Source organism: Rhodococcus sp. NPDC059179 (assembly GCF_042754885.1).
In the GTDB taxonomy this organism is placed as follows: Bacteria; Actinomycetota; Actinomycetes; order Mycobacteriales; family Mycobacteriaceae; genus Rhodococcus_G.
This window is the reverse complement of the sequence record NZ_JBHZBV010000001.1, coordinates 815581-872553: the sequence shown is the minus strand read 5'-3', so window position 1 is coordinate 872553 and position 56973 is coordinate 815581. Positions and strand designations below refer to the sequence as shown.

The window sequence follows — 56973 nt, the reverse complement described above, 5'->3', positions numbered from 1 at the left end:
CGAATCGTCGAAACCTCGTGCGCGAATCGCACGGTCCGCCCGACGGTCCCCGCGGCGAAACGGCGCCGCACCCCTCCCCTCTCGCCACCGATACCGCGACGGCGAGCGCTGGTGTTCGGCCTCCCGCCCGCCGGACGGCGGTGGCCGGGTGGACTGCGCTCGTCGCGGTCGCCGTCGTCGGGACCTACGTGGTGAGCGTGGGCCGGCTCGGGCCGCCCGGATCGCTCTTCTTCGTGCTGGTCTGCGGCGTCGCCGCGATCATGGCCCAGGCGGGACTGCCGACCGCAGTCGTCCTGGGCTGCACGGCAATCGGCAATGGCCGCGGCACACTGCGACAGCGCTGGCCCGCGCTAGATGAGTGCGAGGATGCCGCGGATGGTGAACAGCGCGCCGAACCCGAGGAACACCCCGACCCCGAGTTCCTTGTTGCGGCGGACCATCCACGACTTCACCCGGTCCAGGCCTCGGCGCGCCCGATCGCCGAGCAGCACGTACGCCCCGATCGGGATCAGGAAGTCCAGCACCGAGGCGAGCAGCAGCAGCACGGTCCCGACGAGCGCCTGCGCCCAGGTCGAGTCGGAGCTCGAGATGATGCTCATGCCGGACAGCATGATGAACAGGTTCGGGTTGAAGTTCGCCAGCACCAGCCCGATCATGAAGGACCGGCGGGGGGTGGCCTCCTCCAGCTCGACCATCCACTTCGGCTTTTCCGCCGCGAGCTTCTTGCGCTGCAGCAGCTGGAACAGGCCGACCACCAGGAACAGCACGCCGACGCCGAGCCCGATCCAGTGCGAGACGGTCTGCGAGGTCGCCGACGGGTCGCCCGCACCGCCGAGCAGTGCCGCCACCCCGATCACGGTGTACACCAGCAGGAACGCGCTGCCGAAGCTCAACGCATTGCGAATCGGGTTGTCCGACTGCAGCAGCAGCACACAGCCGGCGACCGCGGCCGGGGTGATGACCAGCCCGATCATCTGCGGGATCAGCAGCAGTATCAGGTCGCCCATGTCATCCTCCATCGTGCGCGAACGGCGGGCACTGCCGCCGGTGTCGCCGAACGGTAGTCAGGTCGACGGCCCGACGAATCACCCGCCAAGCATGAGACGCGGTCCGACCAACGGTGTTTGACTCGATCGGATCCCTCGAGCGGAAGGACCCCCATGGTCGACACCGCAGCCCTCGTCGAGCTGTACAAGGACCTGCACACCCACCCCGAGCTGTCCTTCCACGAGACCAGAACCGCCGGGATCGTCGCGGACCGTCTGCGCGCGCTGGGGTTCGAGACCACCACCGGCGTCGGCGGAACCGGAGTCGTCGGGACGCTGCGAAGCGGGGACGGCCCGACCGTGCTGCTGCGCGCCGACATGGACGCGCTGCCGGTCGCGGAACAGACGGGGCTGCCGTACGCCAGCACCGCGCGCGGCACCGATCCCGATGGCGTCGACGTACCGGTGGCACACGCGTGCGGCCACGACATGCACGTCACCTGCCTGCTCGGCGCGCTCGCCGAACTTGCCGCGGACCGGTCGCAGTGGCACGGAACGATTCTCGCGGTGTTCCAGCCGGCCGAGGAGCTGGGCGGCGGCGCGCAGGCGATGGTCGACGACGGACTGTTCGACCGGTTCGGCAGGCCGGACGTGGTGCTCGGACAGCACGTGGCCCCGTTTCCCGCCGGCATGCTGGCCATCCGTCCGGGACCCGCGTTCGCGGCGACGGACGCGCTGAAGGTCACGATGTTCGGAAAGGGCGGGCACGGGTCGCGTCCCGAGACCACGATCGACCCGGTGGTGATGGCCGCGTCCACGGTGCTGCGGCTGCAGACCGTGGTGTCACGCAGCGTGGCCGCCACCGACACCGTCGTGCTGACGGTCGGCTCGCTGCAGGCTGGCACCAAGGACAACGTCATCCCCGACGAGGCAGTGCTCCAGGTCAACATCCGCACCTACGACCAGGAGGTGCGCACCAACGTGCTCGACGCGGTCACCCGCATCGTCAACGCGGAGGCCGCGGCCGCGGGGGCCACCCGGACACCGGAGATCAGCCCGATCGACAGCTTCCCCGTTCTGGTCAACGATCCCGCCGCGGTCGAGCGCACCGCCGCGGTGTTCCGGGCGAGGTTCGGCGACGACCGCGTCGTCGATCCCGGCCTGGTGACGGGCAGCGAGGACGTCGGGATCTTCGCGACCGCATCCGGGGCGACCTGCTGCTACTGGCTTTTCGGCGGCGCCGACCCCGAGACGTATCTGGCCGCCGCCGCGGCGGGGACGATCGACCGGGACATCCCGTCGAACCACTCCCCCCGCTTCGCGCCCGTCATCGAGCCGACCCTCAGCGTGGGCGTCGAGGCGTTGGTCGCGGCGGCTCGGGAGTGGCTGAACTGCTAGGTCGAGGACCAGACACCGAGTTCGTTGCCGCTCGGGTCCGTGAAATGGAAGCGCCGCCCGCCCGGGAAGCCGTAGGGGCCGTTGACGACGGTGCCGCCTGCCGCGCGCACGGCGTCGACCGATGCGTCGAGGTCGACCGAGTACAGGAGCACGAACGGTCCGCCGGCGGGCTTGGGCTCGGGCACCTGCAGCAGGCCCCCGACCTCGTCTCCGTCTGCGCCGATGATGCCCGCGTACTGCGGGCCGTACTCGGTGAACTCCCAGCCGAATGCCGAGCGGTAGAAGGCCTCGGATTCTGCGAGATCCGTGACCGACAACTCCACGTAGTTCAGCCGATGATGGTCTTTTCCGGAGGGTGCCATGCCGAAACCCTAGTCCGACTCGACTTCTCGGTCATGGGGAACCTTGACGATGGGCGGGATCTGATACGTCCCGTCGAACACTTCCTGCCGTGGGCTGTACATCCGCAGCAACGGCCGGAAGCCGGCGGTCGGCGTCGGCAGCCAGTTCGCCCGCTCGGTCGGGTCGGCCGGCGCGGTGGCGCTGAGCGTGATGGTCAGGGAACCGTCGTCCGCGTAGACGGGTCCGGGGGTGCGGTCACCGATCGAGTAGCGGTCGATCCCGTTGTCCACCAAATAGAACTCCGGCAGGTCGTACATGGTGATCGACCAGAAGGCGTCCACCGGCGGCGTCTGCTCGAAGGTCAGCGTGTAGCTGCGCTCACCGGTCAACTCGTCGCCGTCGCCGTCGAGATAGACCGGGGCATAGGCGGCCTCGTAGCCGTGGTTGCCCCACAGTCCGCCCATGGCCGCCGCCGCCCGCAGCCCGATCGCCCTGGTGCGGTCGTCGATTCGCCACTCGGGCGAGTTGACGGTGCCGACCTCGAAGTAGTCGTCGTTGTAGTCGAAGGCATGGAAAGGCTGATGCCATCCGTTCACGATGGTGTCGCCGGCCCCGGACTTCAGCGCGGCCACCAGCCCGTCGTGTCCGGCCTTGGCACCGGCCTCGAGAGCAGCGGCCAGTTCCGCATCGGCCTGGAGGTACGGCGACGGGCCCCACGCCAGCAGGCCGAGCGGCTCGAAGGTCGCCTGCAGCGGCAGATCCTGCGCCGCAGGCGGATACGCCTGCAGGCAGAGCCGCAGCTTCTCCCAGAACACCAGTGCATCCGGGACGTTCGGATCCGGGGTCGGCAGTCCCGGGGGCTCGGCCTGTTCGCCGACCGGCGTCAGCGTGAGCTGCTCCTGCAGCGCGCGGACGCAGGGCAGGTCCGCGCCTCCGTTGCAGGCCCACCGGCCCACGATCGAGGCGACCGCCGTCGGGAACGCGATCCTGGTGACGCCTGCCGGCGTCTCCCCCGTCCACGCTGGGGGCGTCAGCAGGTAGCGGCCCGCGGCCGTCCCGGTGGCACGCTTGCCGACGTACGCGAAGTTGTTCGTCCACGCGTCCACGAACTGCATCACGTAGTAGGCGCCGTCGGTGTCCGGGACCTCCAGCAGCAGCGGACCGTTGGTCAGGTCGAGCTGCGCCATCGAGTACACGGTGTCATTGTTGATCGAGACGAAGGTGTCCTTCGGCCCGGCGAGGGAGTCGGCGTGGCTGAACGTGTTGAACGGCGCGGCGGCGTTTGCCCCGACCCCCGTCGTCACGTAGCGGCGCACCTGGTCCAGGTCGAACACGAGGGGAAATCCGTACACATAGGCCTTCGCTGCCAGATCCCTCAGTTCGGTAGCCACAGGACACTTCCCTTCGCCGACGCTACCGCCATGCCACCACGGGAGCCGCCCGACCACCTCACCCGTCTCGTGTGAGTTGCGGTTCCGCCGCTCGTGCGCGTGTCGTATCCCAGTTGGAGTGAGACACGCGCACAGGCGTTTACTTCCAGCGGTGCGCGAGCGCCGAGACCCAGTCGGCGGCATCACCGGGGTCCTCCGGCGGCGCCTCGACGAGCACGAGTTCGCCGACACCCAACTCGGCGAGCGCGGCAACGTCACCGGGGTCGGCTTCCCGGACCGCGACGGACAGCAGTAGCCCGCGCGGGTCTCGGCCCTCCTCCCGGCACAGCTCACGCAGGACGCCGATCCGTTCGGCGACCTCGTCGACGCCTGCGAGGTTGAACCCGTACCACCCGTCTCCCCAGACCGCGACGCGCCGCAGCGCGGCGCCGCTGTTGCCCCCGAGCACCACGGGAATGCGGCGGTCGCGAACGGGTTTCGGGTTGACGCGAACCGCGTCGAAACCGACGAACTCGCCGTCGAACGATGCGACGTCGTCGCGCCACAGCGCCCGCATCTCGGCGACGTATTCCGCGGTGCGCTCGCCACGACGCCCGTACGGGACGCCGAGCGCGGCGAACTCTTCCCGGGACCAGCCAATGCCGACGCCGAGCGTGAGCCGGCCGCCGCTGAGCCGGTCGAGCGTTGCCGCCTGCTTGGCGACCAGCACCGGATTGTGTTCGGGCAACAGGAGCACTCCCGTCGCGATGCCGATGGTGCGCGTGGCCGCGGCGGCGAAGCTGAGCCCGATCATCGGATCGAGCCAGTCCGCGGCGGCGGGCACCGCGATCCGGCCGTCATCGGCGTAGGGATAGCGCGACGCCGATCGGTCGACCATCACCACGTGCTCCCCCGACCACAGGGTGGCGAACCCGTGGGTCTCCGCCGCGATCGCGACCGCGTCGATCACCCCGCGGTGCGCGCCGGTGCCGATTCCCAGTGCGTGCAGCCCCAGTCGCATGGGGCGATCGTCTCACGCACGACGGCGGCGTTCCCGCGATTCCCGCCCGAACTGTGCGCGATCGGTACCCCAACCGGGGTACAAATCACGCACCGGCGCGGAGCGCGTGGACGGCGTCGTCGACGGTGGCGAAGTACCGTCCGGACTCGATGATCTCGCGTCCGCCTGGCACCTTCCGCGCTGTTTCGAGCTCGGAGGCGGGCAGGTCGGCGAAGTACACCGTCACCCCCGCCTCGCCCAGTTCCTGCAGCAGGTCGCGGAAGCCGTGCAGCACGGTGGTCGAGACCTTGTAGGCCCGGGAGACGTCCAACACCACGCTCTTCGACCCCGACGCCAACACCCGGGACTGGATCGCAGCGATCGTCGCCCGCACGTTCGCGGTGTACAGGCCCGAGTTGTGCCGCAGTACAAGCGGTTCCGCCGGCACCATCGGTGCCTCCTCGGGGCCGGCCCGGTAGATGCCGTGCTCGTCCGGCGACAACTGGACGATGTGCGGGCGGTTCAGTTCGCGCAGAACCAGGTACAGGGTGAGGACCACTCCGACGAAGACCGCCGGCAGCAGACCGAACACCAGACCGACCAGTGCGGTACAGAGCGCAATCCAGAACTCCAGGCGGTTGATCTCCCACAAGGTGCGGAATTCGCGGAAGTCGATCAGGCCGAGGACCGCGACGACGATCATCGCGCCCAGCGCGGCCTGGGGCAGATCGTCGAGGATCGGCGCGAGAAACAGCGCCACCGCAACGGCGAGCACCACGGTCACCAGGCTCGCGGCCTGAGTGCGGCCCCCCGCCCGCAGTGCGATCGCGGTCTGCGAGAACCCACCGGCGGGCGGCAGGGCGTGGAAGAACGAACCGGCCACCGCAGCCGCACCGTTGGCGAGCAGTTCCTGGTCCGCGTCGATCTGCGGCTCACCGGTACGGCGAACACTGCGACCGACCGAGACGGTCTCCAGGAACGCCATGATCGCGATGGCCAGCGCACCCGGCAGCAGTGCGCCGAGATCGTGCAGGCTCGGCAGCCCCGGAAGTGGAATACCCTGCGGTACAGGCGGAATCAAGGCCACCCCGTGGTCGGCGAGACCGGCGAACGCGACCAGGACGATCCCCGCCGCGACCACCACCAGCGGTCCCGGGATCCGGGGCACGAATCTCGCCATCGCATACAGCGTGGCGATCGACCCGGCCGCCAGCAGCACCGTGGCCGGGTTCGCGTCCGCGATCTGACGCAACGCCGACCACACGACCTCGAAGAAGCCGGTCGCGTCCGAGGCTTCGGACACGCCGAGGAGTTTCGGGAGCTGGGCCGCCGCGACGGTGAGTCCGACGCCGGCCTTGATCCCGGTCAGCGTTGCCTCGCTGATGTTCTCGATGATCGAGCCCAGGCGCAGGAGCCGGGCCAGCAGCAGGATCACCCCGACCATCAGGGTCAGCGTCATCAACGACGTCTGCGCGTCGTCGGAGCCGGCGGCGATCCCGGCCCCGACCAGCGTCGACGCCGTCAGCACGGCGATCGTCGATGTCGTGGAGACGCTCGCGGTGCGCGAACCGCCGAGCATCGCGTACACGACCATCGGCACCATGCAGGTGTACAGACCGATCTGCACCGGCATGTCGGCGATCGTCGCGTAGGCCATCGCCTGCGGGATCACCACCGCGCCCGCGCTCAGCCCGGCGACGACATCCGCGCGCAGCCAGGACTTCTGGTATCCGGCCAGCGTCGGGGCCAGCACCGGCATTACGCCTCGGCCTCCGGGAACACCGTCGCCCAATCGTCGCGCACGCTGATCGTGGTCCAGCCCTTGTCCGCGGCCGTCCGCAACGCCTGCTCCGCCCCCGTGTCGTAGGCGAACTCACGGTCGGCGTCGTCGTGGTGCACCAGCAGCCGCAGCGCGTCGTCCCGGGCGAACTCGAACATCGGCACGTCGCCGTTCGAGTTGCCGCCCACCAGCAGCGGCTTGCGCCCGATGCGGCTCCAGATGCGGACCGGCTTCTCCGGGCCGTCGTCGTAGAAGCCCATCTCCGGCGCGTAGGTGACGTCACCGTCGGCGTAGCGCAAACCGAGGCTGCTGCCGATGACGCGCTCGCGCGGGATCTCGTACAGGTCCTCGCCGGCCCCCCGCATGAAGTCGCGGTCGCCACCGGAGGCGATGTACGTGGTGAAGCCGTGCGCCTCGAGGTAGCGCAGCAACTCCACCATCGGTGCGAACACGCACCGCGTGAACGGGATACCAAGCGAGGGGTGGGTTCCGGTGCCGAGGAACGCCTTCGCCTGCGCCGTGTACGCCTCGACCTCCTGGCCCGCGGAGGCCCGCACGGTGCCCGCCATCAGCGTCTTCATGTCGGTGTCGTCGCCCGCGTAGTGCTTGTCGATGGCGGCGGACAACCAGCCGAAGTCCTTCTCCAGCACCGCCTTGAACGGCTGCTGCGATGCCAGTGACGGATCGGCCGCCGCCATCTTCTCCCACAGCGCGAAGACGAACTGCATCTGGATCTGCATCGGCTTCTCGGTCCAGAGGGTGCCGTCGTTGTCGAACACCGCGACCCGCTCGGAGGCCGCGATGCCCTGCGCCTCGACGCGGGCGACAAAGTCGACGATGGCGGTGCGGGTCGGCGTGTCCCGCCACAGAACGAGTCCGGTCATCGCTTGTCCTCCAGTCCCTCGAGTGCCCCTGCCACGGTCGGGTACACCCCGACGTTCTTGCCGTCGGATGCGGCCCGCTTCAGGGTGTCCCGGAACTGCCCGATGTCCCGGGCGACCCGCAGCTCGATCCCCCTGCGCCCGAGCGTGTCCCGCAGCTGCATCAGCATCTCGGCGGCGCTGACGTCCACGAACGGCGAGGTCTCCGCGTCGAGCACGACCACCCGCGTCGCGTCGGTGCACAGCGCCTCGATGCTCTCCTTCACGTGGTCGGCGTTCGCGAAGAACAGCCCGGCCTCCACGCGAACCACGACCACGTCGGGGCGGGTGGCCAGGTCGGGGTGCCGCTCGGCGTCGACCCACAGCGAGCCCTCCTTCGCCAGCGCCGCGACGTGCGGGCGCGAGGCCCTGTAGAGCAGCAGCAGCATGGACACCCCGATGCCGATCACCAGGCCGGGCAGGGTGTCGAACAGCAGCACGCCCATCATCGCGGCGAACGCGCCCGCGAAGTCGGCGCGGGCGGCGGGACCGTAGATGCTGCCGAGCCGCTCGGTCCACACCCCGTACAGCCGCTTCATGGCGGAGACGTCCACCAGCTCGATGACCGCGGCGATGACGACCGCAGCGAGGGTGGCCTCCGGCAGCTTCTCGAACAGCCCGGTCAGGAACAGCAGGGTGGCCACGGTGAGCGCCGCGACGACGAGGCCGCTCACCTGGGTCTTTGCACCTGCACCTCCGTTCACGGCGGTCTTCGACAGGCTGCCGTTGACGACCATGCCCGACGTCAGGCCGGAGCCCAGGTTCGCGGCGCCCATCCCCATCAGCTCGCGGTTGGCGTCCACCTCGTAGCCCGCCTTGACGGCATAGGTCTTCGCCGCGCCGAGGCCCTCCGCGAAACCGATCAGCAGCACACCGACCGCGGGCCCGAGCAGGTCCACATAGTCGTCGAAGCCGACTCCGCCGGGCAGGCCGACCGAGGGCAGACCGGAGTCGATGTGCCCGACGATCTCGACGCCCTTGCCGTCCAGGCCGAACACCGCGACCGCCGCGATCCCGAGCAGCACGGCGAGCAGGGAGCCGGGAATCAGCGGCAGCCACCGCTTGAGCCCGAGCACCACCGCGAGGCTGAGCAGGCCGACGGTCAGGGTCCGCCAGTCGGTGTCACCGAGGTGCGTGAGGACGCCCCAGGCCTGCTCGAAGAAGTTGCCCTCGGACTTCTCGACGCCGAACAGCTTGGGCACCTGGCCGATGATGATGGTCAGTGCGAGGCCGACGATGAAGCCCTTGAGCACCGGCTCGGAGATGAAGGACGCGATGAAGCCGAGCCGGATCAGGCCGGCGAGCAGCCCCGCGATGCCGGTGGCGATGGCCACCACCGCAGACAGCGCGATGTACCTGCCGCCGTCGGCGCCGGCTATTGGCGCGATGATGGCCGCCGACAGCGCCGCGGTCGCGGACATCGGGCCGACGACCAGGTGCCGCGAACTGCCCACCGCGGCATAGAGAATGAGCGAGGGGATGGCGGCGTACAGCCCGACCACCGGGGGCACGCCCGCGATCGTCGCGTAGGCCAGGGCCTCCGGCACCAGCACCGCCCACACCGTGAGTCCGGCGATGACGTCGGGCCGGATCCATTTCTTCTGGTAGCCCTGCAGGGAGCCGAACAGCAGCCAGTTCCTGCGCTTGGTCTCCGTCGTATTCACTCTCCGCCTGCCCCTTTCGCCGCAGTCTCCCCATGGTCGGGCATCCGATCGGTGGCCGCTTCACCTCGCGCGGGTGAGGCGGGGTCATACCACCGGGCCGACCATGGGTCCCACGGGCATCCGACTGACAAGGAGCGATCGTGACCAAGGAGTTCAAGGGAACCATCAAGCTCGACGTGCGCGACTCGGTGTCGGACTGGGACGCCTTCCTCCCGGACAAGGCCCCGAAGGGCGCACCGAACGTGCTGGTCGTGCTGTACGACGACACCGGCCAGGCATCCTGGTCGCCGTACGGCGGGCGGATCAACATGCCGACGATGGACCGGCTCGCGCAGAACGGCCTGACCTACTCGCAGTGGCACACCACCGCGCTGTGCTCCCCCACCCGGTCGACTTTCCTCACCGGACGCAACCATCACCTCAACGGCTTCGCGTCGATCTCCGAGTCCTCCACCGGTTTCCCCGGCTACAACTCGCACATCCCGCCGTCGAACGCGACGATGGCGAACGTGCTGCGCGACGCCGGCTGGTCGACGTTCTGGGTGGGCAAGAACCACAACGTCCCGATCGACGAGTGGACCGCGGGGGCGTCGAAGAAGAACTGGCCGCTCGCGCAGGGCTATGACCGCTTCTACGGTTTCATCGGCGGCGAGACCAACAACTGGTACCCGTCCCTCGCCGAGGACAACCACTACATCGACCAGCCGTACCTACCCGAGGACGGCTACCACCTCTCCAAGGATCTCGCCGACCAGGCGCTGAAGATGATCCGCAACGTCAAGCAGACCGAGCCGGAGAAGCCCTGGTACCTGTGGTTCTGCCCCGGCGCCAACCATGCCCCACACCACGCGCCGCAGGAATATATCGACAAGTACAAGGGCATGTTCGACGACGGCTACGAGGCCTACCGCGAATGGGTCGTCGCCCGCATGATCGAGAAGGGCATCCTCCCTGAGGACACCCACCTGACCCCGCTGAACCCGATGCCCGAGGGCACGTTCTCCCCCACCGATGAGGTACGGCCGTGGGGCGAGCTGAACGACGAAGAGAAGCGGATGTTCAGCCGGATGGCCGAGGTGTTCGCCGGATTCTCGGAGTACACCGACGCTCAGGTCGGCCGGATCGTCGACTACCTCGAGGAGTCGGGACAGCTCGACAACACGCTGATCATCTACTGCGCCGACAACGGCGCCTCCGGTGAGGGCAGCCCGAACGGCTCGGTGAACGAGGGCAAGATCTTCGGCGGCTACCCCGACGACGAGGCGCAGAACCTCACGATGGTCGACCAACTCGGCAGCCCGGACACATACAACCACTACCCGACGGGCTGGGCGGCCGCCTTCTCCGCGCCGTACAAGATGTTCAAGCGTTACACCTACCAGGGCGGCGTCTGCGACCCGCTCGTCATCCACTGGCCGGCCGGGTTCAAAGCCAAGGGCGAGATCCGCCACCAATACCACCACTCGACCGACATCGTGCCGACGATCCTCGAGGCGTGCGGCGTCCAGTTCCCCGACACCTACAACGGGGTGGAGCAGACCCCGCTGTCGGGTGTCTCGATGAAGTACTCGTTCGATGCGCCCGCCGACGGTCCCACCACCAAGGAGACGCAGTACTACGAGATGTTCGGCAGCCGCGGAATCTGGCACAACGGCTGGAAGGCGGTGTCGGTGCACGGACCGGTGAGCGGCATGAGCAACTTCGACAAGGACCAGTGGCAGCTGTTCCACACCGACGTCGACCGCGCCGAGGCACACGACCTGGCCGCCGAGCACCCGGACAGGATCGAGGAGCTCACGGCGCTGTGGATGGAGGAGGCCGAGGCGAACAACGTCCTGCCGCTCAACGATCTCCAGATCATCGGCAACGCCAAGGACTATGAGACCTTCCTCGGCATGGAGTTCCACCAGCCGGTGCCGCCGAGTGGGCAGTTCGTCTACTACCCGGGCACCAGTGAGGTGCCCGAGCGGTCGTCGGCGAACGTGCACGGCGTCTCGTACAAGATCCTCGCGGAGGTCGACCTGACACCGGACTCGCAGGGCGTGATCTTCGCGCAGGGTTCGCGTTTCGGCGGCCATTCGCTGTTCATCTCCGGCGGCACGGTCACGTACGCGTACAACTTCCTCGGCATCCCGCCGGAGGACCGCATCTCCGCGCCGGTCCCGACGTCGGGCAAGCACATCATCGGCGTGGAGTTCACGAAGGAGGGCATGGGCCCGAACCGGGAGGGCCTGGGGCCGCTGAAGCTGTACATCGATGACCAGCAGGTCGGCGAGCAGAAGATCCGGACCGTCCTCGGCCACTTCTCACTCTGTGGTGAGGGACTGTGCATCGGGTACGACAGCGCCGACCCCGTGTCCAGCGCGTACCCGGAGCCGCGCTTCGAGTTCCGCGGCGGCGAGATCGTGAAGGTGGTCTTCGACATCGCCGACGACGCATACGTCGACGTCGAGAGCCACCTTGCGGCCGCGATGTCCCGCGACTGACCTGACCCGTCGGCGGTGCCTCCGGATTCCGGGGGCACCGCCGCTGTCGGTGATGCGGTGCGATCAGCCCTCGGAGTCGACGGCGTCGAGCAGCGGCTGACCGATGACCCCCATCGCCGAGGACGCGCCGCCGAGCGCCCACCCTCCGTCGGTGGCCAGGACCACGCCCGACACGTAGTCGGCGAGCGGAGACGCCAGGAACCGGCACACATTCGCGACATCGCGCGGGGTCCCGTACCGGCGCAGCGGAACGCTGTTCGTGACGAGGGCCCGGTCCTCGTCGGTCGGCGCGAGCCGCGCCATCCCCTCGGTCCCGTCGATCGGGCCCGGGATCACGCCGTTGACCCGGACCCCGGCCGGACCCCACTCCAGGGCCAGCACCTTGGTGAGCATGTCGACGCCCGCCTTGGCCGCGCACACATGCGCCTGCGTCACGGTCGGGAGCACGGACTGCGGCGCGGAGATGTTGATGACCGATGCGCCGGGCTTGCGCAGGAACGGGTACGACGCGCGCAAGACGTTGAAGGTACCGAGCAGGTCGATGTCGACGACCGACTTGAACCCGTTGGCCGAGAGCCCCAGCGCCGCGGCGGGAAAGTTGCCAGCCGCACCCGAGACCATCACGTCGAAGTCGCCGAACCGGTCGTGGGCGTCCTTGAGCACGGCCTCGGTCGCGGCGAAATCCCGGACGTCGGCGCTGCCGCCCATGGCCTCGGCGCCGAGCGCGGTGAGCCGCTCGACCGCGGCGTCGACCTTCTCCTGCCTGCGGCTCATGACCGCGACCCGGGCGCCTGCCCGGGCGAAGTCCTCGGCGATACCGAGGTTGATTCCGCTGGTCCCACCGGCCACGAACACGGTCTTGCCGGTCAGATCGATGGACTGAACGAACTCGGTGGCCATGCAAACTCCCTCGGTGTGGAAATAATCGGTACTGCGAATGATTTCTGTCGCGGACCCTACTGGATGCCGAACACAGGGCGGGGGCGCGGCCGCCATATGATCGGCACTTCCCGCCCCCACTGTTTGGAACGGAGGTGCCGACTCGTGACCGAGCCCTTGGTCCCCGACGCCGCGGCCCGTCACACGGGTTGCCTACTGATGAAGCTCGGGCAGGTGATGTTCCGCCTCAGCGAGGACCGTCTCGCCGGCCTCGGATTGCGAACACGGCACTACCTGATCCTGCAGGCACTCGCCGAAGCGGGCGCTCGCTCGCAGCTCGTGCTCGGGAACCAACTGCGCATCGACGCCACGACGATGGTCTCCTCCATCGATCACCTGGAGAGGCTGGGTCTGGCCACTCGGACCCGCGATCCGAAAGACCGCAGGCGCTTCCTGATCGCGATCACCGATGAGGGCAGGGACACCGCCGCCGAGTCCGACCGGCTGCTGGCCTCGCTCAACGAGGAGGCCCTCGCCGACCTCGATTCCCCCGGCCGCGACGACCTGCACCAGCTGTTGCTGGCGCTCAATTCCGGCGACACGCTGCCGCAGGCGTTCGACGCCACCCGGGACGCGCCGCGCTGAATCCGCAGGCAACACGACCTGCTAGTTCTTCGAGAACACCCACCCACGCAGGGCGAGAAACCGGAACACGCCGACGAGGGCACTGACGACGACCACCAGGACGGCCTGCACGGCGCCCCCGGCCGACGGCAGCCAGAAGTCGAGCAGGGCAAGCGACACGGTGCTGAGCACCAGGCCGACGAGCGCGAGTCCGCCGCCCTCCCACTGCGCCGGGAACCAGTGCACCCGTGCGGACGCGTGGAAGGTGAGCCGGCGATGGAGCTCGTTCGCCAGGGCGGTACTGACCACCACACCCGCCACGTTGGCCGCGAACGTGCCCTGGGAATGGAGGAGGAAGAACACCAGCGCGTACAGGAGGTTGCTCGACCCGCCGACGAGGACGAAGCGGACGAACTGAGCGGGGGCGCCGTCGCCCCGCAGGCGAGAGCACCCGGTCCGGCCCTTGATCCAGGGGTAGGACTCGGCCGACTGGTCACCGATGACCTCACCGCGACCCTCACCGTGCGTGATCACGTTGTGCATGAAAGTCCCTTCCGGACGCGAAAACCCGCGCCTGTCCCCCTCAGCGGGACGTTGTCCCGCCAGTCGGCGACGAGCCGCCCGATGTCAGTGCGGGCACGACGACGCCGTCGACGACCCGTTCGATGAAGGCCAGGTCGACCGGCGCCGCCATGACCGCAAGCCGATGGAAGGTGATCGCGGGCAACGCGGTGCCGATCAGATCGATGTCACGATCGCCGGGCACCTCCCCCCGTTCGACCGCCCTCGCGACCACCGTGGCGAAGACCTCCCTGTGCGGCACCGAGATGGCCTGATTGACCGCGTCCCGCAGCCCACGGTCGTGCACCATCGCGGTGAGCAGACCGCCCGCGACCGCGTCGCGCCGGAAGTTCGGGTTGAGCCAGGATTTCGCCATCAGGACCAGGTCGGTGCGGAGGTCGCCTGTGTCGGGTGCCTCGGCGACCTCGTGGAGCAGCGCGACCGCGTCGGCAACCAGTTCCGGCTTGCCCGCCCACCGCCGGTAGACGGTCGCCTTGCCTGCCCCGCACCGGGCCGCGACAGCATCGATGGACAACCTGTCGTATCCGATCTCCGCCAGCAGTTCCTGTGTGGCGACGAGGAGCGCCCGGTCCCGGTCCGCGTCGCGCGGACGGCCGGACTTCGACGGCGATGACACGGTGACCTCCGTTTACATCGGCGGGCCCATGCCCGACCGGACTATAGATACGCTACCGTCTCGTATCTATTCCCGAGTGGGTGGCCCCCGCCCGCCACGACGCGGGCAGCGGCCCGTGGCCATCAGCCGAAGGCACCGTGCCGCCCGGCGCCTTCCGCGAATCGCGTCGCGCCCTCGAAGGTGCCGTCGGCCAGGGAGATCGCGCCATGCCGCAGCTCGGCGAGCATCGCCTGATCCTCCGTCAGCCCCTCCTGCTCGAGGACGGAGAGCCGGTCCTGACGCATGCAGGTCTGCGGGAATGCCGCCAGGTCCGCGGCGAGCCGCTGGGCGGCCGCGACCGCTTCGCCCGCGGGGACCTTCCGGTTCACCAGCCCGATGCGGTGCGCCTCGTCCGCGTCGACCGGCCTTCCCGTCAGGACCAGGTCCATCGCGTGGCTCGTGCCGATCAGGCGCGGCAGCCGCACGGTGCCGCCGTCGATGAGCGGCACACCCCAACGCCTGCAGAAGACCCCGAGGACAGCCCCCTCCTCCGCCACCCGGAGGTCCGCCCACAGCGCGAGTTCCAGCCCACCGGCCACGGCGTGACCGGCGATCGCGGCGATCACCGGCTTGGAGAGCCGCAGCCGCGAGATACCCATCGGGCCATCACCGTCGAGCGCGACCCGGTTGCCCGACCCGGAGCTGATCGCCTTCAGATCCGCTCCCGCGCAGAAGGTTCCGCCCTCGCCGTGCAATACAGCTACGGCCGCTCCCTGGTCTTCGTCGAAGTCGCGGAAGGCGGCGGCGAGCGCCTCGGCGGTCGGCCGGTCCACCGCGTTGCGGACCGACGGCCGGTTGATGCTGATGGTCGTGACCGGGCCGTCCCGTCGAACGAGAACCACATCGCTGGTCATGGTCGCCTCTCGAAACTCAATTCGGCACGGTCATGGGGCATCCCGACTAACGGCGCGGCTTGAGGCGCGCGTTCGGCAGGATCGGGGCGGGAATGGTGTCGATCCACTGCGAGGGGAAGGGCCCGAACCTGCTGTCCGATGCACCACCCCGATCCGAGCGCTCCCGCTGCCAATCGTCGCGGTAGCCCGCCACCTCGTCGTGGCTGCGGCCGATGAAGTTCCACCACATCACGATCTCCTCGCCGAGCGGTTCACCGCCGAGCAGCAGGATCCGGGTCTGCTCGTCACCGGAGGCCTTCACCTCGACCCCGGCGGCACCCTGCGACAGGAACACGACTTGCCCCGGCTTCGCGCCGACCCCGCCGACCGTCGCGGCACCGGTGTCCACCAGCACTCCGTGCTCGAAGCCGGCATCGAGGTCGAGCTGCAGCGACCGGCCCGCGGGCAGCGTCAGCTCCGCCCCGAGCAGCCGGCTGAACGTCTTCACCGGGGACGCCTGCCCCAACAGGGCGCCGAGGAACGCCAGCATCCGCACCCCGTCGCGATCGACGACCGGCGGCGCGTAGTGCTCGAAAGCGGGTGCGGTGAAACGATGTTCGTCCGGTAGCGCCACCCACAACTGGACGCCGTGCAATACCGTCGTCTCGGGGGTCGAGTACTCGGAGTGCGCGATTCCCGAGCCCGCGGTCATCAGGTTGATCTCGCCCGGCCGGACCGCCGCGTGCACCCCCGTGGTGTCGCGGTGCTCGATCTCGCCGGTGAACAACCAGGACACCGTCTGCAGCCCGGTGTGCGGATGACCGGCGACCTTCATGCCGCCGCTCGCTGAGACATCATCGGGCCCATAGTGATCGAGGAAGCACCACGCCCCGATGAAGGACTGCGCGCGTTGCGGCAGCGATCGTCGCACCGGCATCGCGCGCGGGCCACCGAGGGGCACATCCCGGTAGTCCAACAACCGCGGGCCGCTCGCCTGGTCGCCGTCGCCGGAACAGACCAGCTCGTCGGGGGCGGGGTCGAGATTGCTCATCGTTCCTCGATCCTGGGCGCTGCGGCACCGTCGACGGACTCCGCCCGAACCGACGTCGGACCTCATCCAGGGTATCCCTGCGGCATAGTGGTGACATGTCGGAAGAAGATGTCGCAACCGCGGTCCTGGACGCCCCCGCGCAGCACCGGTTCGAGGTCCGCGTCGGCGCGGAACTGGCGGGATTCACCGAGTACGTCGACCGGGACAACCAACGAATCTTCTTCCACACCGAGATCGGGGAGCAGTACGGCGGCCGCGGACTGGCGAGCCGGTTGATCCGCGACGCGCTCACCGAGACCGTGAGTCGGGGCAAGCGGATCGTCCCCATCTGCCCGTTCGTCGCCGGCTTCCTCGAGAAGCACGACGACTTCGCCGCCGACGTCGACCCGGTGACGCCCGAGGCGCGGCAGGCCGTGCTCGACGCGCGGACCTGACGTACTGCCGGAATTTTCGCGGGACGCGTCGAGTTACCCACATAGTTGATCCTTGAACTACATGATGGAGGGCGGCTCGATGGAACTCGGCTTGACGACGTTTGCTGAGGTAGGCGCCGGACCGCGGGACGCGAGCGTGTCCCCGCGGGAGCGCATGAGCAACCTCCTGGAGGAGGTCGCTCTCGCCGAGCAGGTCGGCCTGGACGTGTACGGGGTCGGCGAGCACCACCGCGCGGACTTCGTCGCGTCCGCGCCCGCCGTCGTGCTGGCCGCCGCCGCGGCGAGAACCTCGACCATCCGCCTGACGAGTGCGGTGACCGTGCTGAGCTCCGACGACCCCGTTCGCGTGTTCGAGGAGTTCGCCACGCTCGACCTGATCTCGGGTGGCCGCGCCGAGGTGATGGCCGGCCGCGGATCGTTCACGGAGTCGTTCCCGTTGTTCGGCTACGACCTCGCCGACTACGACGAGTTGTTCGTCGAGAAGCTCGGCCTGCTGCTGGCCATCCGCGATTCCGAGACCGTGACCTGGTCGGGAAACCACCGAGCGCCCCTCGACCGGCAGGCGGTCTACCCGCGACCCGAGCGCCCGCTCCCGATCTGGGTGGGCGTCGGCGGCAACCCCGAATCCGTCGCCAGGGCAGGACTGCTGGGCCTGCCGATGGCGCTCGCGATCATCGGCGGCCGGCCCGCGCGGTTCGCCCCGCTGGCGGATCTGCACCGTCGCGCGGTGGCGGAGGGCGGCCACCAACCCCAGCCGATCGCGGTGCACGCGCACGGGTACATCGCCGACACCGAGGAACGGGCCGCGTCCGAGTTCTACCCGAGCTATGCGGCCGCGATGACCGGGCTCGGCCGGGAACGCGGCTGGGCGCCAATGAATCCCCAGGGCTTCGACGGCCTGCGTGGCCCCGGCGGCTCGCTGATCCTCGGCAACCCGGAACAGGTCGCGGAGAAGATCCTCGACATGCGCGAGACCCTCGGAATCGAACGGTTCATGCTGCACCCGAGCGTCGGCCCGCTCCCCCACGACAAGGTGATGCGGACCATCGAACTGCTGGGCACGAAGGTCGCCCCGCTGGTTCGGCAGTAGCTGTCGGTCGCCCCGGGGTGTCCACCATCTGACCGACTGGCCCCCATTTGGTCATGTGTCCGACACCTGAATAGAGTGTCAGGCCGTTACGATTCCTTCAACTGGACCTCGGGCCCCTACGGCCCGAGGTAACGCCGATGCAACGGGCCTCGGTGTGATCGTCCGTTGGGGGAAGAGGCCAGCCAGATGTCCGTCACGCAGTGGGATACACACCGAATGAGGGCCCGGGTTCCGACCTACGCGCACCCGGTGATCCGCAGGCAGCGCCTCCTCGATTCACTGTCCGATGCGATGCTCTCGCCCGCGGATTCACCCACCACCATGGCGATGCTCAGCGCCCCGGTCGGATCCGGCAAGACGATGCTGCTCGCGGACTGGGCCACCGAGGCCGTCGCACGACCCGGCGCCCCGACGATCGCATGGCTCACTATCGGGGAGGACGACAACCACCGGATCGCCTTCCGCGCGGCGACCCGGGCCGCGCTTGAGAACACCGGCAATGCCAGGATCACCGACGCAATGCGTCTGGTTCAGGACGTCGACGCGGACGGCTATCCGGCGGCACTGGCGGAAGCCCTCGGCGCCCTCGGGGAGCCAATTCTGATGGTCCTCGACGATTCCCACCTGCTCCGCGATCCCGACACCCTGGACGAGCTGGGGGACTTCCTCCGCTGGGCCCCGCCGAGCCTGCGCACGGTTCTCGCCGGACGATTCGAACCGCCGCTGGCGGTGCACCGGCTGCGCCTCGACGGCCGGGTCCGCGACGTCTCGACACACGAGCTGGCGTTCACCGAGGACGAGGCCGCAATCCTGTTCGCCGAGCACGGCGTTCGGCTGGACGCCGCCGACCTCGGCGCGATCCGGCGCCGTACCGAGGGCTGGGCGGCGGGCATACGGCTGGCGGCGATCTCGCTTGCCCGTCACCCAGATCCATCCGGGATGATCAACGACTTCAGCGGGGACAGCAGGGTGGTCGCCGACTACCTCATCAACGAGGTGCTCGACGGATTAACCGAGGACGAGCGCGGCTTCGTCGTCGAGACCTCGATCCCCGATGCGTTCAGCGTGGAACTGGCGGAGGCCCTCACCGGGAACCCGAACGCCCTCACCATCCTCGACGCGCTCGAGCGCGGCAACTTCCTCATCGAGCGGGTCATCGGGTCTCCCGCCTGGTACCGGTATCACCCCCTGCTGCGCGAATACCTGCGCGCCGAGGTCGGCAGGCTCGGCCGCCGCGCGGTCGCCGACCTCGAGCGGGTCGCCGCCGGATGGTTCGCACAGAGCGGCGATCACGTGCACGCACTCGAACACGCACTGCACGCAGGCGACGACGACGCCCTGCTGACGCTGCTACACGAGTGCGGCTTGCGGCTGGTGCTGGCGGGACGCGGCGCCGCCGTCATCGACGTCCTCGACGGCTCGTCCCCGACCGTGCGCGCCGACCCGTCCACCCGGTTGCTCAGGGTCGCCGCGGAACTCTCCAGGGGCAACACCGCAGCCGCCTCCTCGACGCTCAGCGCGCTGAACCGGGCAGCCGCGGACAGCGCGGAGCTCCCCCCCGAGCTGGAGACACTCGGTGACGGTCTGCGGGTCCAGGTCGCCATTCAGACCGGCGGCATCGAGGACGCGCTCGAGGCGCTGCAGTCCGACCCGGTCGGCGCTGCAGGCGACCCGGAACTCGACTCCTTCGCGCTGCTACAGGAGGGCATGGCCGAGCTCTATCTCGGCCGACTCGAGCCGGCGGGCCACCATCTCGAGAGCGCGCTGGCCAACGCCCGCGCCGCCGAGCTGCCCGCCCTCGTCCTGCAGGCCCTCGCCGCGCTGTCCGCGGTGGCGGCCTACGAATGCCGGTTCGCCTCGATGACGGCCAGGGTGAACGAGGCCGTGGACTACGGCCGCACTCACGACCTCACCGACAATGTGTACTTCCATGTCGCGCAGCTGTTCGGTGCCCTCGGCCACTACCTGCGGGCTGAGGACGAGGCGATGCAGCGGCTGGCGAGCCAGTGCGTCCCGCGCCTCGTGGACTGCGCCGACCCGGCGATCGCACGGGCCTCCGTGCTCTTCGGCGCCGTGTTCGACTTCGAGTCCAGCGACGATCGGCACGCCGTGGCGAGGGTGATCCGCGATCATTGTGCGCCCGCGCTCGATCGACCGCTGCCGCCCGGCGCCACCGCGCTCGCCGCCGTGCCTGCGCAACGCGCGTTCCTCCAGGTCGGCGAGCCGGTCTGGGGCGCTCAGGTCGCCGACCTCACGGCGACCGAGCTCGGGCACGGCGGCGAGGCGGCCTTGCTGCACGCCACGATGTCGATGCACCACCGACGGCTGGATGCGGCGCGCCGGGAGCTCGCCCCGGTCCTGCGCGGTGAGCTCGAGTGCATGTCAGACGTGACGCTGATCCGGGCCTGGCTGATGGCCGCGATGATCGCGGACACCAGGAACGAGTCGATCGCCGCGCGGACCGCGCTGGTGGAGGCCATGACGATCGCCGAACCGGACGCGATCCTGCGGCCGTTCTTCGACGGCGGCGAGCCGCTCCGGGATCTGCTGGACCGGCACCGCGGCCGCTTCGGCGTGTACGACCGGTTTGCCGAATGCGCGAGATCGGTGATCCCGCAGTCCGCGCAGGGCACGGCTGACGTGCTCACCCCCCGCGAGATGGAGCTCCTCGTCGAGCTGCCCTCCTGGCACACGGCCGAACAGATCGCCGCAGACCTGTTCGTCTCCGTCAATACCGTCAAGACCCACCTGCGCGGCATCTATCGGAAGCTGGACGTGCGGACCCGACGGGACGCCATCACGGAGGCCAGGGCGCGCGGTCTGCTGTGACGGCCGTGCAATTCACCAATCGTGGGTGAGGCGCGCACCCGTATCCGGGCGAAGACTGGAGAAGCCAGGCCAGCCCAGTCGACTCCGGAGGAGGCCGCGTCCGTGGCATATCCCCACCCCGCCCGGGTCCGCTACGAGTTCCTGGTACGCGGCGAGCTGTCCGAGCGCGTACTGGCCGCCTTTCCCGAGCTGAGCGTGTCCCCCACCCCACACGCCTATACGACGCTCTACGGCCCGATCGACAGCGACGTCCAGCTACGCGGGATGCTCGCGCGGTTCGACACGATGGGGCTCACGGTGATCGAGATGCGTCGCCTCCCGGACTGAGCCAGCAAATGCGAAACCGCACCCCGTCGGGGTGCGGTTTCGCTGGAAGGGATTGCTATCCGACGCCGCTGATGTTCGTCGAGCCGGTCACGGCGGAACCGATCAGCGGCTGCAGCGGATCTTCCGTCTCCTCCGGCTCGGTGCCGACGCGACTGATGTTCGTGGAGCCGGTCACTGTCGAACCGAAGAGCGGCTGGCCGTTCGGCATCGTGCTCCCGCCGCCGACGGGAATTCCGTTCTCGTTCGCGCCGGCCAGGTTCACCGAGATCGCGTCCTTGACCTTGGCCTCGAACACGTTGGCGCCGGAGAGATTCGCACCGGCCATGTTCGCGCCGGCCAGGTTCGCGTCGGTCAGGTTGGCGCTGACCAGGTAGGCGTTCGTGAGGTTCGCACCGCTGAGGTCCGCGTTCGCGAGGAGCGCATTGCCGAGGTGCGCACTGCTCAGGTTCGCGCCGGACAGATTCGCGCCGGACAGGTTCGCGCCGAGCAGGTTCGCCCCGGACAGGTTCGCGCCCGCCAGGTTCACCCCGGTCAGGTTCGCGCCCGCCAGGTTCGCCCCGAGGCAGTCGGTGACGCGGTCCGGGCTCGGGGTCGAGACCACGGTGCACGTCCCGAGGACCGTGTCGGCGGTCGCCGTCGGCGCCACCACCGCCAGCCCAGCCATCGCGAGTCCGGTACCGAGTACCGCGACGCCCAACCCGCGGACAGCATTGTTCAAAGCCGACATGTATTTCCCACTTCCAGAACGACCCCTGCGCGGGTCAAGTCACAGCCCGACGCGGACACATTAACGAACGGACCTGCCCCCCACTTCTGTTTCGCCAAACAAAGCTACCGACGGGTTCGGTGGGAGCCCGATCAGCGTTTCCGGACCAGGCGGCGCTCGGCCTCCTCGATCGCGTGGCGGGTCGATTCGCCGAGGGTCGGGGTCGCCGGGAACGTCTCGAGGACGACGCCCTGACTGTCGAGGCGGTCGTCGTCCCAGTAGTCGAGCGCCTCGGGGGTGAGTCCGCTGAGGTACAGCCGGCCGCCCACTCGATCGAGCCGGTCCGCGTAGTCGGCGATCACCTTGAAGAAGGTCGCGCCCAACGTGGTGCGCCCGCGCAGCCTGAGGATGACCTCGGGCGACTCGGCGCGGCCGGGGTCCGGAAGATGTGCCTGCAGCGTCCGCGCGCCGGCGTAGAACAGGCTGCCGTACACGTCGAGCACGACGATCTCCCGGCTCGCCAACACCTTTGGGGCGTCGGTCTCCTCGAGCAGCCCGTCACCGGTCGGCCGCAACCGCACCACCTTGAGGTCGACAGCCTCCTGGTTGAGCTGCAGCAGGATCGAGAGTGCGACACCGATGCCGACCGCGGCGGTGACCGGGAGCAACAGTGTCGCAACGAAAGTCGTCACCAGGGCGATGATCGAGCTGGGTCCGCTGCGCAGGATCGAGGCGATCTGGGCAGGCCGGATGGAGCCGACTGCCGCGACGATCAGCACCGCCGCCAGCGTCGGCATCGGAACCTTGCCGACCAGCCCCGAGAACACCGCCAGGATGATGAGCATCCAGATGCCGGAAAAGATCGCCCCCCAGCGGCTGCGCGCGCCCGCGGTGTCGTTCAAGGCCGTCTGGCCGACCGACCCGCCGACCGGCATCCCGCCGAACAGCGCCGACCCGATGTTGCCGATGCCCTGCGCGGAGAAGTCCTGGTTTGGCAGCGACCGGGAGCCATCCCGGTTGGGCGACGCCTCCGCGACCCCGGCACCCTGGACCAGCACGATTGCGGCAACCGCGAATGCGCCACCGATCAGCGACGGCGACAGCAACCCGAGATCGGGGATCTGCGGCAGCGGGATCCCGGTCGGGATCGTGCCGACGTCCGCCACCCGGGCCACGCTGTCGAGGCCGAACACGATCACGATCAGGCAGGGCACCACCAGGGCGATCAAGGAGCTGAACAGGGCCAGCCTGGTCCGGGCGAGGACCACCAGCAGCACCAGCGCCAGGACCCCGGTCGACAGCGACGGGAGGTCGATGCGCGTCGGGTTGGTGACAAGGTCGAAGGCCTTGGCGACGGCGACCGAGCCCGACGCCGTCGCCCCGGTCAGGTCGACGAGTTGACCGAGCACGATGTTGACGGCGACCCCGGTCAGGAAGCCGGTCATCACCGAGTGCGACACGAAACGGGTGTAGCGGCCGAGCTTGAGCAGCGCGGCGGCGAGCATCACGGCGCCCGCGATCAGGGTGAGCAGGATCAACGCGCCCGAGCGCTCCGCCTCCGGGACCTCCGCCAGGGCTGAGCCCGCGGCCAACGCGGCGGCGCTGGTGGTGGTGATCACCATCAGCTTGGTGCTGGTGGTCATGCCGCCGAACAGCGGCCCGGCAAAGCTCGCGTACAGGCCGTGCACCGGGCTCACCCCCGCCAGCACCCCGGACGCCATCCCGTCCGGGACGCTGCTGATGGCGCCGGGTATCCCCGCGATGAGATCGGCCTTGAGGAACCTGCGTTCCGGGACTCTCTCGCGCACCCAGCCGCGGACCGCGGACCCCAGCGACACCATCGGGCCAGCCTCTCGGTCCGACGACCGGCGGGCATCACTCCCGAAGGGTGAGATCGAAGCGGGATTGCCGGGGAAGGTAGACTCTCCCTCATGCAGCGGGCGCTCCTTCTTCACCGCCGCGACGGGGTCTGATCCAGACTGGCCTCCCGTCGCGGGGTTCAGACGCGCCGGTCGACACATTCGGACCACCAGTCCCTTCATCTCGGAGAATCGTCAATGTCATCCGCCGACGCTTTTACTTCCGGATCGCGCACCATCACGCCGCCGTCGAAGCCCGCACCTGCCGACCAGCCCGTCTGGAACCAGCAGAAGAACTCCTCGATGCCCACCTACCGGTACCGGCCGTTCGCCGAGGAGGTCGAGCCGGTCTCGCTCCCGGACCGGACCTGGCCGGACAAGATCATCGACCGCGCCCCGCTGTGGTGTGCCGTCGACCTGCGTGACGGCAACCAGGCCCTCATCGATCCGATGAGCCCGGCCCGCAAGCGCCGCATGTTCGACCTGCTGGTGCGGATGGGCTACAAGGAGATCGAGGTCGGCTTCCCGTCGGCCAGCCAGACCGATTTCGACTTCGTCCGCGAGATCATCGAGGACGGGGCGATCCCCGACGACGTCACCATCCAGGTGCTCACCCAGTGCCGCGACGAGCTGATCGAGCGCACCTTCGTGGCCTGCGAGGGCGCGCGCAGCGTCATCGTGCACTTCTACAACTCCACCTCGATCCTGCAGCGCCGGGTGGTGTTCAAGGCCGAGCGCGACGCGATCAAGAAGATCGCCACCGCAGGCGCCCGCAAGTGCCTGCAGGAGGCGGCGAAGTTCCCGGACACGCAGTGGCGATACGAGTACTCCCCCGAGTCGTACACCGGCACCGAGCTGGAGTACGCGAAGGAGGTGTGCGACGCCGTCACCGAGGTGATCGCGCCGACCCCCGAGAACCCGATCATCCTGAACCTGCCCGCCACCGTCGAGATGGCGACGCCGAACGTGTACGCCGACTCCATCGAGTGGATGAGCCGCAACCTGGCCCGTCGCGACTCGGTGATCCTGTCGCTGCATCCGCACAACGACCGCGGCACCGGTGTCGCGGCCGCCGAGCTCGGCTTCCAGGCCGGGGCGGATCGCATCGAGGGCTGCCTGTTCGGCAATGGCGAGCGCACCGGCAACGTCTGCCTGGTCACCCTCGGCCTGAACATGTTCACCCGCGGCGTGGATCCGCAGATCGACTTCTCCAGCATCGACGAGATCCGCCGCACCGTCGAGTACTGCAACCAGCTGCCGGTCGCCGAGCGGCACCCGTACGGCGGCGACCTGGTGTACACCGCGTTCTCCGGCAGCCACCAGGACGCGATCAACAAGGGCCTCGACCAGATGAAGATCTCGGCGGACGCGCAGGAAGCCGACGTCGACGACATCCTCTGGGCGGTCCCCTACCTGCCGATCGACCCCAAGGACGTGGGCCGCACCTACGAGGCCGTGATCCGGGTGAACTCGCAGTCCGGCAAGGGCGGCGTCGCGTACATCATGAAGGCCGACCACGGCCTGGTGCTGCCGCGCCGCCTGCAGATGGAGTTCTCCTCGTCCGTCCAGAAGATCACCGACGGCGAGGGCGGCGAGGTCTCCCCCAAGGAGATGTGGGACGTCTTCAACGAGGAGTACCTGGTCCCGATCAACCCGCTGGAACGGATTCGCCAGAAGGTGACCGCGTCCGAGGAGGACGGCGGCACCGACGCCATCACCGCAGTGGTGAAGGTGGACGGCAAGGAGCAGGAGATCACCGGCTCCGGCAACGGACCGCTGGCCGCGTTCGTCGATGCGATCGGGACGATCGGCTTCGACGTACGGGTGCTGGACTACACCGAGCACGCCATGTCCGCGGGCGACGACGCGCAGGCCGCGGCCTACGTGGAGTGCGCGGTCACCCGCGACGGCGCCACCAAGACGGTGTGGGGTGTCGGCATCGCCACCTCCATCACCACCGCCTCGCTGCGTGCCGTGGTCTCCGCGGTCAACCGCGCCTACTGAGCCAACAGGCACCCCGAACGGAAAGGGGCCGCACCCGTCGGGTGCGGCCCCTTTCTGCCGTGATCGGACGGTCTCGCTGATCGGGAGCCCACCCGCCGACGGGGCCCGCTCGAACTAGGTTCCGATCCGTGAAGTCCCAAGACCAGACGTACCCGCACCTGCTCGCGCCCGGCACCATCGGGCCGATGACGCTGAGCAACCGGGTCGTCCTGCCCGCCATGGACATGAACCTCTGCGAGGACGGCGAGATCCACCAGGGCGACATCGACCACTTCGTCGCCCGCGCCGCAGGCGGTACCGGGATGATCATCACCGGATGCGCCGCGGTGGCCTACCCGGCGGGCTGCACCAGCCGCAAGGAGCCGGGCCTGTCCGAGGACCGGTTCATTCCCGGCCTCAAGGCCCTCGCCGATGCGATCCACGACGCGGGCAGCAAGCTCTGCGTGCAGATGGTGCACCACGGCAAGGTCGCCCGCATCGACAACCTCGACGGCCGCCCCCAGCTGGTCCCGTCCAAGCCGAAGCCGCCCGGCGACATGAGCGCGATGGTCGACTGCACCCCCGAGGAACTCGGGAAGATGGCCGCCATCCAGGAGGGCAAGCGGGCCACCCACCACGAGGCCACCGAGGAGGATCTCGCCTGGCTGGTCGGGATGTTCGCCGACGCCGCGGGCCGGGTGCTGGCCGCCGGTGGTGACGCGGTCGAGATCCACTGCGCCCACAACTACATCCTCGGCGGGTTCCTGAGCCGCTACGCGAACCAGCGCACCGACGAGTACGGCGGGTCGCTGGAGAACCGCGCCCGGCTCGCGTGTGAGGTGATCCGCGCGGTCAAGGAGAGGGTGGGCGACGGCCTGGCGATCATCGTGCGCCTGGCCGGCCAGGAATACGGCGAGTCCGACGGCCTGACGGCCGACGAGGCCGCCGCCGCGGCCGCCCTGTTCGAGCAGGCAGGCGCGGACGCCATCCACGTCACCGGCACCGCACTGAACGCCTTCGCGAACTTCACCGACGGCCCGCTGCCCGACAAGGTCGGCTACTACACCGACAACGCGGCGATCGTGAAGCGTGCGGTGTCGATTCCGGTCATCACCGTCGGCCGGATGCTCCCCGAGGTCAGCGAGCAGATGATCGCCGAGGGCCGAACCGATTTCGCTGCGATGGGCCGTCAGCTGCTGGCCGATCCGGGACTGGTGAACAAGCTCAGGGCGGGCCGCCCCGAGCAGGTCCGCCCGTGCATCAACTGCTACGTGTGCGTCCAGGAGAACTTCTGGGACGAGACGCCGCTCTGCGCGGTCAACCCCACGCTCGGCAACGAGACCCTGCTGCCCTTCCCTGCGATCAAGGCCCGCAAGCACGTGGTCGTCGTCGGCTCCGGCCCGGGCGGTCTCGAGTCCGCGCGTGTCGCCGCCGAGCGGGGCCACCGCGTCACGGTCCTGGAGAAGTCCGACCGCCTCGGCGGCACCCTGTGGTTCTCCAGCCTCACCACCCCCGACAACGGACGCCTCCTCGACTGGCTGGCCAACGAGACCGAACGGCTCGGTGTCGAGGTCCGGCTGAACACCGTGGCCACGGCCGCGTCGGTCCAGGCGCTCGCACCCGACTCCGTGGTCGTCGCGACCGGTGCGGTGCGCGACCGCCCGAACGTGCCCGGCGGCAACCTGCCGCACGTGCAGACCGGCGACACGATGCGCGCGCTGATGACCGGATCCGGTGACGTCTCCGACCAGTCGCCGCTGTTCCGGGCCCTGGGCAAGCTGGCGGGCCTGACCGGAATCACCAAGAGCGCAACCAGGATTCGCGAGCTGAGCAGCCGGTTCCTCCGGTTCCTGCCGATGGCCCGCAACGTCGTGGTGATCGGCGGCTCCCTCGTCGGCCTCGAGCTCGCCGAGTTCCTGGCCGAGCGCGGCAGCCGCGTCACCCTGATCGAGGAGGGCCAGCAGCTCGGTGTGCCGATGGCGATGCCCCGCCGCTGGACCGCCGTCAAGCACGCCCGCCAGGTGGGGGTGAACATCCACCGCAAGGCGACGGTCACGCGCATCACCCGCAAGACCGTCGAGTTCACCGCCGGCGGCGAGACCCTCACCGTGCCCGCCTCTCTGGTCGTGGTGGCCACCGGGGTGTCGGCGGCCGCGCCGCTGGCCGACTCGCTGGCTGCCGCCGGAGTCGACGTCCGGGTCGTGGGTGACGCGGGCTCCGTCGACTACATCGAGGGCGCGATGCACTCGGCCTGGAAGGTCGCCGCCGAGCTCTGAGCGGCTCCGCCGCCCGTGCGCGCGTCTTACCCCGATTGGGGTAAGACGCGCGCACAGTTCGTTCAGGCCACGGACTTCAGCATCCCGCCGTCGATCACGTAATCGGCGCCGGTGATGTTCCCGGCCCGGTTGGAGGCGAGGAACAGCACCAGCTCCGCCACCTCTGCCGGCTCGCTGACCCTGCCCGTGGTGATCGCCATGCTCTCCGGCAGCAGCCGATTCATGACGTCCTCGACCGTCGTGCCCGCCTGATCCGCGAACAGGTGGGCGAAACCGCCCGGTCCGGTCCACAGCGGGGTGCGCACCGGTCCCGGCGAGATCGTGTTGACCCGAATGCCCTTCGGCGCGAACTCCTCTGAGAGGGCCTTGCCGAAGTTGCTCAGGGCGGCCTTCGCCGCGCTGTAGGGCGCGATCATGCCTGCGGGCAACCGGGCGTTGAGTGATCCGATGTTGACGATGGCACCTCCCCCACCGCCCTGCATGACCGGGATCGCGGCGCGCACGGACCGCACGGCGCTGAAGAAGGTGACGTCGAAGATCCGCTGCCACTGCTCGTCCGTGAAGTCGACGATCGACTCCGCCGGTTCGCTGGCGCCGACGTTGTTGACCAGGATGTCGATGCCGCCGTGCGCCACCTGCGCCGCTCGGATCAGCTCCGCGGGGCCGTTCTCGGTCGCCAGATCGACGGGCACCACGGTGACCCCGCGCTCCGTGACGAGCACGTCGAGCTCCGGCGTGCTGCCCCGCGATCCGACGACCACCCGTGCACCCTCGGCCGCGAGAGCCGCGGTGACCGCGAGCCCAATTCCCTTGCTACCGCCCGTGACAACCGCTGTCTTGTTCTTCATCGTGAGTTCCATGCGAACAAATCTCGCAGCCGTTGCCGCTCCTGTCTGGCGGCTTTCGGACGCAGCGTTCGAGGCATCCGCTCGCGAGCCAGGGCCCCGGGGCGGTTGACCGGTTCAGGATTCGTCGGACACCAGGCCCGGTTCCCATGGACGTTTCGCGGTCTCGATCCCGAGCTTCTCCGCGAAGAGACGCCGCTGGATGATCCATCCCGCGACACTCAGGGCGATCCACGCCAGGGTCGAGAAGAACTGCTGCCACCCAGTATTCGGCTCCCGGAGGAATTCGATCGGGCCGGCGGTGCGTCCCAGCCCGTCGAGGATCATGCTCGCACCGCTGGCTACGCCCATCCTCGGTATCGGGCTGGGAATCGCGACCGGGCGAATGCGGTTGCTGGGTCGCAGCATGGTGGTGGTCTTCCTCGGCGTGGGGATGGTCGTCGCCATGGGTGCGGTGTTCGCTCAGCTGATACCCGATCCCACCGGCGTCCTGTCCAACTCCCAGGTGCTCGGGCGTACCTCACCTCGATTGGCCGATCTGATGGCGGTGGGTGCGTTCGTTCTGTTCCTGTCGAACGTGGTGGCACTGGTCATCACCGCAACAGGCGTGTTCGTTGCCGCCGGATACGCAGCCGAAGCCGGCGGAGGGTCGGGCAAGCGTGGGCGCGCGTACGTCACGCTGGCCGCAGCACTGCTCGTTGTCGCGATTCCGATGACGGCCAACACGCTCTCGTCGTTGTGGGCTCAGCAGATCGCGGAGGCCGGTCGAAATTGGTTGGCCGATGTCCCCGGCGCCCAGGTGACCGATGTCAGCTGGCAGGGCCACACCGCCACCGTCGCAGTTTTCGGTCCGTCGGCGCTCCCGCCGATCAGCGAGTTGCAGGCAGCCGTCGACGACCTGCTCCCCTGGCGACCGGGCCTGCAGGTGGTGCACACCATGGGAACCCGAATCGCCGGCGAATAGCCGCCGACCGGATCAAGATCGTCCGACCGGTCGAGCTCCATCCCGCCACCATGACACTCGGCGAATCGACCATCGCCGCGTACGCCGAAGCAAGGGGCCGACTGCATGACGGAGACGATCAGCGAGAGCTGGCGGTCGATGACAATCGACCTCACCCGCAACGTGTGACGGCCAGAGCCTCGCGGTTTCTACGGTGAGGAGAAGAACCGTCGAACCCATCCCGGCAGGGACACGAGAAGGGGCGGGAGCGTGAAAGCACGTTGGCGAGCATTTCCATCCCGCGCTCGCCGTCCTGCTTTTCGCGAGCGCCACCCGGCCTAGTGAACTGACTAGAGGCCGACAGATGAACGAACCGACGTGCCGGCAAAATCTGGGAGGCGACGATGGGTGAGCTTGTGGCGCAGTTGTTGCCGGAGATGATCGGCTTGATCCTCACCCCCGGGGCGATACTCGGATGCATCCTCTTGCTTCGCTCGCAGCGACCAGCGGCCAATGCGGCAGCGTTCGGTGCGGGATTTCTCGTCGTGTACCTGTTCATTGCGATCGCGGCGCTTCTCGGTGGGGCTTCGGATCCCGACTCGACCGCCCCAGAGGTCTCCCACGGCGCAGGTTTAGCGGTCGGAGTGCTCTTCCTGGCCGCGGGCATCTGGCTCTCCACCCGCCCACGACGAGCGGTCAACGAGTGCCCCAAACTGCTACGTGAGCTCGAAACAGCCGGGCCACGAAAGGCCTTGGTAATCGGCATCGCACTCGGAGTCCTGTACCCGAACCTGTTCATCATGATGTCCGGCATGAGCATCATCGCCAGCTCACCCGTCGGCACCGGTGGGGCACTTCTCGCCGCCCTCATCCTGCTGGTCTCGGCAGCACTGGATTTCGTGACCCCAGTCGGAGCGTTCCTTTTAGGTGGTGACCGCGCTCGAGCGGGACTGGCCGCCCTAGAAGACTGGATGCTGCGCCACAGCCGGGCATTGAGCTTGGCGGTGCTATTCGTCTTCGGCGCGCTGTTCACCATCCGAGGGATCGTCAACCTCGCGTGAGCCAGTGAGCCGCGAGACGCAGCGGAACTAGGCCACCCACCATCTGGTCCCTGAGTACCTGTTTCGGAGCTTGTACGCGCCTGTCCAGCCTGGCTATGTCAATCTCGACTGGCCCCCGGACGACGGCTTGAATCGGACCCAGGCGACCCTCACTTGTCGTGGGCGAGGAACGCGACGGAGACACTCATCAAGGACTATGGCGCCCAGACCCGCGTAGGGGAGCGGTCGGATTGTGGCCGCCGCTCCCCTACGCAAGCATCACTACGGGACGACGATGTTGAAGTCGGGGTCTCCGGGGTCGAGCACACCTGTGAGGGACTCCAGGATCGCCATGTCGCCATCGACGGACAGTCCGTCAGAGGAGTTGTCACCTGTCAGGAGGGTGAGCAGACGCGGCTTGGTCAGCGTCAGGTGCAGCTGTGCCGAACCGTCCGGCTCTCGTTCGGCATAGATGAGTACACCGTTGGAAAGGGTGACGCGGAAGCTGCGCTCGAGATCGCTGAAGGTGACGTCGAGGGCGAGGTCGAGATCCCATGCCCGTGGCCCGTCGACGGTGATCGCGATGGAGTCGAACACCTGCTCCGGTGACAGCTCGGACATGATCGTTGAAGAGTTCGCGACCAGCGGAGTGCCGAAATTGCCGTCGCGCAGCTCGGTTGCTCCGGAGAGGAAGAAGTTGCGCCAGGTACCGTTCTCCGAGCCGTAGCCGAGTTGTTCGAGCGTGTCTGCAAACAGCGACTTCGCCCCCGCGTGCGTGGTATCAGTAAAGACTGCATAGTCCAGCAGCGTCGCTGCCCAGCGGAAGTCCCCGCTTTCGTATGCCTCTTGCGCGAGCTCGACAGTCCGTTCCACCCCGCCGATGGCGGCGACGTGCCGCTCGGCTGAGGCCTGTGGTGGATGAGGCCACAGTCGTGCAGGGTTGCCGTCGAACCAGCCCATGTAGCGCTGGTAGATCGCCTTGACGTTGTGGGAGACAGAACCGTAGTAGCCGTGGGTGCTCCACGTCTTGGTGATCGCCGGCGGCAGTTCGATGACTTCGGCGATCTCGGCGCCGGTCATGCCCTTGTTGATCATCCGCAGGGTCTGGTCGTGCAGGTAGCCGTACAGATCCCGGTGGATGGCCAGGTGGCCGACCACTTTCTCGTTGCCCCACTTCGGCCAGTGATGCGGGGCGAACATGACATCGCTCTTGTGCCCGAACAGGTCGATGGCCTCGTTGAGATAGCCCGACCACCCGTGCGGGTCACGCACCACCGCGCCGCGCAGGGTGAGCAGGTTGTGCAGGGTGTGGGTGGCGTTCTCGGCCATGCACAGCGCCCGGTAACGGGGGAAATAGGAGTGCATCTCGGCTGGCGCCTCGGTGCCGGGAGCCATCTGAAACTCGACCTCGACCCCGTCGAAGGTATGGCTCTCGCCAGTCTCCTTGATCAGCAGAGTCGGGACCAGGATTCCCGGCTCGCCGGTCGACGTGCTCTGACCGAGTCCAGCGCCGACCTGGCCCTTCGGGCCTCGGGCCAGCGTCGCGCCGTACATGTAAGCGGACCGCCGCGACATCGCGGTGCCGGCGTACACGTTTTCGGCGATGGCGTGCTCCAGGAACCCTTCCGGGGCGACGATCTGTACCTGGCCGGAGTCGACTTCCTCCTGGGTCACCACACCGAACACGCCACCGAAGTGGTCAATGTGACAGTGCGTGTAAATGACCGCCACGATCGGCCGGTCGCCGCGATGCCGTCGATAGAGCCCCAGCGCGGCTTTTCCGGTCTCGGCTGTCAGCAGCGGGTCGATGACGATGACGCCGGTGTCGGTCTCGACGAACGACACCACCGACAGATCAAAACCCCGGACCTGGTACAGGCCCTCGACAACCTCGAACAGTCCGTGCTTGGAGACCAACTGCCCTTGGCGCCACAGGCTCGGATTCACCGAGGTCGGCGCGTCACCCGACAGGAAATCGAAGGTCGATGCGTCCCATACGATCTCACCCGCGCTGTTCCGGATTGCCGGATCCTCGAGCGTCCCAATGAACCCCCGAGCGACGTCCTCGAAGTCGTCGACATCTGCCATCGGCAGAGACTCCAGCAATCTCGCGTGCGCTGCCTTGATCGACGTTGTCGGTTCGTTCTGATCCATCACAAAACTCCCGTTCTCCAACTGAAGCGACCACAGTGAACTACTCCGTAACGCACGCTACGGAGAATCCTGCCCATGCCTATCACCCATTGCGGGTGGTTTGCAGCGCAAGGTCTTTCAGCCGGAAGTGGCTCGGAACAGCGGCGGTCCGGAGTCTGTCTCGACGTCGGCACTGGAGGGAGAGGCGCCCGACGCGGATCTCCATTTCCAGGGCCTTTGCGTCTCGGGGGCCGCCGCGGATGCCAAGGCTTGCCTCACCGTCGCCCATACACCCAGTGTTGGCGGGCCAACTCCCGGATCGACAAAACGTCGACGTGCCACCGGCCTTGCCATCGCCCATCGACGGTGCGTCGCATCCGCGTGAGGTGAGTGACCCGCCAAAGAACTGCGTAGGCCTATCCGCCGAGCAACTGAGCCTTGGCAGCAGCGAACTCCTCGTCGGAGAGCACGCCCGACTGGTGCAGCTGACCGAGCTGCTGCAGTTTGGTGACCAGGTCGTCACCGGCGGGTGCCGCAGCGGGTGCCTGCTGCGCCTGTTGCTGCTCGGCATACGCCTGCTGCTGGGCGTAGGCGGCCTGCTGCTGCTCGGCCTGCTGCTGCGCGTAGGCCTGCTGCTCCGCGGCCTTCTGCTGGGAGCGACGATTCATCGCGTTGGACGTCGCCTGCGCGGTGCCCGCGACCACGGCGGTGCGCGCCACGGTGCCGAGCAATCCGGGGCGGCCTCTGCGGCCTGCTCTGAAAACCATGTGACTCTCCTGTTCTTAGGTGTCTACAGTGCGGCTTCGACGGCGGCGACCACCGCGTCCCGGGGAATCTGCACGTGCAGCGCGACCTCACCGCCTGCGTTGCGCACGGTCGACGCGATCTGCCGCGCCCAGGTCTCCTCGTAGACGATGATCGCCGCCGAGCTGCCCGGCTCCAGCGAGTCCCGGACCACGTCGAGGTCCTCGTCGCTGATCAGCGCCTTGGCCTCGATGGACAGGATGGCCAGACCGGTCTCCTCGAGATCCTCGTCGACGTCCACCTGGGTGATGTTGCCGTCGGCGTCCTTGGAGATGTAGACGAGGTCGAGCAGCGTCACGTAGCCGCGCTCGACGACGTCTTGAAGCGCCGCGATGGTCCCAGGGTCCACCTGGGCCCCGGGGAACGTCAGCACGACCAGTTCCACCGGACCGATGTTCAATGAGTCGCTCATGGGTCAAGCCTGCCGCCGCTTCGGTCCGATCCACCTCACCCTCGACGGATGAGAAGGGGCGGGTTTCACCTACTTCGGATGAGGCATGGCCTCCCGGAACCTAGGATCCTGTGACGAACAGTCAAGATCCTTATGTGAAATGGAGCCATCCGATGAACTCTGCTGTCGACTCGTTCTGGGACTTCCTCTGGTTGATCATCGTCATGTTCGCCTTCGTGGCGTACCTGATCCTGCTGTTCTCGATCATCGGAGACCTGTTCCGCGATCGCAAGCTGTCGGGTTGGTGGAAGGCGGTGTGGGTCTTCTTCCTGATCTTCGCGCCGTTCATCACTGCGCTGGTCTACCTGATCGCCAGGGGAGGCAGCATGACCGAGCGCTCGGTGGAGGCCGCCCGCCAGTTCAAGGACGAGCAGGATCAGTACATCAAGAGCGTCGCGGGCAAGTCCCCCGCCGACCAGATCGCGGACGCCAAGGCGCTGCTCGACGGCGGCACCATCACCGAGGCCGAGTTCGCCTCGCTGAAGGCGAAGGCTCTGGCGTAGGCAGTTCGCCTGCCGGACACCGGACAGCGACCGTGCGAGCGTGAGCTCGGGCGGTCGCTGTTCTGGTATCTGCGGCCGCTACGGCTCGCCCGGCACCGCCGCGGCCTCCGCGCGGAACGCCGCGAGCACCGCCTCCACCGCAGGCCGATCGACGGCGGCAGGCCGGGTGGCCAGGTCGTAGATCCGCGCGGCCCGCACCCCGGCCAGCCGCTTGAAGACCAGCCCGCGATGGCCGAGCGCGTACCGCGGCATCAGCGCGACGCCATGGCCCGCGGCCACCAACTCCTCGATCACCCGAAAGTCGTTGATCCGCTGCACGACCCGCGGCGCGACCCCGGTCGCGGCGGCGACCGACTGCAGCACGTCGTCGACCGGGAATCCGCCTCGGACGCTGATCCAGCTCTCGTCGGCCAGCTCGTCCAGCCCGACCGCGGGCCGCTCCGCCAGTGGATGCCCGGGCCGCAACACCAGGTCGATGGGTTCGCGCATCAACGTCTCGATGCGCACCCGCGGCGAGATCACCGACGGCGCCCGCTCGTCCCGGTGGGTGAGGATCACGTCGTAGTCGGCGAGCAGCTGCGGCACCGCCGAGGACGGCTCGTCCACGTCGTGCGCCTCGATCTCGACGCCGAGATCCGCGATCCGGGTCAGCACCCCTGGCAGCAGCAGCGCGGCGCCGGACGGGAACAGCGCGACACGGACCCGCCCCCTGGGCGACCCGCGGTACGAGTCCATCTCCGCACGGGCCCGGTCCAGGGCGGACAGCACGTCCTCGGCGCGCAGGACCAGCGCGCGCCCGGCGTCGGTGAGCCGCAGCCGACGGCCGTCCGGCTCGAGGATCACGACCCCCGCCTCCCTGGCCAGGACCTTGAGCTGCTGCGACACCGCCGACGGCGTCATCGAGAGGGCGGCGGCGGTCGCCGATACGGTCCCCCGGTCGGCGAGCTCACGCAGCACTCGCAACCGCCCGGCATCCATGTAGAAAATCTACATCAACCGTCAATTTATATTCGATTGTTCTGATGCTTTTACTCGCTCACGATTGACCGCATGACCAACCGTGACCGAGCCATGGGATTAACCGTCGCACTGCTGTGGGGACTGAACTTCCTCGCGATCCGCGCCGGGCTCGACCACTTCCCGCCGTTCTTCTTCGCGGCGCTGCGATTCCTGGTCATCGCGATCCCGGTGGTGCTGTTCGTGCCGCGTCCGAACGTGCCGCTGCGCTGGCTCCTGCTCTACGGATTCGGATTCGGCGTGGCGCAGTTCGGGTTCCTGTTCTGGGCGATGAACACCGGCATGCCGACCGGCCTGGCCTCCCTGGTGCTGCAGGCCTCGGCACCGTTCACCGTGCTGCTCGGCGCCCTGCTGCTGCGCGAGGGCGTGAGCCGCCGCCAGCTCCTCGGGATCGCGGTCGCGGTCTGCGGGATGGCGATGATCGGCTGGGACCGCGCCCAACACGCGGCGCTGCTGCCGGTGCTGCTCACCCTGCTCGCCGCGCTGGGATGGGCGTTCGGCAACCTCGGCAACCGGCTGGCCCGGGCGGACAATCCGCTGCGGCTGACCCTGTGGATGACAGTGGTGGCGCCGCTGCCGATGCTCGCGCTGTCCGCCGTGGTCGAGGGCCCCACCGTCGGCTGGTCCGCGCTCGGCGCCTCCTTCAGCGCCGACGGCTGGCCCGCGCTCGCCGGGCTCGCGTACATCGTCCTGCTCGGCACCATCGCCGGATCGGGACTGTGGTCGGCGCTGATGAGCCGCTACCCGGCTGGGGTGGTGGCGCCGTTCTCGCTGCTGGTACCGGTCGTCGGGATCGGCGCGGCCTGGCTGGTGCTGGGCGAGCGGCCCAGCGTGCTGTCGCTGGCGGGCGCGGCGATCGTGGTCGCGGGCTGCCTCGGCGGAATGGCCCGGGCGGGGACGTCGGAGGCCGCGGCCCCGCCCGGGCCGCCGACGGCCCTCCCAGTGACGATGCCCACCCCGGAAGTGGCGCGGGTCTGACGTCGCCTGCGGGTGTGGAAAACTCTGCCCGTGTCTACACGTCATGATGGGGCGACCCGCCCGGCCACACGATTCTCCGCCCGCGGACGTCTCGCACTGCGCGCCGCCGCCCTGGCCTCGTGGGCCTCGCAGAAGGCCGGTCGCGGCAAGGGCTCGATGATCGGCGGCCTGATCGCCCTCAAGATCGACCCCACCCTGATGACGCAGCTCGGCCGCGGCAAGCGCACCGTCGTGATCACCGGGACCAACGGCAAGTCGACGACCACCCGGATGACCGCGGCGGCGCTGGCCACCATCGGTGACGTCGCGACCCAGGCCGACGGCGCGAACATGGACGCAGGCATCGTCGCCGCGCTGAGCTCGCACGTGGACGCGTCGCTGGCCGCCATCGAGGTCGACGAGCTGCACGTCCCGCACGTCAGCGACGCCCTCGACCCCCAGGCCATCGTGCTGCTGAACCTCAGCCGCGACCAGCTCGACCGGGTCGGCGAGATCAACATGATCGAACGCAAGCTGCGGGCGGGCCTGGCTCGGCACCCCGACGCGGTCGTGATCGCCAACTGCGACGACGTGCTCGTCGCCTCCGCCGCGTACGACGCACCGAACGTGGTGTGGGTCGCGGCTGGCGGCGGCTGGGCGGGCGACTCGGTGAGCTGCCCGCGCAGCGGCGAACCGATCGTCTGGGAGGAACGGTCGGGCGACGTGACGGGCATCGCCTACAGCCACTGGCGCAGCACCGGAACCGACTTCGAGCGGCCCACCCCCGATTGGTGGCTCGACGACGCACACCTCTACGGCCCGGACGGGGCGAAGGTCCCGATGACGTTGACGCTGCCAGGAAAGGCGAACCGCGGCAACGCCGCCCAGGCCGTCGCGGCCGCCGTCGCCCTGGGCGCGCGCGCCGAGGATGCAGTCGCCGCGGCCGCCTCCGTCCGCGAGATCGCCGGTCGCTACAGCACCGTCCAGGTCGGTGCGCACACGCTCCGGATGCTCCTGGCCAAGAACCCGGCCGGCTGGCAGGAGGCGCTGTCGATGATCGACCACAGCGTCGACGGGCTGGTCATCGCCGTCAACGGGCAGGTCCCCGACGGCGAGGACCTGTCCTGGCTGTGGGACGTGCGGTTCGAGCATTTCGAGGGCGTCAAGGTGGTCGCGTCCGGCGAGCGGGCCACCGACCTCGCGGTGCGCCTGACCTACGCGGGAGTCGAGCACACCCTGGAACCGAACCCGCTGCGCGCCATCGCATCCTGCCCGCCCGGGCGGGTCGAGGTGCTGGCCAACTACACGGCGTTCCGTGACCTGAACACGGCCATCGCGAAGGAGAACAGGGATGCCTGAATCGACGGTGCGGATCGGGCTGGTGCTGCCCGACGTGATGGGAACCTACGGCGACGGCGGCAACGCGCTGATCCTGCGCCAGCGGCTGCGGATGCGCGGCATCGACGCGGAGATCGTCGAGATCACGCTGTCCGACCCGGTGCCCGAGTCGCTGGACGTGTACACCCTTGGCGGCGCAGAGGATTCGGCGCAGCGTCTCGCGACCCGGCACCTGGCCCGCTACCCCGGGCTGCAGCAGGCGGCCGGTCGCGGCGCGCCGGTGCTGGCGATCTGCGCGGCCATCCAGGTGCTCGGCCACTGGTACGAGACCTCGGCGGGCGAACGGGTCGAGGGCGTGTCGCTGCTCGACGTCACCACTGCGCCGCAGGCCGAGCGCTCGATCGGCGAGGTGATCACCCGACCGATGCTGGACGGGCTGACGCAGCCGCTGACCGGGTTCGAGAACCATCGCGGCGGCACCACCCTCGGCCCGGACGCCAAGCCGCTCGGCCGGGTCACGCACGGCGTCGGCAACGGCGTCGGCGACGGGCTCGAGGGCGTGGTGCAGGGCTCGGTGATCAGCACCTACATGCACGGCCCGGCGCTGGCCCGGAACCCGGAACTGGCGGATCTGCTGCTGGCGCGCGCAATGGGTGTGGACGCGCTGGAACCGCTGGAACTCGACGAGGTGAGCCGGCTGCGGCGGGAGCGTCTCGCGGTCGGCCGGTAGCACCGATCAGACCGCGACGAGTGGGGGCTTGTCCTCGGCCCGGCGATACTGCCCCGGAGCGAGCCCGTACTCACGCTTGAACGCCTTGGCGAAGGCGAATTCGGAGTTGTAGCCGACCTTTCGAGCCACCGCACCCAGCGAGTTGTCGGTCTCTCGCAGCAGGCGCGCGGCGGTCAGCATGCGCCAGCGGGTCACGTAGGCCAGCGGCGGCTCGCCGACCGTGGCGGTGAAGCGCCTGGCCAGGGTTGCCCGGGAGACCCCCGCCACGTCGCTGAGGTCGGACACGGTCCACGAGCGACCGGGTTCTTCGTGGACTGCGCGCAGGGCGGCGGCGACCGCCGGATCGGCGAAGGCGCCCGCCCAACCGGTCACGCGGTCCCTGGCCTGCTCGTCGAACCAGGCGCGGAGGATGAACAGCAGCAGGGTCTCCAGCAGTGCGGGAACCGCCGCGTCGCTACCCGGCCTCGGTTCGGCGATCTCGGCGACCAGCAGGTCCACGGCGCCGCGCAGGGCCGGGTGACGGCCGGGACGCGCAGGGAGATGGACGAATTCGGGCAGCTCGTCCAACAACGGGTGACTGCGCTGCCTGCCGAGTTCGTAGGCCCCGCACAGCAGCGCCGCCCGCACGCCGGGGCCGGAGATCTCCCTCGGTTCGCCCGGCCGCGCGGTCTCGGTGACCGGACTGTCGAGACCGTCGAGCAGGTCGTGGTCCGCGCCGCGCGGCATCAAGACGACGTCGCCGACGCCGAGCGCCATGGGCGCGCCGCCCTGCGGCACCAGCCAGCAGGACCCCTCGAGCACCACGTGGAAGCCCGCTCCCGGCACCACCGGGTAGCTGCGCCCCCACGGCGCGTGGCGGACGAACATGCCGGAGGTCGGGCTGCCCGTGCGAATAGCCGCGATCGTGTCACTGAGAATGTCCACGGGCTCACCGTACCGCTCATGCTATGAGTGTTTCAGACATGAAAGTGAGCATTTCAACCATTGAATCACTCAGTCGGCGGTCATACCGTTTGAGTCATGACAACAACGAACTCCACCGAGCCCACCAAGACGATCGCCGTTTACGGCGCCACCGGCGTCACCGGCGGCTCCCTCCTCACCGAACTCGGCCGCCGCGGCATCACCTCGATCCTGGTGGGCCGCAACGCCGATCGGATGCGTGCCGCCGCCGAGGCCGCCGGGATGCCTGCCGCCGAGGTCCGGATGGCGGACCTCGACGATCACGGCGCCCTGGTGGCCGCCTTCACCGGCGCCGACGCGGTGATCAGCAGCCTGCCCGCCTACGTGGAGCACGGCGAGGCGGTCCTCGCGGCCGCGATCGACGCGGGCGCGCACTACACGGACATGTCCGGCGAGCAGCTCTTCCTCAAGCGGGTGTTCGACGACTACGCCGGCCGTGCCGAAGCGGCAGGGGTGACGGCGGTCCCCGGCATCACCAACAGCAATCTGCCCGGCGACCTCCTCGGCTACCTGACCTCGCGGCTGCTCACGGGTCCGGTCGAGATCGCGATGAGCCTCGTCGGCACGAGTGAGGGCAACGGCTCCAAGGGCAGTGCGCGGACGGTACTGGCCGGCCTGGACTGGTTCCGCAGCGGCGGCTGGCACTTCGAGGACGGCGAGTTGCGAACCGGCGGGACCGCGCGGCGCCCCGAGATGACCTTCCCCGGTGCCACCGCGTCCACGGCCGTGTCGAAGTTCCCGCAACCCCCGGTGATCACGATCCCCCGCCACTCCGACGTGTCCTACGTCGAGGGCGTGCTGGAGACCGCATTCCACAGCCAGCTGAGCGGATTCAGCGCGGAGATCGTCGAGTCGCTGCCGGACGAGCCCACGCCTGGCCTGAGTTACGACCTCGTGGTCGATGCGTTCGGCGCCGACGGCCGCTCGGTGCGCGGTGTGGTGAGCGGCCGCGACGCCTATGTCGACTCGGCGCTGATGGCGGTGGAGGCGGCGGTCCGGCTCACCGACCGCGCAGCCAAGGCAGGCGCGCTCGCGGCGGCCGAAGCGTTCGATGCCGAGGACTTCCTCGACGCGCTCGCGCCCTTCGGCATCACCTGGGAGCTCGATGAACGGGGTTCGGGGATGTGACCTCCCCCAGACAGGGGTTCGGCCGGGGATGTAGCGATTAATCGCATCCTCGGCCGGATCTCTGCTTCTCAAGTTATTGACCGTTACCGGCCTTTCTTCTTGATCCGCACCACTGAGAGTACGCCCGGCTCGGCACCCTCGGCAATAGTTCTGACCTGCGAATCAGGGGTGAACTTCGAGGCGGCCCGACTAGGACGCGATTGCGGAAACGGGCGGCGAGGACGATCGTCAGAGATACCGATGACGGCAGGTCGCGCCCACCGTGCGGTCCGTCGGCAGTTGCTTCCGGGAGGCACCATGGCAGCACCCGGCCCATGGCCCACGATTCACTCCGAGCGTTCGGCGCTCGCCGACGACCTCGACGCCCTCAGCGACGAGCAGTGGTCCACCCCGTCGCTGTGCGAACACTGGTCGGTCTGGGAGGCGCTCGGTCACATGACGGCCACCGCGAAGATGTCGCCTGCCCGGTTCGTCCTCAAGATGGCGGGGACCGGATTCCGCTTCGAACCGATGCTCGCGAAGGAGATCGCGCGCGAGACCGCGGGCACGCCTGCCGACACCCTCGCGCAGTTCCGGTCCGCCGCGAACCGATCCTCCGCACCGCCTGGCCCGGTCGACACCTGGCTGGGCGAGACGATCGTGCACGCCGAGGACATCCGGCGTCCCCTCGGGATCGCACACGAGTACCCGACGGAAGCCGTTGTCCGCGTGGCCGACTTCTACAAGGGTTCGAACCTGCTCATCGGCGCGAAGACCCGCATCGCCGGGCTCACCCTGCGCGCCGACGACACCGACTGGTCGACGGGGACCGGTCCGGAGGTCACCGGTCCGATGCTCTCCCTGGTGCTGGCCATGACCGGACGGCCCGCCGCGCTGGCGGACCTGTCCGGCGACGGCCTCGCCGCGCTGAGCGAGCAGCTCTGACCCCGGGCTCCTACTGCGGCTGGATCGAGGCGATCTGGAAGTTCGCGCCCAACGGGTCCGCCACCGACGCCAGCCGACCGAAGGGCGTGTCCTCGGCGGGACGCACGACGGTGCCGCCGAGTTCCGCGACCCGCTCCAGCGCGCGGTCGGTGTCTTCGACCCCGACGTAGAACTGCCAGAACGACGGCACCCCGTCCGGGAGGAAGCCGGACGCGTCCATCGCGCCAGCCACCATCTCATCGCCGATCTTGGCCTGGGAGTACCGGAATTCGTCGCTGTCGCCGATCGATTCGCAGGTCCAGCCGAACACGCTCTCGTAGAACGGCAACGCCGCGGCGTAGTCACGCGAGAGCGTCTCGAACCACACCGGGGCACCGGCCTCGTCGACCAGGCCGAACCCGCGGTGCTGATCCGCCTGCCAGACACCCACCACGGCACCCGCCGGGTCGCCGAGGATCGCCATCGTGCCCTGGTCACCGAGCACCATGGCCGGCATCATCACCTGCCCACCCGCCGCCGTGGCCTGGTCCGCTGTCGCCGCCGCGTCCGTACTCGCCAGATAGACCGTCCACACGTTGCCGTACGGATTGCCCTCCTGCTGCGACATCAGGCCGGCGATCGGCTTGCCGCCCTTACTGAAGATCGTGTAACCGCCGTACTCCGGGTCCTCGTTGGTGTCCGCCGCCCACCCGAACAGGCCCGAGTAGAAGGGGATGACGCGCTGCGGATCCGAGCTGGTCAGGTCCACCCAACACGGGGCGCCGACGATCGATCTGGGTTCAGGCACTGCTGTCTCCTAGGGCCGAGTCGTGGCTGTGGACGGTGTGCAATCGAGAACCTACGCCGCGGATCCACCAACCGCGAGGGTCACGCGGGCGGGCACTCGTCCGGTGCGGGGATCCCGCGCAGCCGCTCGTCGAGCCACTGCAGCGCCCCGGGGTAGCCGGTGACCGCGCCGATCAGGTGCTCGCCGAACACCTCCCGGTACACCGCGGGCACACCGAGCCCGCACTGCTCGGCGTAGAGCTCGCGCGCCCCCGCCGCCGGGATCCAGAACTCCTGCGCGCCGTTGTAGATGTAGAGCGGGGTGCCCGATGCCATGCCGGCCATCTTCATCGCGCGGTAGAGCTCGCGCGCCTGCGGCGAGGCGAGCGGATTGTCGACGGTTGCCATCGTCTCGATCGGCAGGAACGTCGCCCCCGCCGCGCCGAGCGTGTAAACGCACTGGTCCTTGAGCGGGGAGGTGGCCAGCTGCCGTGCCAGGTTGTTGGCCAGGCCGAGGATGTCGGTGCGTTCCCTGGCCACGCCCATGGTCGCGCCGTGGAACAGCCCGGTCGCGAGGTTGCCGTTCATGCTCCTGGTGAGCATCTCGAAGTTCGCCGGGACCCCGCCCAGCGCGGCACCGACGATGTCGTCGGCCAACTCCGGGGCGTAGGGGTCGATCAGCTTGACGGCACCGTGGGTGGCGATCGCCCCGCCCGAGTAGCCCGTCATCGCGATCTTGCCTGCGCCGAACTCGTCGGGCATCGCGCGGCGCAGTCCGCGGATGGTGTCCAGGACCGCGTGCCCCGCGACGTACGGCTCGGCGTAGGCCATCCGCGGTCCCTCGTGGTCCGGGATGAGGACCGCGTAGCCGTTCGCGGCGGCCAGCGCGGTCGTCGGCGGGACGAAGTCGGCGACGTTGGTGGACAGGCTCAGTCCGTGCGCGAGTGTGTAGCTGGGCGTGCAGGCTCGGCCGAGCGCATCGATGGGCAGGTTGTTGACCACGACTGGGCGGCTGCCGGCCCCGGTCCACGGCAGCGCGGGGACGATCAGCGTCGCCGTCGCGAACGAGGGCGCCCCCGCGGAGTCCGTCGTCCGGACCTTGAGCTGCCGGACCTCACGCACCGGCGCACCCACGAAGGGCGCCGCCGACGCGGTCACGTCCCGCATCGCGAGCACGTCACCATTCGCCCTGTCCCCCAGCGAATCCGGCCATTCGTCGAAGAACGGGTCCCCCACGTCCGAGGGCATCACCGCGATCCGCAGCGCCTGGATTTCGGCGGGCGCACCCGGGGCGGCCGCTATCGGCGGCGCCTCCCCCGGCGGCGGACCGAGCGCCGGCGGCGGCACGATCGCGTCGACGAGCCCCGGCAGCCCGGTGACGGGCGGGAGGGGGACGGCCTGCTGGGCGTCCGCCGCCCCGGGTTCCTGGGACACGGCGAACGCGGTGGCCATCGAGAACACGACCATCGCGACCCGGGTGTGCCACGCGAGTGCACCCGCGGTCGTTCGCGCCCCTGGCCGACGGACCGGCATAGATCCACGCTAACACCGGAATCCGGCGGGGCGGCGCAGGCCGGGGCGGCGGATCGCCGGGTCGACTCAGAGGGTTCGGCGCCCCGAGAGCGCCCGCCCGAGGGTGAGCTCGTCGGCGAACTCCAGGTCCCCGCCCATCGGCAGGCCCGACGCCAACCGCGACACCGTCAGTCCGGGGAAGTCGCGCAGCATCCGGACCAGATACGTCGCGGTGGCCTCGCCCTCCGTGTTCGGATCGGTCGCGATGATCACCTCCGACACGTCGACGCCGTCCTCCTGATTGCCGATGCGTGCCAACAATTCCCGGATGCGGAGCTGATCCGGCCCGACACCGCTCAACGGATCGAGCGCGCCGCCGAGCACGTGGTAGCGGCCGCGGAACTCCCGCGTCCGCTCGACGGCCTGAACATCCTTGGGCTCCTCGACGACGCAGATGACGGTGCGGTCGCGCCGGGCGTCCGCGCAGATCCGGCACTTCTCCTTGTCGGACACCGTCCCGCAGACCACGCAGAACTGCACCCCGTCACGGACCCGCTGCAGCGCGGCCTGGAGCCGGTCGATGTCCGGCGGCTCCACGCTGAGCAGGTGGAAGGCGATGCGCTGCGCACTCTTGGGCCCGATGCCCGGCAGCTTGCCGAGCTCGTCGATCAGATCCTGTACCGGACCCTCGTACACCGGGGCCTCTAGAAGGGGAGCCCGGGCAGGCCGCCCGCGAGGGGGCCGAGCTTGCCCGCCGCGATCTCCTGCGCCTTGCCCGAGGCGTCCGCGATCGCGCCGATCACGAGGTCCTGCAGGGTCTCGACGTCGTCGGGATCGACCACCTTCGGGTCGATCGTCAACGCGACGACCTCGCCGGTCCCCTTGACCGTGGCCGTGACGAGTCCGCCGCCGGCCTGGCCGGTGACCTCCGCCTCGGCGATCTCTGCCTGCGCCGCCATCAGCTGCTGCTGCATCTGCTGGGCCTGCGCGAGGAGCTGCTGCATATCGGGTTGTCCACCGGGCTGCACGTCGATGTCCTTTCTGCGTGTTGCCCCGTCAGCGTAGCCGCATCCCGATAGCGTGGCCCCGTGCGTGTGAAGTGGGCCGGGTACCGGAGTGTCTTGGCGGTGACCGCCGCGGCCTCGGCCCTCGCGATGTCCGGCTGCACCATCCCCACCGAAACCGCCTCTGGCGTGACCGCGGCCCCCACCAGCACGGTCGAGCTGGTGCGATCGGCCGTGCTGCAGGGCAAGACGGTCTTCCTCGACCCGGGCCACAACGGCGCGAACGACGCGGGCATGACCACGCAGGTGCCGACCGGGCGCGGCGGCACCAAGGAATGCCAGACCACCGGCACCGCCACCGACGGCGGCTATCCCGAGCACACCCTGAACTGGGAGGTCGTCGCCCAGATGCGCACCGAGCTCGAGAATCTCGGCGCCCGGGTGCTGCTGAGCCGCCCCGACGACGCGTCGGTCGCGGCGTGCGTGGACAAGCGGGCCGCCGACGCCAACGCGTCAGGGGCGGACGTGGTGGTCGCGATCCACGCCGACGGCGCCGCGCCGGACCAGCACGGTTTCCACGTCTGCTTCTCGGCGCCGCCGCTGAACGCGGTGCAGGCCGGCCCCTCGCTCGCGTTCGCCAAGTCGATGCGCGATGCCCTCGAGACGTCCGGCTTCACGCCCGCCACCTACGTCGGCGTCGCCGGGCTGCAGCCGCGGGATGACCTGAGTGGGCTAAACCTGTCCGAGCGGCCGTCGATCCTGGTCGAGCTGGGCAACATGCGCAACGCAGACGAGGCAGGCGCGATGACCAGCGATGCGGGCCGGGCCAGGTACGCGCGCGCCGTGGTGTTCGGCATCGTCGAATACCTGGGCGGCCGCTGACCGATCGCGTCGGTCACCGGCCGCGGCGGCGATCCGCGTCAGGCCAGTTCGCGGGCCAGGTTCGCCAGCACGGCGGCCTGGATCTTCCGCAGTCCACCCGGCGCGAAGGTGCGCTCGAAGAAGCCGCCGATGCCGCCGGCACCCTTCCACTCGGTGGTCGTGGTGATCGTGGATCCGGTGCCGGACGGGGCGACGGTCCAGGTGGTGACGAGGGTGGAGTTGGCGTCCTTCTCGGTGACGGTGCTGCCGTCGACGGTCACCGTGGCCTTGATGTCGCGCGACCGCTTTTCGGTCGCCTTCAACGTCCACTGCGCGACCGTGCCTACGCCCTGGCCGCCCTCGAGGACCCGGTAGTCCAGGTACTGCTCGGAGAGGATGCGGGGACGCACCGTCTCGTAGTCGGCGAGCGCCGCGAGCGCCTTCTCCGGAGCCGCCGCGACCTCGACCGAACTGCTGGCGCTGACCTGTCCCACTGTGGATCTCCTTAGCTGTGCTGGCCGGCCCCGATCGTGACCGACCCCGCCATCGTGCCCGCTGCGCGAACCGCCCGGCCAGCCCCCCGCGCGCCGTGTGCGTCGGATCACACGCGGTGCCCGCACCCCGGATCGCGACCGGTTCGCAACATTTGCGTGACGTTTCCTCCGACCGGCTTCCACTTGGGTGGCCGGTCCGGCACGCAGGCGATAGCGTCGGGGTGTGGCTGCCTCTCAGAGTGCGTTGCAAGGACTGGGTCGACGATCAACCACGCCGGCTGAGACCGGCGCGGCGGCCCATCGTGCGGGTGTCGAGCGCCTGCTCGCCAGCTATCGCGCGATCCCGCCGTCCGCGACGGTGCGCCTGGCGAAGAAGACCTCGAACCTGTTCCGGGCCAGGGCCAAGACGAATGCGCCCGGGCTGGACGTGTCGGGCCTGAGCGGGGTGATCTCGGTCGACCCGGCCGCCCGCACCGCCGACGTCGCGGGCATGTGCACCTACGAGGATCTGGTCGCCGCGACGCTGCCGTACGGCCTGGCGCCGCTGGTGGTCCCGCAACTCAAGACCATCACCCTCGGCGGCGCCGTCACCGGCCTCGGCATCGAGTCGACCTCGTTCCGCAACGGGCTGCCGCACGAATCGGTGTTGGAGATCGACGTGCTGACCGGCGGCGGGGAGATCATCACCGCCACCCCCGACGGCGAGCACTCGGACCTGTTCTGGGGCTTCCCCAACTCGTACGGCACCCTCGGCTACTCGACCCGGCTCCGCATCGAACTGGAACCGGTGAAACCGTTTGTCGCGCTGAGACACCTGCAGTTCGACGACCTCACCACGATGCAGGATGCGATGGACCGCATCGTCACCGACCGCAGCCACGACGGCATCGCCGTCGACTACCTCGACGGGGTGGTGTTCTCGGCGACCGAGGCGTATCTGACGCTGGGCACCCAGACAGAGGAGCGCGGACCCGTCAGCGACTACACCGGGCAACAGATCTACTACCGGTCGCTGCAGCACCAGTCCACCACCCGCCCCAAGACGGACCGGCTCACCATCGCCGACTACCTGTGGCGCTGGGACACCGACTGGTTCTGGTGCTCGCGGGCGTTCGGCGCGCAGAACCCGCGAATCCGGCGGCTGTGGCCGAAGCGCTACCGCCGCAGCAGCTTCTACTGGAAGCTGATCGCCCTCGACCAGAAGTACGACATCGGCGACCGACTCGAACGCCGCAAGGGCAACCCACCGCGTGAGCGGGTCGTGCAGGACGTCGAGGTGCCGATCGAGCACACCGCCGACTTCGTCCGGTGGTTCCTGCGCGAGATCCCCATCGAGCCGCTGTGGCTGTGCCCGCTGCGGCTGCGCGAGCCCGGCCCCGCAGGCGCATCCGCGGTGCGGCCGTGGCCGCTGTATCCGCTCGAGCCGAAGCGCACCTACGTCAACATCGGCTTCTGGTCCTCGGTGCCGATCGTCCCGGGCGCGCGTGAGGGCGCCGCAAACCGCTTGATCGAGGACACCGTCGACGAGTTCGATGGGCACAAGTCCCTGTACTCCGATTCCTACTACTCCGCGGACGACTTCGCCCGCCTGTACGGCGGCGAGAACTACTCCTCACTCAAGAACAAGTACGACCCCGATTCTCGACTACTGGACCTGTATTCGAAGGCGGTGCAACGTAAGTGACCACGTTCAAGGACTCTCATACCTCGACAGGAAACGGCAACCACAGGCTCTCGATCGCCGAGATCCTCGAGACCGTCTCCGACGGCGAGATCCCGCTCCGCTTCACCGCGTACGACGGCAGCGCCGCCGGCCCGGAGGACGCCGAGTACGGCCTGACGCTGAAGTCCCCCAGGGGCACCACCTATCTGGCGACCGCGCCCGGCGACCTGGGTATGGCACGCGCCTACGTGTCCGGCGACCTCGAGGCGACCGGGGTGCACCCGGGCGACCCCTACGAGGTTCTCCGGGTCATGGGCGACGACCTGCACTTCCGGCGACCGTCGGCGCTCACCCTGGCCAGCATCACCCGCTCGCTCGGCTGGGACCTGCTGCGGCCCATCGCCCCTCCCCCGCAGGAGGCGCTGCCCCGTTGGCGCCGGCTCGCGGAAGGCATGCGCCACTCCAAGACTCGCGACGCCGAGGTCATCCACCACCACTACGACGTGTCGAACACCTTCTACGAGCACGTGCTCGGCCCGTCCATGACCTACACCTGCGCGGCCTACGAATCTGAGGACCAGAGCCTCGAGGACGCGCAGGAGAACAAGTACCGCCTCGTGTTCGAGAAGCTCGGACTCAAGGCAGGCGACCGGCTCCTCGACATCGGCTGCGGCTGGGGCTCGATGGTCCGCTTCGCGGCGCGGCGCGGCGTCAAGGTGATCGGCGTGACGCTGTCCGCCGAGCAGGCCGCGTGGGCACAGAAAGCCATTGCCGACGAAGGCCTTTCGGATCTTGCGGAGGTCCGGCACTCCGACTATCGGGACATCGCCGAGACCGGCTTCGACGCGGTGTCCTCGATCGGGCTGACCGAACACATCGGGGTGCACAACTACCCCGCCTATTTCGGCTTCATCCAATCCAAGCTGCGCGACGGCGGCCTGATGCTCAACCACTGCATCACCCGCCCGGACAACCGGCACCAGGCGCGCGCGGGCGGCTTCATCGACCGCTATGTGTTCCCGGACGGCGAGCTGACCGGGTCGGGCCGGATCATCACCGAGATCCAGAACATCGGCCTCGAGGTCCGGCACGAGGAGAACCTGCGCGAGCACTACGCACTCACCCTGGCCGGCTGGTGCCAGAACCTGGTGGACAACTGGGATGCCTGCGTCGCGGAGGTCGGCGAGGGCACCGCACGGGTGTGGGGGCTCTACATGGCCGGCTCGCGGCTCGGGTTCGAACGCAACGTGGTTCAGCTGCACCAGGTGCTGGCCGTCAAGCTCGGCCCCAAGGGCCAGGCCGAGGTACCGCTGCGCCCGTGGTGGAAGGGCTAGGCAGCTCCGCTGCCCGTGCGCGGTTAACGGGTCCCTGGGCCCGCTAGCCGCGCACAGGCAGCGCACGGGTTTTCGTCGCGTCTGACCCACCCTTCCCTGATCAGCACCTGCTCGACATCCCGCGCGACCCCGCAGGACTCCCCGCCGACCTCCTCCATGCCGAACACCAGGCGCGGCCGATCGGCGAGTTCGGCTGCGTTGTCGCGGCGACGGTCCCGGAACTGGATCTCGCGCATCGAGTGGGCCCACCGCCCGTCGAGTCTCACGATGAGCGGGACTCCGTGCTCGGTGTAGTCGCAATCCTCGTAGAGGATGCGTCCGTCCACGATGACCGGGCCCTGACGAGCCGCGGACGGCAGCGCGTGCGCCTGCTCGACGTCCACGGCGTAGTGGTACTCGAGAACGGACTGCACGCCCTCGGCAAGTAACTTCACAGCCCCGTCGAGTGCTCGAACATAGCGTCGGGGAGGACGCTCGAGCATCCGCTCCGCAACGTCGGCAAGGCGAATACGCGCGTTGGTGACTGTCGTGATCAACGAGACATAGGCGCGGCGCGCCGTGGGTTCGGCAATCGCGACGTCGAGCGCGGTGTCCGCCTTCGTCGTCCGCGGCCGATCGGTATCAATGCCAATGTGCCTGTGCGCGCGGGACCGGTGCAGTATGACGCCGGGGTGCAGTGTCGAGCCAGGACTCGGCGCGGGGACGGCCAGAGGGGGCGCAGTCCGAGTGCTGCGGCTCTGAGAGATCGCCGACTTCCCGTACGGGACGGTGATGTGCACCGGCGACTGCGCGTCGACCGGATACATCCCCCATTCCTCCGCGGCCGTGCGATGACTGAGGATCGCGTGACCGCCACCGAACAGGAGCGCCCCGACAAGGACCATCTCGCGGGTGAGTGGGCCGCTGGTCGTGGCGTAGACGCCACGCAGAACAGCCTGCCAACGGCCTGATTCGAGCCGGTGGCGCACCCGCGTCTTGGGGAAACCGATTGTACGGAGCTGTGATTGGGAAACGAGCCCGTGCTGCGAGTCGAGGAGCAGCTGAAGCGAATCTGGTGTTGTGGTCATCACCGGAGCGTCACCGCGCGGTCCGACACGGACAGCGCGGTGAGCCCGGTTTATCCACAGGTGCTGACGCACCCGTGCGCGGTTAACGGGTCCAGAGACCCGTCAACCGCGCACGGGCAGCGGAGCTGCCTAGGCCTTGAGCGAGGCGGGCGGGGTGAAGCGCTCGCCGTACTTCGCGGCGAGCTCCTCGGCCCGCTTGACGAAGCCGGCCTTGCCGCCCTCGTAGCCGACGACGTACTGGTGCACGCCACCGGTCCAGGCCGGGAAGCCGATGCCCATGATCGAGCCGATGTTGGCGTCGGCGCTGGTCATCAGGACGCCCTCGTCGAAGCACTTCTGCGTCTCGATGGCCTCGATGAACAGCATCCGCTCGATCAGGTCCTCGATCGGGGCCGGGTTCGAGCCGGAGTTGAACTGCTCACGCAGGCCCGACCACAGGCCGGTGCGCTTGCCGTCGACGTACTCGTAGAAGCCCGCGCCGCCGAGGCGGCCCTTGCGGTCGTTGCCCTCGACGAGGAAGTTGATGACGTCGCCTGCCGGGTCGGCGGGCAGTTCCTTGCCCTCGGCCAGCGCCGCGGCCTTGGACTCCGCGCGGATCTTCTGCATCAGCGTCAGGTTCAGCTCGTCCGAGAGCTGCAGCGGCGCCGCCGGGTAGCCGGCCTGCATGCCTGCCTGCTCGATGGTGGCCGGCTCGATGCCCTCGGCGACCATGCCGATGGCCTCGTTGATGAAGGTGCCGATGACGCGCGAGGTGAAGAAGCCACGCGAGTCGTTGACCACGATCGGGGTCTTGCGGATGGCCTGGACGTAGTCGAACACCCGGGCCAGCGCCTCGTCGGAGGTCTTCTCACCGCGGATGATCTCCACCAGCGGCATCTTGTCGACGGGCGAGAAGAAGTGGATGCCGATGAAGTCTTCCTGGCGCTTGACGCCGGTCGCGAGACCGGTGATCGGCAGGGTCGAGGTGTTCGAGCCCAGCAGCGCGTTCGGCTCGACGATGTCCTCGATCTCCTGGAAGACCTTGGCCTTGAGCTCGGGGCTCTCGAAGACGGCCTCGACGACGAAGTCGACGCCCGCGAAGTCGGCCGCGTCCGCGGTCGGGGTGATGCGCGCGAGCAGGGCATCCGACTTCTCCTGCGTGGTCTTGCCGCGCGAGAGGGCCTTGGCCTCGATCTTCTCGGAGTACGCCTTGCCCTTGGTCGCCGCCTCGATGGTGACGTCCTTGAGCACGACCTCGAAGCCGGCCTTCGCGGAGACGTACGCGATGCCCGCGCCCATCATGCCTGCGCCGAGCACGCCGATCTTCTTGATCGAGGTCTTCTCGACACCCTGCGGGCGGGAGGCGCCCGAACCGATCGACTGCAGGTCGAAGAAGAACGCCTGGATCATGTTCTTCGCGACCTGGCCGGTGACCAGCGAGGTGAAGTAGCGTGCCTCGATCTTCAGCGCGTTGTCGACGTCGACCTGGCTGCCCTCGACCGCGGCGGCCATGATCGCCCGCGGCGCCGGCATGTTCGCGCCCTTGAGCTGCTTGCGCAGGTTCGCCGGGATCGCGGGCAGGTTAGCGGCGAACGCCGGGGTGGACGGGGTGCCGCCGGGGATCTTGTAGCCCTTGACGTCCCACGGCTGCACGCCGGACTCGGGGTTGGCCTTGATCCAGGCCTTCGCGGCCGGGACCAGCTCGTCGACCGAGGAGACGACCTCGTCGATCAGGCCGGCCTCGAGGGCCTGCTGCGGCGCGCGCTGCTGGCCCTGCAGGAGGTGCTGGGTCAGCGCGGTCATGATGCCGAACTTGCGGACGGTGCGGACCACGCCGCCACCACCGGGAAGCAGGCCGAGGGTGACCTCGGGCAGGCCGATCTTGACGCCCTTGACGTCCGCGGCGATCCGGTGGTGGGTGGCCAGCGCGATCTCGAGGCCGCCGCCGAGGGCCGCACCGTTGATGCAGGTCACGACGGGCTTGCCGAGGGTCTCGAGGCGACGCAGGTCGGCCTTGAGGGTGAGGCTGTGGTGGTAGATCTGCTCGGCCTGGTCGGGCCGGACGGCGAGCAGGTTGTTCAGGTCGCCGCCGGCGAAGAAGGTCTTCTTGCCGGAGGTGAGCACGACGCCTGCGATGGCGTCCTTCTCCGCGTAGAGCCGGTCCACGGTCTCCTTCATCGAGGAGATGTACCGGTCGTTCATGGTGTTCGCGCCCTGGTTGGGGTCGTCGATGGTGAGCACGACGATGCCGTCGGCGTCCTGCTCCCAGTTGATGATGTTCTGTTCGCTCACTGTTTTATGTCTCCTGATCAGTTCGTGAGCGTCAGACGCGCTCGATGATGGTGGCCACGCCCATGCCGCCGCCGATGCACAGCGTGACCAGGGCCCGCTTGGCGCCACGACGCTCGAGCTCGTCGACCATGGTGCCGGTGATCATCGCGCCGGTCGCGCCGAGCGGGTGACCCATCGCGATGGCGCCGCCGTTGACGTTGAGCTTCTCGTCCGGGATGTTCAGGTCCTTCTGGAACTTGAGCACGACGGAGGCGAAGGCCTCGTTGATCTCGAACAGGTCGATGTCGTCGACGGTCAGGCCGGCCTGGGCGAGCACCTTGTGCGCGGCCGGGGTCGGGCCGGTGAGCATGATCGTCGAGTCGGCGCCGGAGGTCGCGGTCGCGACGACGCGGGCCCGCGGGGTCAGGCCCATGTCCTTGCCTGCCTGCTCGGTGCCGACCAGCACCAGCGCGGCGCCGTCGACGATGCCCGAGCTGTTGCCGCCGTGGTGGACGTGGTTGATCTTCTCGACGAAGTGGTACTTCTGCAGCGCGACGGCGTCGAAGCCGCCCATCTCGCCGATGCCGGCGAACGCGGGGCCGAGGCCGGCCAGCGACTCGAGGGTGGTGCCCGGACGCATGTGCTCGTCCTGGTCGAGGACGGTGATGCCGTTGATGTCCTTGACCGGGACGACGGACTTGGCGAAGTAGCCGCCGGTCCACGCCTTCGCCGCGAGATCCTGCGAGCGGACCGCGTACGCGTCGACGTCCTCGCGGGTGAAGCCCTCCATGGTGGCGATCAGGTCGGCGCCGATGCCCTGCGGCACCAGGTAGGTGTCGAAGTTGGTGGCCGGGTCCTGCATCCACGCGCCGCCGTCGGAGCCCATCTTCACGCGGGACATCGACTCGACGCCGCCGGCGATGACCAGCTCGTCCCAGCCGGATCGCACCTTCTGCGCCGCCATGTTCACGGCCTCGAGGCCGGATGCGCAGAACCGGTTGATCTGCACGCCGCCGACGGTCTCGGGCAGACCCGCGACGGTCACCGCGGTGCGGGCGATGTCGGAACCCTGGTCGCCGAGCGGGGAGACCACACCGAGGATCATGTCGGAGATGCGGTTCTCGTCCAGGTTCGGGAACCGGGTGCGCATCTCACCGACCAGGCCGGTGACCAGGTCGATCGGCTTCACCGAATGCAGCGAACCGGTGTTCTTGCCTCGGCCACGTGGGGTTCGGATGGCTTCATAAATGAATGCCTCTGTGGTCACTGTGAGGTGTTCCTTCCTGTGCACGGCTCCGCCGCGTGCGGATGTTCGCATGGCAGTACATCGTCAACGCCGGGCTCCGACTCGAGCGGCGCCCGGCCCGAGGCATGCACCTCGATGCAAGCCATACTAGAACCTGTTCCAGAATTGGGTCTAGGACCGAAGCGATCGAGCTCTGTGACCGTTGCGATCGTCGCGGCGGGCCCGGCGACGCCGGTTCCGATCAGCCCGGCCCGCAGGCGAGGCTCAGCCCAGTCCCGCCTGCCGCGCCCGCACGATGGCCGCCGACCGGTCCGGCACGCCGAGCTTGGCCAGGATGTTCGAGATGTGGTTGCGGACCGTCTTCGGGCTCAGGACCAGCCGCCGGGAGATCGTCGCGGTGTCGAGCCCGGCCGCCACCAGATCCAGGACCTCACGCTCGCGATCGGTCAGCTCGGGGAACACGGTCGGCGCCAGGCTCCTGGAGGCTGCCATGAATCCCAGCGCGCGCTCGGCCACCGCGGCGCCGAGGAGCAGCTCGCCGTTCGCGACCGCGCGGATCGCCCGCTCCACCTCGTCCGGGACCGCGCCGTTGACCAGGTAGCCCCTGGCCCCCGCGCGCATCGAGGCCACGATCGACTCGTCGTCCTCGTGCATCGTCACCATCAGCACGCGCAGCGCCGGGAATCGCGAGACCAGCTCCCTGGTCGTCTCGACGCCGGACCGATCGCCGAGCTCGAGGTCCATCAGCACCACGTCCACGTCGGCCGTCACCAGCGCCGTCGCCTCGGTCGACGAGCAGGCCTCGGCGACCACCTCGATGCCCTCGAGCGTCGAGAGCAGCGCCACCATCCCCAGCCGGAAGACGGGATGGTCGTCGACCACGGCGACTCGGATGACGGTCATGACGGCGCCAACGGTAGCCGCGCGGTGACCCGGGTGCCGTGCGGCTCCAGCGAGTCGATCACCAGGGTGCCGCCCAGCTCGCCCGCCCGCTCCCGCATCGAGCGGGTCCCGACGCCCGCGTCCCGACCCGAATCGAAGCCGGTGCCACCGTCCCGGATCGTGACGGTGAGCTGACGTCCGCCGGATTCCGTTGCGGCGCAGACGGCCTCGACCCGGCACCCGTCGGCACCGCTGTGCCTGCGCGCGTTCGAGACGGCCTCCACCACGATTCCGTAGGCGGCGGCGCCCGCGTACACATCCACCCGGGCGGGCAACTGAGCGCGCACGTCGAGCGCAAACCCGCCGCGGGCGTGCTGGGCGGCCAGCTCGTCCAGCGCCGCGGCCAGGCCCAGCTCGTCCAAGATCGGGGGAAACAGGTTGCGCGACAACGACCGGACGCCGTCGACTTGGTGGTCGAGCTGCACCTGCAGCGACTCGAGCAGCCGCACCGCCGCATCCGAATCGGTGCGCAGCAGGTTCCGGACCCCCTGCAGGCCGAGCCGAATACCCGCGAGCGAGGGGCCCAGCCCGTCGTGCAGCTCCCGCCGGATCACCCGGCGCTCCTCCAGTCGGACCGTGGACAGCCGCTCCCGCGCGGCGTCCAGGTCCCGCGTCGCCTGCACCAACGCCAGACCCGTGGCGACGACCGAGGCCAACTCGTCCAACGACTTCCGGCTCCGCGCGCCGAGGGCCTCCCCCGGCGGGGCGGTCACCGTCAACCGGCCGACTGGGGCGCCGCGGTGGATGAGCTCGACCGTGGTCGGATCGCCCGTCGGCTCGCCGCGGCGCGCGACGGGGTCGGCGTCGCCGGAACGCCAGACCGTCACCGACTCCAGGCGCAGGGCCACCGCGACGCCGCCTGCGAGTTCGGCGAGCAGGTCCTCGGGGGTCTCCGCCTCCGCGAACCTGGCGCCGAGCCTGCGCACCACCCTGGCGGGGTCGCCGCCCTCCCCGTACACCAGGTCGTGCACCCGGCGCTGCAGCCACAGCCGGAACGGCTGCACCGCGACGGCCACGGCGCCCGCCGCGACGGCCTGCGCGAGCACCGAATCGGCGGTCGGCAACAGCCCCGCCAACGCCGTCGCCACCACCACGTACAGCCCGAGCAGGCCCACCGTCAGGCTGCCCGCGAGCACGGCCCGGCTGACCGGCAGGTCCAGTCCCCACATCCGCTGCCGCAGTACGGAGACGAGGATCGCCGCCGGATAGAAGGCCTGCACCACCAGCTGGGTCAGGGGCGTGAGCATCCACAGGCTCGGCCACGTCGGGGGCAGCGCCAGCGGCAGGAAGGACAGCGCCATCAGCGTGGTGCCGAGGCAGAGCCAGCCGAGCCCGACGCGCTCCGCGACCGGTCCGCGGCGCCAGCGGCGACCCGCATCGACGGCGGCGGCCAGGCCCAGCGTCACCACCGGCGCGATCAGCCAGATCTGCGCGGTGTCCGTGAAGGTGCGGGCCACGAAGAACCAGACGATGGTCAGCGTGCCCGCGACCAGCCCGGCCCGGGCGGCCGCGTCGAGCCTGCCGTCGCGGATCAGCCACGGGACCACAAGGAACAGCGCCAGGGTGCCCGGTATCCACGCCGTGTTCTGCAGCGGCTCGATCGCGCCCTGCCAGGGCAGGCCCGACCGGACGGACGCCAGCTGGGTGTAGCCGTAGCTGAAGGCCGCGAGCCCGAGGCCGATCGCGGTGAGCCCGAGGATGACCGGCACCGGATGCGCGCGCCGGGCGAGCACCACCCCCGCGACGGTGCCGTACACGCCCGCCCCGACGACGTCGACCAGGAAGAACAGCTGGTTCGCGTCGAGGGTCGGGTCCGCCGCGACGTAGGTCACCAGCGCCAGCACCACCAGCAGCCAGGCGGCGACGGCGAGCACGGCGGGGGGGGGGGGGGCCGCCGCCCGGCCGCCCCCCCCCCCCCCCCCCCCCCCCCCCCCCCCCCCCCCCCCCCCCCCCCCCCCCCCCCCCCCCCGCGGGGGGGGGGCGCC

At 69.2% G+C, this 56973-nt stretch carries 51 protein-coding genes; 20 read left to right on the top strand and 31 right to left on the bottom strand.

Annotation, left to right across the window (positions count from 1 at the left end; all coding sequences use genetic code 11):
* Positions 1-350: 350 nt before the first annotated feature.
* Positions 351-1007 (bottom strand): GAP family protein, encoded by a 657-nt coding sequence (locus tag ACFXMV_RS04025; protein ID WP_378503632.1) that lies wholly within the window; start codon positions 1005-1007, stop codon positions 351-353.
* Between the two features lie 153 nt (positions 1008-1160).
* Here ACFXMV_RS04025 and ACFXMV_RS04020 point away from each other — a divergent pair, with 153 nt between their 5' ends.
* Positions 1161-2384 (top strand): amidohydrolase, encoded by a 1224-nt coding sequence (locus ACFXMV_RS04020; RefSeq protein WP_378503631.1) that lies wholly within the window; start codon positions 1161-1163, stop codon positions 2382-2384.
* On the opposite strand, the gene ACFXMV_RS04015 is transcribed toward ACFXMV_RS04020, so the two are convergent.
* From ACFXMV_RS04015 to ACFXMV_RS03990, 6 genes are all read right to left on the bottom strand, one after another.
* Positions 2381-2746: a VOC family protein gene (locus tag ACFXMV_RS04015; protein ID WP_378498151.1), complete on the bottom strand. Its 366-nt coding sequence runs from the start codon at positions 2744-2746 to the stop codon at positions 2381-2383. The genes ACFXMV_RS04020 and ACFXMV_RS04015 overlap by 4 nt on opposite strands.
* 9 nt (positions 2747-2755) lie before the next feature.
* Complete coding sequence (locus ACFXMV_RS04010) at positions 2756-4117, bottom strand: DUF1254 domain-containing protein (RefSeq protein WP_378498150.1); 1362 nt, start codon at positions 4115-4117, stop codon at positions 2756-2758.
* A gap of 139 nt (positions 4118-4256) precedes the next feature.
* A complete protein-coding gene (locus ACFXMV_RS04005; RefSeq protein WP_378498149.1) occupies positions 4257-5117 on the bottom strand; it encodes an LLM class F420-dependent oxidoreductase in 861 nt (286 codons plus the stop codon).
* An 85-nt stretch (positions 5118-5202) separates the two neighbouring features.
* Positions 5203-6855, bottom strand: a complete 1653-nt coding sequence (locus ACFXMV_RS04000) for a SulP family inorganic anion transporter (protein ID WP_378503630.1) — start codon at positions 6853-6855, stop codon at positions 5203-5205.
* Entirely contained in the window at positions 6855-7760 is a 906-nt protein-coding gene (locus ACFXMV_RS03995; protein WP_378498147.1) for an HAD family hydrolase, read from the bottom strand. Before ACFXMV_RS03995 ends, ACFXMV_RS04000 begins: the two co-directional genes overlap by 1 nt.
* The gene (locus ACFXMV_RS03990; protein ID WP_378498146.1) at positions 7757-9460 is read right to left on the bottom strand and encodes a SulP family inorganic anion transporter; all 1704 of its coding nucleotides are present in this window, start codon (positions 9458-9460) and stop codon (positions 7757-7759) included. The genes ACFXMV_RS03995 and ACFXMV_RS03990 overlap by 4 nt, the downstream gene beginning before the upstream one ends.
* 140 nt (positions 9461-9600) lie before the next feature.
* Here ACFXMV_RS03990 and ACFXMV_RS03985 point away from each other — a divergent pair, with 140 nt between their 5' ends.
* Entirely contained in the window at positions 9601-11946 is a 2346-nt protein-coding gene (locus ACFXMV_RS03985; RefSeq protein ID WP_378498145.1) for an arylsulfatase, read from the top strand.
* A gap of 63 nt (positions 11947-12009) precedes the next feature.
* Here the strand turns inward: ACFXMV_RS03985 and ACFXMV_RS03980 are convergent, their stop codons facing one another.
* A complete protein-coding gene (locus ACFXMV_RS03980; RefSeq protein WP_378498144.1) occupies positions 12010-12846 on the bottom strand; it encodes an SDR family oxidoreductase in 837 nt (278 codons plus the stop codon).
* A 144-nt stretch (positions 12847-12990) separates the two neighbouring features.
* Here ACFXMV_RS03980 and ACFXMV_RS03975 point away from each other — a divergent pair, with 144 nt between their 5' ends.
* Positions 12991-13470 carry a MarR family winged helix-turn-helix transcriptional regulator gene (locus ACFXMV_RS03975; RefSeq protein WP_378498143.1) on the top strand — a complete coding sequence of 160 codons (480 nt, stop codon included), beginning with the start codon at positions 12991-12993 and terminating at the stop codon, positions 13468-13470.
* 21 nt (positions 13471-13491) lie between these two features.
* Here ACFXMV_RS03975 and ACFXMV_RS03970 read toward each other — a convergent pair whose 3' ends face one another.
* From ACFXMV_RS03970 to ACFXMV_RS03955, 4 genes are all read right to left on the bottom strand, one after another.
* On the bottom strand, positions 13492-13992 hold the full coding sequence (locus ACFXMV_RS03970) for a GtrA family protein (RefSeq protein ID WP_378498142.1): 501 nt from the start codon (positions 13990-13992) through the stop codon (positions 13492-13494).
* Between the two features lie 40 nt (positions 13993-14032).
* Entirely contained in the window at positions 14033-14647 is a 615-nt protein-coding gene (locus tag ACFXMV_RS03965) for a TetR/AcrR family transcriptional regulator (RefSeq protein ID WP_378498141.1), read from the bottom strand.
* A 122-nt stretch (positions 14648-14769) separates the two neighbouring features.
* Positions 14770-15540 carry a crotonase/enoyl-CoA hydratase family protein gene (locus tag ACFXMV_RS03960; RefSeq protein ID WP_378498140.1) on the bottom strand — a complete coding sequence of 257 codons (771 nt, stop codon included), beginning with the start codon at positions 15538-15540 and terminating at the stop codon, positions 14770-14772.
* A 46-nt stretch (positions 15541-15586) separates the two neighbouring features.
* Positions 15587-16570 (bottom strand): pirin family protein, encoded by a 984-nt coding sequence (locus ACFXMV_RS03955; RefSeq protein WP_378498139.1) that lies wholly within the window; start codon positions 16568-16570, stop codon positions 15587-15589.
* Between the two features lie 95 nt (positions 16571-16665).
* Here ACFXMV_RS03955 and ACFXMV_RS03950 point away from each other — a divergent pair, with 95 nt between their 5' ends.
* The 4 genes from ACFXMV_RS03950 to ACFXMV_RS03935 all read left to right on the top strand — a co-directional run bounded on the left by ACFXMV_RS03950 (position 16666) and on the right by ACFXMV_RS03935 (position 21250).
* The gene (locus ACFXMV_RS03950) at positions 16666-17004 is read left to right on the top strand and encodes a GNAT family N-acetyltransferase (protein ID WP_378503629.1); all 339 of its coding nucleotides are present in this window, start codon (positions 16666-16668) and stop codon (positions 17002-17004) included.
* A gap of 79 nt (positions 17005-17083) precedes the next feature.
* Entirely contained in the window at positions 17084-18094 is a 1011-nt protein-coding gene (locus ACFXMV_RS03945; RefSeq protein ID WP_378498154.1) for an LLM class flavin-dependent oxidoreductase, read from the top strand.
* 216 nt (positions 18095-18310) lie between these two features.
* The gene (locus ACFXMV_RS03940; protein ID WP_378503628.1) at positions 18311-20923 is read left to right on the top strand and encodes a LuxR C-terminal-related transcriptional regulator; all 2613 of its coding nucleotides are present in this window, start codon (positions 18311-18313) and stop codon (positions 20921-20923) included.
* Between the two features lie 102 nt (positions 20924-21025).
* Complete coding sequence (locus ACFXMV_RS03935) at positions 21026-21250, top strand: hypothetical protein (RefSeq protein ID WP_378498135.1); 225 nt, start codon at positions 21026-21028, stop codon at positions 21248-21250.
* Between the two features lie 55 nt (positions 21251-21305).
* On the opposite strand, the gene ACFXMV_RS03930 is transcribed toward ACFXMV_RS03935, so the two are convergent.
* A complete protein-coding gene (locus ACFXMV_RS03930; protein ID WP_378498134.1) occupies positions 21306-21977 on the bottom strand; it encodes a pentapeptide repeat-containing protein in 672 nt (223 codons plus the stop codon).
* A 131-nt stretch (positions 21978-22108) separates the two neighbouring features.
* Positions 22109-23797, bottom strand: a complete 1689-nt coding sequence (locus tag ACFXMV_RS03925; RefSeq protein ID WP_378498133.1) for a SulP family inorganic anion transporter — start codon at positions 23795-23797, stop codon at positions 22109-22111.
* Between the two features lie 216 nt (positions 23798-24013).
* Between ACFXMV_RS03925 and leuA the strand changes: the two genes are divergently transcribed.
* Positions 24014-25819 (top strand): 2-isopropylmalate synthase, encoded by a 1806-nt coding sequence (gene leuA, locus ACFXMV_RS03920; protein WP_378498132.1) that lies wholly within the window; start codon positions 24014-24016, stop codon positions 25817-25819.
* A 128-nt stretch (positions 25820-25947) separates the two neighbouring features.
* Positions 25948-28074, top strand: a complete 2127-nt coding sequence (locus ACFXMV_RS03915; protein ID WP_378498131.1) for an FAD-dependent oxidoreductase — start codon at positions 25948-25950, stop codon at positions 28072-28074.
* A gap of 62 nt (positions 28075-28136) precedes the next feature.
* On the opposite strand, the gene ACFXMV_RS03910 is transcribed toward ACFXMV_RS03915, so the two are convergent.
* Both ACFXMV_RS03910 and ACFXMV_RS03905 read right to left on the bottom strand, forming a co-directional pair.
* Entirely contained in the window at positions 28137-28934 is a 798-nt protein-coding gene (locus ACFXMV_RS03910) for an oxidoreductase (RefSeq protein ID WP_378498130.1), read from the bottom strand.
* Between the two features lie 102 nt (positions 28935-29036).
* Positions 29037-29246 (bottom strand): hypothetical protein, encoded by a 210-nt coding sequence (locus ACFXMV_RS03905; protein ID WP_378498129.1) that lies wholly within the window; start codon positions 29244-29246, stop codon positions 29037-29039.
* On the opposite strand from ACFXMV_RS03905, the gene ACFXMV_RS03900 reads away from it, so the two are divergent.
* Positions 29245-29883, top strand: coding sequence for a DUF389 domain-containing protein (locus ACFXMV_RS03900; RefSeq protein WP_378498128.1), 639 nt, complete (start codon positions 29245-29247; stop codon positions 29881-29883). The two genes, ACFXMV_RS03905 and ACFXMV_RS03900, sit on opposite strands and share 2 nt — an antisense overlap.
* 383 nt (positions 29884-30266) lie before the next feature.
* Positions 30267-30923, top strand: coding sequence for a GAP family protein (locus ACFXMV_RS03895; protein WP_378498127.1), 657 nt, complete (start codon positions 30267-30269; stop codon positions 30921-30923).
* Between the two features lie 261 nt (positions 30924-31184).
* On the opposite strand, the gene ACFXMV_RS03890 is transcribed toward ACFXMV_RS03895, so the two are convergent.
* From ACFXMV_RS03890 to ACFXMV_RS03880, 3 genes are all read right to left on the bottom strand, one after another.
* Entirely contained in the window at positions 31185-33056 is a 1872-nt protein-coding gene (locus ACFXMV_RS03890; RefSeq protein WP_378498126.1) for an alkyl/aryl-sulfatase, read from the bottom strand.
* Between the two features lie 395 nt (positions 33057-33451).
* Positions 33452-33802, bottom strand: a complete 351-nt coding sequence (locus ACFXMV_RS03885) for an SHOCT domain-containing protein (RefSeq protein WP_378498125.1) — start codon at positions 33800-33802, stop codon at positions 33452-33454.
* 23 nt (positions 33803-33825) lie between these two features.
* Positions 33826-34251, bottom strand: a complete 426-nt coding sequence (locus ACFXMV_RS03880; protein WP_378498124.1) for a DUF6325 family protein — start codon at positions 34249-34251, stop codon at positions 33826-33828.
* A 152-nt stretch (positions 34252-34403) separates the two neighbouring features.
* Here ACFXMV_RS03880 and ACFXMV_RS03875 point away from each other — a divergent pair, with 152 nt between their 5' ends.
* Positions 34404-34793 (top strand): hypothetical protein, encoded by a 390-nt coding sequence (locus ACFXMV_RS03875; protein WP_378498123.1) that lies wholly within the window; start codon positions 34404-34406, stop codon positions 34791-34793.
* Between the two features lie 78 nt (positions 34794-34871).
* Here the strand turns inward: ACFXMV_RS03875 and ACFXMV_RS03870 are convergent, their stop codons facing one another.
* A complete protein-coding gene (locus ACFXMV_RS03870; protein ID WP_378498122.1) occupies positions 34872-35771 on the bottom strand; it encodes a LysR family transcriptional regulator in 900 nt (299 codons plus the stop codon).
* Between the two features lie 72 nt (positions 35772-35843).
* On the opposite strand from ACFXMV_RS03870, the gene ACFXMV_RS03865 reads away from it, so the two are divergent.
* The 3 genes from ACFXMV_RS03865 to ACFXMV_RS03855 are packed head-to-tail and all read left to right on the top strand — an operon-like array spanning position 35844 to position 38835.
* A complete protein-coding gene (locus ACFXMV_RS03865; protein ID WP_378503627.1) occupies positions 35844-36788 on the top strand; it encodes an EamA family transporter in 945 nt (314 codons plus the stop codon).
* A 30-nt stretch (positions 36789-36818) separates the two neighbouring features.
* Positions 36819-38126 carry a MurT ligase domain-containing protein gene (locus tag ACFXMV_RS03860; RefSeq protein WP_378498120.1) on the top strand — a complete coding sequence of 436 codons (1308 nt, stop codon included), beginning with the start codon at positions 36819-36821 and terminating at the stop codon, positions 38124-38126.
* Positions 38119-38835, top strand: coding sequence for a type 1 glutamine amidotransferase (locus ACFXMV_RS03855; RefSeq protein WP_378498119.1), 717 nt, complete (start codon positions 38119-38121; stop codon positions 38833-38835). The genes ACFXMV_RS03860 and ACFXMV_RS03855 overlap by 8 nt, the downstream gene beginning before the upstream one ends.
* Before the next feature lie 6 nt (positions 38836-38841).
* Here the strand turns inward: ACFXMV_RS03855 and ACFXMV_RS03850 are convergent, their stop codons facing one another.
* Complete coding sequence (locus tag ACFXMV_RS03850; RefSeq protein ID WP_378498118.1) at positions 38842-39759, bottom strand: AraC family transcriptional regulator; 918 nt, start codon at positions 39757-39759, stop codon at positions 38842-38844.
* A 96-nt stretch (positions 39760-39855) separates the two neighbouring features.
* On the opposite strand from ACFXMV_RS03850, the gene ACFXMV_RS03845 reads away from it, so the two are divergent.
* Positions 39856-40926 carry a saccharopine dehydrogenase NADP-binding domain-containing protein gene (locus tag ACFXMV_RS03845; RefSeq protein ID WP_378498117.1) on the top strand — a complete coding sequence of 357 codons (1071 nt, stop codon included), beginning with the start codon at positions 39856-39858 and terminating at the stop codon, positions 40924-40926.
* 297 nt (positions 40927-41223) lie between these two features.
* Positions 41224-41850 carry a maleylpyruvate isomerase family mycothiol-dependent enzyme gene (locus ACFXMV_RS03840; RefSeq protein ID WP_378498116.1) on the top strand — a complete coding sequence of 209 codons (627 nt, stop codon included), beginning with the start codon at positions 41224-41226 and terminating at the stop codon, positions 41848-41850.
* Between the two features lie 10 nt (positions 41851-41860).
* Here the strand turns inward: ACFXMV_RS03840 and ACFXMV_RS03835 are convergent, their stop codons facing one another.
* From ACFXMV_RS03835 to ACFXMV_RS03820, 4 genes are all read right to left on the bottom strand, one after another.
* A complete protein-coding gene (locus ACFXMV_RS03835) occupies positions 41861-42637 on the bottom strand; it encodes a VOC family protein (RefSeq protein ID WP_378498115.1) in 777 nt (258 codons plus the stop codon).
* Positions 42638-42717: 80 nt separating this feature from the next.
* The gene (locus ACFXMV_RS03830) at positions 42718-44148 is read right to left on the bottom strand and encodes a lipase family protein (RefSeq protein ID WP_378498114.1); all 1431 of its coding nucleotides are present in this window, start codon (positions 44146-44148) and stop codon (positions 42718-42720) included.
* Between the two features lie 66 nt (positions 44149-44214).
* Positions 44215-44823 carry a recombination mediator RecR gene (gene recR / locus ACFXMV_RS03825; RefSeq protein WP_378498113.1) on the bottom strand — a complete coding sequence of 203 codons (609 nt, stop codon included), beginning with the start codon at positions 44821-44823 and terminating at the stop codon, positions 44215-44217.
* An 8-nt stretch (positions 44824-44831) separates the two neighbouring features.
* Entirely contained in the window at positions 44832-45131 is a 300-nt protein-coding gene (locus tag ACFXMV_RS03820) for a YbaB/EbfC family nucleoid-associated protein (RefSeq protein WP_378498112.1), read from the bottom strand.
* A gap of 150 nt (positions 45132-45281) precedes the next feature.
* On the opposite strand from ACFXMV_RS03820, the gene ACFXMV_RS03815 reads away from it, so the two are divergent.
* Positions 45282-46013 carry an Rv3717 family N-acetylmuramoyl-L-alanine amidase gene (locus ACFXMV_RS03815; RefSeq protein ID WP_378498153.1) on the top strand — a complete coding sequence of 244 codons (732 nt, stop codon included), beginning with the start codon at positions 45282-45284 and terminating at the stop codon, positions 46011-46013.
* 38 nt (positions 46014-46051) lie between these two features.
* Here ACFXMV_RS03815 and ACFXMV_RS03810 read toward each other — a convergent pair whose 3' ends face one another.
* Entirely contained in the window at positions 46052-46486 is a 435-nt protein-coding gene (locus ACFXMV_RS03810; RefSeq protein ID WP_378498111.1) for an SRPBCC family protein, read from the bottom strand.
* Between the two features lie 253 nt (positions 46487-46739).
* Here ACFXMV_RS03810 and ACFXMV_RS03805 point away from each other — a divergent pair, with 253 nt between their 5' ends.
* Together ACFXMV_RS03805 and ACFXMV_RS03800 are read left to right on the top strand one after the other, a co-directional pair.
* Entirely contained in the window at positions 46740-48170 is a 1431-nt protein-coding gene (locus ACFXMV_RS03805; RefSeq protein WP_378498152.1) for an FAD-binding oxidoreductase, read from the top strand.
* The gene (locus tag ACFXMV_RS03800) at positions 48167-49483 is read left to right on the top strand and encodes a class I SAM-dependent methyltransferase (RefSeq protein ID WP_378498110.1); all 1317 of its coding nucleotides are present in this window, start codon (positions 48167-48169) and stop codon (positions 49481-49483) included. Before ACFXMV_RS03805 ends, ACFXMV_RS03800 begins: the two co-directional genes overlap by 4 nt.
* A 23-nt stretch (positions 49484-49506) precedes the next feature.
* Here ACFXMV_RS03800 and ACFXMV_RS03795 read toward each other — a convergent pair whose 3' ends face one another.
* From ACFXMV_RS03795 to ACFXMV_RS03775, 5 genes are all read right to left on the bottom strand, one after another.
* Positions 49507-50550 (bottom strand): hypothetical protein, encoded by a 1044-nt coding sequence (locus ACFXMV_RS03795; RefSeq protein WP_378503626.1) that lies wholly within the window; start codon positions 50548-50550, stop codon positions 49507-49509.
* Between the two features lie 129 nt (positions 50551-50679).
* The gene (locus ACFXMV_RS03790) at positions 50680-52821 is read right to left on the bottom strand and encodes a 3-hydroxyacyl-CoA dehydrogenase NAD-binding domain-containing protein (RefSeq protein WP_378500905.1); all 2142 of its coding nucleotides are present in this window, start codon (positions 52819-52821) and stop codon (positions 50680-50682) included.
* A 31-nt stretch (positions 52822-52852) separates the two neighbouring features.
* A complete protein-coding gene (locus tag ACFXMV_RS03785; RefSeq protein ID WP_378500906.1) occupies positions 52853-54067 on the bottom strand; it encodes an acetyl-CoA C-acetyltransferase in 1215 nt (404 codons plus the stop codon).
* A 243-nt stretch (positions 54068-54310) separates the two neighbouring features.
* On the bottom strand, positions 54311-54949 hold the full coding sequence (locus ACFXMV_RS03780) for a response regulator (protein ID WP_378500907.1): 639 nt from the start codon (positions 54947-54949) through the stop codon (positions 54311-54313).
* Positions 54946-56862, bottom strand: a complete 1917-nt coding sequence (locus ACFXMV_RS03775) for a sensor histidine kinase (protein WP_378612118.1) — start codon at positions 56860-56862, stop codon at positions 54946-54948. Before ACFXMV_RS03775 ends, ACFXMV_RS03780 begins: the two co-directional genes overlap by 4 nt.
* Positions 56863-56973 lie beyond the last annotated feature (111 nt).

What these genes read in the sequence shown, in the direction of transcription:
- ACFXMV_RS04025 (WP_378503632.1), bottom strand. Translation starts at nt 1,007, where the DNA reads ATGGGCGACCTGATACTGCTGCTGATCCCGCAGATGATCGGGCTGGTC.
- ACFXMV_RS04020 (WP_378503631.1), top strand. Translation starts at nt 1,161, where the DNA reads ATGGTCGACACCGCAGCCCTCGTCGAGCTGTACAAGGACCTGCACACC.
- ACFXMV_RS04015 (WP_378498151.1), bottom strand. Translation starts at nt 2,746, where the DNA reads ATGGCACCCTCCGGAAAAGACCATCATCGGCTGAACTACGTGGAGTTG.
- ACFXMV_RS04005 (WP_378498149.1), bottom strand. Translation starts at nt 5,117, where the DNA reads ATGCGACTGGGGCTGCACGCACTGGGAATCGGCACCGGCGCGCACCGC.
- ACFXMV_RS04000 (WP_378503630.1), bottom strand. Translation starts at nt 6,855, where the DNA reads ATGCCGGTGCTGGCCCCGACGCTGGCCGGATACCAGAAGTCCTGGCTG.
- ACFXMV_RS03995 (WP_378498147.1), bottom strand. Translation starts at nt 7,760, where the DNA reads ATGACCGGACTCGTTCTGTGGCGGGACACGCCGACCCGCACCGCCATC.
- ACFXMV_RS03980 (WP_378498144.1), bottom strand. Translation starts at nt 12,846, where the DNA reads ATGGCCACCGAGTTCGTTCAGTCCATCGATCTGACCGGCAAGACCGTG.
- ACFXMV_RS03970 (WP_378498142.1), bottom strand. Translation starts at nt 13,992, where the DNA reads ATGCACAACGTGATCACGCACGGTGAGGGTCGCGGTGAGGTCATCGGT.
- ACFXMV_RS03960 (WP_378498140.1), bottom strand. Translation starts at nt 15,540, where the DNA reads ATGACCAGCGATGTGGTTCTCGTTCGACGGGACGGCCCGGTCACGACC.
- ACFXMV_RS03955 (WP_378498139.1), bottom strand. Translation starts at nt 16,570, where the DNA reads ATGAGCAATCTCGACCCCGCCCCCGACGAGCTGGTCTGTTCCGGCGAC.
- ACFXMV_RS03950 (WP_378503629.1), top strand. Translation starts at nt 16,666, where the DNA reads ATGTCGGAAGAAGATGTCGCAACCGCGGTCCTGGACGCCCCCGCGCAG.
- ACFXMV_RS03945 (WP_378498154.1), top strand. Translation starts at nt 17,084, where the DNA reads ATGGAACTCGGCTTGACGACGTTTGCTGAGGTAGGCGCCGGACCGCGG.
- ACFXMV_RS03940 (WP_378503628.1), top strand. Translation starts at nt 18,311, where the DNA reads ATGAGGGCCCGGGTTCCGACCTACGCGCACCCGGTGATCCGCAGGCAG.
- ACFXMV_RS03930 (WP_378498134.1), bottom strand. Translation starts at nt 21,977, where the DNA reads ATGTCGGCTTTGAACAATGCTGTCCGCGGGTTGGGCGTCGCGGTACTC.
- ACFXMV_RS03925 (WP_378498133.1), bottom strand. Translation starts at nt 23,797, where the DNA reads ATGGTGTCGCTGGGGTCCGCGGTCCGCGGCTGGGTGCGCGAGAGAGTC.
- leuA (WP_378498132.1), top strand. Translation starts at nt 24,014, where the DNA reads ATGTCATCCGCCGACGCTTTTACTTCCGGATCGCGCACCATCACGCCG.
- ACFXMV_RS03910 (WP_378498130.1), bottom strand. Translation starts at nt 28,934, where the DNA reads ATGGAACTCACGATGAAGAACAAGACAGCGGTTGTCACGGGCGGTAGC.
- ACFXMV_RS03900 (WP_378498128.1), top strand. Translation starts at nt 29,245, where the DNA reads ATGCTCGCACCGCTGGCTACGCCCATCCTCGGTATCGGGCTGGGAATC.
- ACFXMV_RS03905 (WP_378498129.1), bottom strand. Translation starts at nt 29,246, where the DNA reads ATGATCCTCGACGGGCTGGGACGCACCGCCGGCCCGATCGAATTCCTC.
- ACFXMV_RS03895 (WP_378498127.1), top strand. Translation starts at nt 30,267, where the DNA reads ATGGGTGAGCTTGTGGCGCAGTTGTTGCCGGAGATGATCGGCTTGATC.
- ACFXMV_RS03890 (WP_378498126.1), bottom strand. Translation starts at nt 33,056, where the DNA reads ATGGATCAGAACGAACCGACAACGTCGATCAAGGCAGCGCACGCGAGA.
- ACFXMV_RS03885 (WP_378498125.1), bottom strand. Translation starts at nt 33,802, where the DNA reads ATGGTTTTCAGAGCAGGCCGCAGAGGCCGCCCCGGATTGCTCGGCACC.
- ACFXMV_RS03880 (WP_378498124.1), bottom strand. Translation starts at nt 34,251, where the DNA reads ATGAGCGACTCATTGAACATCGGTCCGGTGGAACTGGTCGTGCTGACG.
- ACFXMV_RS03875 (WP_378498123.1), top strand. Translation starts at nt 34,404, where the DNA reads ATGAACTCTGCTGTCGACTCGTTCTGGGACTTCCTCTGGTTGATCATC.
- ACFXMV_RS03870 (WP_378498122.1), bottom strand. Translation starts at nt 35,771, where the DNA reads ATGGATGCCGGGCGGTTGCGAGTGCTGCGTGAGCTCGCCGACCGGGGG.
- ACFXMV_RS03865 (WP_378503627.1), top strand. Translation starts at nt 35,844, where the DNA reads ATGACCAACCGTGACCGAGCCATGGGATTAACCGTCGCACTGCTGTGG.
- ACFXMV_RS03855 (WP_378498119.1), top strand. Translation starts at nt 38,119, where the DNA reads ATGCCTGAATCGACGGTGCGGATCGGGCTGGTGCTGCCCGACGTGATG.
- ACFXMV_RS03845 (WP_378498117.1), top strand. Translation starts at nt 39,856, where the DNA reads ATGACAACAACGAACTCCACCGAGCCCACCAAGACGATCGCCGTTTAC.
- ACFXMV_RS03840 (WP_378498116.1), top strand. Translation starts at nt 41,224, where the DNA reads ATGGCAGCACCCGGCCCATGGCCCACGATTCACTCCGAGCGTTCGGCG.
- ACFXMV_RS03830 (WP_378498114.1), bottom strand. Translation starts at nt 44,148, where the DNA reads ATGCCGGTCCGTCGGCCAGGGGCGCGAACGACCGCGGGTGCACTCGCG.
- ACFXMV_RS03820 (WP_378498112.1), bottom strand. Translation starts at nt 45,131, where the DNA reads ATGCAGCAGCTCCTCGCGCAGGCCCAGCAGATGCAGCAGCAGCTGATG.
- ACFXMV_RS03815 (WP_378498153.1), top strand. Translation starts at nt 45,282, where the DNA reads ATGTCCGGCTGCACCATCCCCACCGAAACCGCCTCTGGCGTGACCGCG.
- ACFXMV_RS03795 (WP_378503626.1), bottom strand. Translation starts at nt 50,550, where the DNA reads ATGACCACAACACCAGATTCGCTTCAGCTGCTCCTCGACTCGCAGCAC.
- ACFXMV_RS03780 (WP_378500907.1), bottom strand. Translation starts at nt 54,949, where the DNA reads ATGACCGTCATCCGAGTCGCCGTGGTCGACGACCATCCCGTCTTCCGG.